The sequence below is a fragment of the Mesorhizobium mediterraneum genome, assembly GCF_002284565.1.
GTDB lineage: Bacteria > Pseudomonadota > Alphaproteobacteria > Rhizobiales > Rhizobiaceae > Mesorhizobium > Mesorhizobium mediterraneum.
Genome location: NZ_NPKI01000025.1, coordinates 1 through 57,671, shown reverse-complemented (window position 1 = coordinate 57,671; position 57,671 = coordinate 1). Strand labels below are relative to the sequence as shown.

General features: G+C 58.5%; 48 protein-coding genes and 1 pseudogene (1 of these 49 running past the window's edge). 41 read left to right on the top strand and 8 right to left on the bottom strand.

The genetic code is table 11. The features are described 5' to 3' along the window. Positions 1-884, top strand: partial view of a glycosyltransferase family protein gene (locus tag CIT25_RS19440; protein WP_095486130.1) — the 3' portion only. It extends 193 nt beyond the left edge of the window; only the last 884 of its 1,077 coding nucleotides appear in the window; the start codon falls outside the window, past its left edge; its stop codon occupies positions 882-884. Positions 885-1,056: 172 nt separating this feature from the next. Then, on the top strand, positions 1,057-2,286 hold the full coding sequence (locus tag CIT25_RS19435) for an O-antigen ligase family protein (RefSeq protein WP_095486129.1): 1,230 nt from the start codon (positions 1,057-1,059) through the stop codon (positions 2,284-2,286). A gap of 68 nt (positions 2,287-2,354) precedes the next feature. On the opposite strand, the gene CIT25_RS19430 is transcribed toward CIT25_RS19435, so the two are convergent. Continuing rightward, positions 2,355-3,062, bottom strand: coding sequence for a hypothetical protein (locus CIT25_RS19430; RefSeq protein WP_158302600.1), 708 nt, complete (start codon positions 3,060-3,062; stop codon positions 2,355-2,357). 471 nt (positions 3,063-3,533) lie between these two features. On the opposite strand from CIT25_RS19430, the gene CIT25_RS19425 reads away from it, so the two are divergent. The 23 genes from CIT25_RS19425 to CIT25_RS19330 all read left to right on the top strand — a co-directional run bounded on the left by CIT25_RS19425 (position 3,534) and on the right by CIT25_RS19330 (position 28,228). After that, the gene (locus tag CIT25_RS19425; protein WP_245329910.1) at positions 3,534-4,358 is read left to right on the top strand and encodes a class I SAM-dependent methyltransferase; all 825 of its coding nucleotides are present in this window, start codon (positions 3,534-3,536) and stop codon (positions 4,356-4,358) included. Then, a complete protein-coding gene (locus CIT25_RS19420) occupies positions 4,300-5,337 on the top strand; it encodes an NAD-dependent epimerase/dehydratase family protein (RefSeq protein ID WP_158302599.1) in 1,038 nt (345 codons plus the stop codon). Before CIT25_RS19425 ends, CIT25_RS19420 begins: the two co-directional genes overlap by 59 nt. Next, positions 5,334-6,509: a glycosyltransferase family 4 protein gene (locus CIT25_RS19415; protein WP_126103186.1), complete on the top strand. Its 1,176-nt coding sequence runs from the start codon at positions 5,334-5,336 to the stop codon at positions 6,507-6,509. The genes CIT25_RS19420 and CIT25_RS19415 overlap by 4 nt, the downstream gene beginning before the upstream one ends. Continuing rightward, entirely contained in the window at positions 6,506-8,746 is a 2,241-nt protein-coding gene (locus tag CIT25_RS19410) for a mannose-1-phosphate guanylyltransferase/mannose-6-phosphate isomerase (protein ID WP_095486124.1), read from the top strand. Before CIT25_RS19415 ends, CIT25_RS19410 begins: the two co-directional genes overlap by 4 nt. A 49-nt stretch (positions 8,747-8,795) precedes the next feature. Continuing rightward, complete coding sequence (locus CIT25_RS19405; RefSeq protein ID WP_095486123.1) at positions 8,796-9,269, top strand: hypothetical protein; 474 nt, start codon at positions 8,796-8,798, stop codon at positions 9,267-9,269. Positions 9,270-9,641: 372 nt separating this feature from the next. After that, a complete protein-coding gene (locus CIT25_RS19400; RefSeq protein WP_095486122.1) occupies positions 9,642-10,148 on the top strand; it encodes a hypothetical protein in 507 nt (168 codons plus the stop codon). A 108-nt stretch (positions 10,149-10,256) separates the two neighbouring features. Continuing rightward, positions 10,257-10,397 carry a hypothetical protein gene (locus CIT25_RS36355; RefSeq protein ID WP_158302598.1) on the top strand — a complete coding sequence of 47 codons (141 nt, stop codon included), beginning with the start codon at positions 10,257-10,259 and terminating at the stop codon, positions 10,395-10,397. 1 nt (position 10,398) lies between these two features. Further along, entirely contained in the window at positions 10,399-10,527 is a 129-nt protein-coding gene (locus CIT25_RS38120; RefSeq protein WP_280953374.1) for a hypothetical protein, read from the top strand. Continuing rightward, entirely contained in the window at positions 10,524-11,333 is an 810-nt protein-coding gene (locus tag CIT25_RS19395) for a tyrosine-protein phosphatase (protein ID WP_095486121.1), read from the top strand. The genes CIT25_RS38120 and CIT25_RS19395 overlap by 4 nt, the downstream gene beginning before the upstream one ends. After that, positions 11,333-12,112 carry a polysaccharide biosynthesis/export family protein gene (locus tag CIT25_RS19390; protein WP_095486120.1) on the top strand — a complete coding sequence of 260 codons (780 nt, stop codon included), beginning with the start codon at positions 11,333-11,335 and terminating at the stop codon, positions 12,110-12,112. Before CIT25_RS19395 ends, CIT25_RS19390 begins: the two co-directional genes overlap by 1 nt. Before the next feature lie 56 nt (positions 12,113-12,168). Next, the gene (locus CIT25_RS37575) at positions 12,169-13,314 is read left to right on the top strand and encodes a GumC family protein (RefSeq protein WP_245329909.1); all 1,146 of its coding nucleotides are present in this window, start codon (positions 12,169-12,171) and stop codon (positions 13,312-13,314) included. A gap of 48 nt (positions 13,315-13,362) precedes the next feature. Next, on the top strand, positions 13,363-14,550 hold the full coding sequence (locus tag CIT25_RS37570) for a tyrosine-protein kinase domain-containing protein (protein WP_245329908.1): 1,188 nt from the start codon (positions 13,363-13,365) through the stop codon (positions 14,548-14,550). Beyond that, entirely contained in the window at positions 14,438-15,697 is a 1,260-nt protein-coding gene (locus tag CIT25_RS19380; RefSeq protein ID WP_167391076.1) for a tetratricopeptide repeat protein, read from the top strand. The genes CIT25_RS37570 and CIT25_RS19380 overlap by 113 nt, the downstream gene beginning before the upstream one ends. Next, positions 15,694-17,082, top strand: a complete 1,389-nt coding sequence (locus tag CIT25_RS19375) for an O-antigen ligase family protein (protein ID WP_095486118.1) — start codon at positions 15,694-15,696, stop codon at positions 17,080-17,082. The genes CIT25_RS19380 and CIT25_RS19375 overlap by 4 nt, the downstream gene beginning before the upstream one ends. 45 nt (positions 17,083-17,127) lie before the next feature. Next, positions 17,128-18,009, top strand: a complete 882-nt coding sequence (rfbA, locus tag CIT25_RS19370) for a glucose-1-phosphate thymidylyltransferase RfbA (RefSeq protein ID WP_095486117.1) — start codon at positions 17,128-17,130, stop codon at positions 18,007-18,009. After that, a complete protein-coding gene (gene rfbC / locus CIT25_RS19365) occupies positions 18,010-18,564 on the top strand; it encodes a dTDP-4-dehydrorhamnose 3,5-epimerase (RefSeq protein ID WP_095486116.1) in 555 nt (184 codons plus the stop codon). Between the two features lie 25 nt (positions 18,565-18,589). Next, complete coding sequence (gene rfbB, locus CIT25_RS19360; protein ID WP_095486115.1) at positions 18,590-19,660, top strand: dTDP-glucose 4,6-dehydratase; 1,071 nt, start codon at positions 18,590-18,592, stop codon at positions 19,658-19,660. Further along, positions 19,657-20,565 (top strand): dTDP-4-dehydrorhamnose reductase, encoded by a 909-nt coding sequence (gene rfbD, locus CIT25_RS19355; protein ID WP_095486114.1) that lies wholly within the window; start codon positions 19,657-19,659, stop codon positions 20,563-20,565. Before rfbB ends, rfbD begins: the two co-directional genes overlap by 4 nt. Beyond that, positions 20,562-23,213 (top strand): glycoside hydrolase family 99-like domain-containing protein, encoded by a 2,652-nt coding sequence (locus tag CIT25_RS19350; RefSeq protein ID WP_206072964.1) that lies wholly within the window; start codon positions 20,562-20,564, stop codon positions 23,211-23,213. Before rfbD ends, CIT25_RS19350 begins: the two co-directional genes overlap by 4 nt. Continuing rightward, complete coding sequence (locus CIT25_RS19345; protein WP_158302597.1) at positions 23,206-24,897, top strand: rhamnan synthesis F family protein; 1,692 nt, start codon at positions 23,206-23,208, stop codon at positions 24,895-24,897. The genes CIT25_RS19350 and CIT25_RS19345 overlap by 8 nt, the downstream gene beginning before the upstream one ends. Before the next feature lie 144 nt (positions 24,898-25,041). After that, a complete protein-coding gene (locus CIT25_RS19340; protein ID WP_095486112.1) occupies positions 25,042-25,821 on the top strand; it encodes an ABC transporter permease in 780 nt (259 codons plus the stop codon). After that, positions 25,811-27,343, top strand: a complete 1,533-nt coding sequence (locus CIT25_RS19335) for an ABC transporter ATP-binding protein (RefSeq protein ID WP_095486111.1) — start codon at positions 25,811-25,813, stop codon at positions 27,341-27,343. The genes CIT25_RS19340 and CIT25_RS19335 overlap by 11 nt, the downstream gene beginning before the upstream one ends. Positions 27,344-27,424: 81 nt before the next feature. Next, positions 27,425-28,228 (top strand): glycosyltransferase family 2 protein, encoded by an 804-nt coding sequence (locus CIT25_RS19330; RefSeq protein ID WP_126103171.1) that lies wholly within the window; start codon positions 27,425-27,427, stop codon positions 28,226-28,228. Between the two features lie 102 nt (positions 28,229-28,330). On the opposite strand, the gene CIT25_RS19325 is transcribed toward CIT25_RS19330, so the two are convergent. After that, positions 28,331-29,833, bottom strand: coding sequence for an ArnT family glycosyltransferase (locus tag CIT25_RS19325; RefSeq protein WP_158302596.1), 1,503 nt, complete (start codon positions 29,831-29,833; stop codon positions 28,331-28,333). A 317-nt stretch (positions 29,834-30,150) separates the two neighbouring features. On the opposite strand from CIT25_RS19325, the gene CIT25_RS19320 reads away from it, so the two are divergent. The 3 genes from CIT25_RS19320 to CIT25_RS19310 all read left to right on the top strand — a co-directional run bounded on the left by CIT25_RS19320 (position 30,151) and on the right by CIT25_RS19310 (position 33,674). Beyond that, positions 30,151-32,112 carry a nucleoside-diphosphate sugar epimerase/dehydratase gene (locus tag CIT25_RS19320; protein WP_095486108.1) on the top strand — a complete coding sequence of 654 codons (1,962 nt, stop codon included), beginning with the start codon at positions 30,151-30,153 and terminating at the stop codon, positions 32,110-32,112. Positions 32,113-32,192: 80 nt separating this feature from the next. Beyond that, positions 32,193-33,125 (top strand): glycosyltransferase family 2 protein, encoded by a 933-nt coding sequence (locus CIT25_RS19315; RefSeq protein ID WP_095486107.1) that lies wholly within the window; start codon positions 32,193-32,195, stop codon positions 33,123-33,125. Positions 33,126-33,134: 9 nt separating this feature from the next. Further along, complete coding sequence (locus CIT25_RS19310; protein ID WP_095486218.1) at positions 33,135-33,674, top strand: sugar transferase; 540 nt, start codon at positions 33,135-33,137, stop codon at positions 33,672-33,674. On the opposite strand, the gene CIT25_RS19305 is transcribed toward CIT25_RS19310, so the two are convergent. After that, positions 33,662-34,609, bottom strand: a complete 948-nt coding sequence (locus CIT25_RS19305) for an NAD-dependent epimerase/dehydratase family protein (RefSeq protein ID WP_095486106.1) — start codon at positions 34,607-34,609, stop codon at positions 33,662-33,664. The two genes, CIT25_RS19310 and CIT25_RS19305, sit on opposite strands and share 13 nt — an antisense overlap. Positions 34,610-34,625: 16 nt before the next feature. After that, positions 34,626-35,813 carry an O-antigen ligase family protein gene (locus CIT25_RS19300; RefSeq protein ID WP_095486217.1) on the bottom strand — a complete coding sequence of 396 codons (1,188 nt, stop codon included), beginning with the start codon at positions 35,811-35,813 and terminating at the stop codon, positions 34,626-34,628. A 614-nt stretch (positions 35,814-36,427) separates the two neighbouring features. On the opposite strand from CIT25_RS19300, the gene cysD reads away from it, so the two are divergent. The 5 genes from cysD (at position 36,428) to CIT25_RS19275 (ending at position 41,059) form a co-directional block, all read left to right on the top strand. Next, a complete protein-coding gene (gene cysD / locus CIT25_RS19295; protein ID WP_095486105.1) occupies positions 36,428-37,333 on the top strand; it encodes a sulfate adenylyltransferase subunit CysD in 906 nt (301 codons plus the stop codon). A gap of 2 nt (positions 37,334-37,335) precedes the next feature. Then, positions 37,336-39,273 carry a sulfate adenylyltransferase subunit CysN gene (gene cysN, locus CIT25_RS19290; RefSeq protein WP_167391074.1) on the top strand — a complete coding sequence of 646 codons (1,938 nt, stop codon included), beginning with the start codon at positions 37,336-37,338 and terminating at the stop codon, positions 39,271-39,273. 10 nt (positions 39,274-39,283) lie between these two features. Then, complete coding sequence (gene cysQ / locus CIT25_RS19285; protein ID WP_167391078.1) at positions 39,284-40,072, top strand: 3'(2'),5'-bisphosphate nucleotidase CysQ; 789 nt, start codon at positions 39,284-39,286, stop codon at positions 40,070-40,072. Between the two features lie 319 nt (positions 40,073-40,391). Next, a complete protein-coding gene (locus tag CIT25_RS19280; RefSeq protein WP_095486102.1) occupies positions 40,392-40,631 on the top strand; it encodes a type II toxin-antitoxin system VapB family antitoxin in 240 nt (79 codons plus the stop codon). Next, entirely contained in the window at positions 40,631-41,059 is a 429-nt protein-coding gene (locus CIT25_RS19275; RefSeq protein WP_095486101.1) for a type II toxin-antitoxin system VapC family toxin, read from the top strand. The genes CIT25_RS19280 and CIT25_RS19275 overlap by 1 nt, the downstream gene beginning before the upstream one ends. 138 nt (positions 41,060-41,197) lie before the next feature. On the opposite strand, the gene CIT25_RS19270 is transcribed toward CIT25_RS19275, so the two are convergent. The 4 genes and pseudogenes from CIT25_RS19270 to CIT25_RS19255 all read right to left on the bottom strand — a co-directional run bounded on the left by CIT25_RS19270 (position 41,198) and on the right by CIT25_RS19255 (position 44,899). Further along, positions 41,198-42,340 carry a DegT/DnrJ/EryC1/StrS family aminotransferase gene (locus CIT25_RS19270; protein WP_095486100.1) on the bottom strand — a complete coding sequence of 381 codons (1,143 nt, stop codon included), beginning with the start codon at positions 42,338-42,340 and terminating at the stop codon, positions 41,198-41,200. A 246-nt stretch (positions 42,341-42,586) separates the two neighbouring features. Beyond that, positions 42,587-43,510, bottom strand: coding sequence for a carbohydrate kinase family protein (locus tag CIT25_RS19265; RefSeq protein WP_095486099.1), 924 nt, complete (start codon positions 43,508-43,510; stop codon positions 42,587-42,589). Continuing rightward, positions 43,507-43,656, bottom strand: a pseudogene (locus CIT25_RS38265) (RbsD/FucU domain-containing protein); the annotation flags it as partial. The pseudogene CIT25_RS38265 and the gene CIT25_RS19265, both read right to left, overlap by 4 nt. A gap of 16 nt (positions 43,657-43,672) precedes the next feature. Next, positions 43,673-44,899: an ROK family transcriptional regulator gene (locus tag CIT25_RS19255; RefSeq protein ID WP_095486098.1), complete on the bottom strand. Its 1,227-nt coding sequence runs from the start codon at positions 44,897-44,899 to the stop codon at positions 43,673-43,675. 273 nt (positions 44,900-45,172) lie between these two features. On the opposite strand from CIT25_RS19255, the gene CIT25_RS19250 reads away from it, so the two are divergent. From CIT25_RS19250 to CIT25_RS19215, 8 genes are all read left to right on the top strand, one after another. Next, positions 45,173-46,150 (top strand): sugar ABC transporter substrate-binding protein, encoded by a 978-nt coding sequence (locus CIT25_RS19250; protein WP_425351748.1) that lies wholly within the window; start codon positions 45,173-45,175, stop codon positions 46,148-46,150. A 155-nt stretch (positions 46,151-46,305) separates the two neighbouring features. Further along, positions 46,306-47,370 carry an ABC transporter permease gene (locus tag CIT25_RS19245; protein WP_095486216.1) on the top strand — a complete coding sequence of 355 codons (1,065 nt, stop codon included), beginning with the start codon at positions 46,306-46,308 and terminating at the stop codon, positions 47,368-47,370. Between the two features lie 2 nt (positions 47,371-47,372). Further along, positions 47,373-48,155 (top strand): ATP-binding cassette domain-containing protein, encoded by a 783-nt coding sequence (locus tag CIT25_RS19240; protein WP_095486096.1) that lies wholly within the window; start codon positions 47,373-47,375, stop codon positions 48,153-48,155. A gap of 275 nt (positions 48,156-48,430) precedes the next feature. Continuing rightward, complete coding sequence (locus CIT25_RS19235; protein WP_095486095.1) at positions 48,431-50,893, top strand: glycogen/starch/alpha-glucan phosphorylase; 2,463 nt, start codon at positions 48,431-48,433, stop codon at positions 50,891-50,893. A 52-nt stretch (positions 50,894-50,945) separates the two neighbouring features. After that, entirely contained in the window at positions 50,946-53,159 is a 2,214-nt protein-coding gene (gene glgB, locus CIT25_RS19230) for a 1,4-alpha-glucan branching protein GlgB (protein WP_095486094.1), read from the top strand. Positions 53,160-53,194: 35 nt separating this feature from the next. Further along, complete coding sequence (gene glgC / locus CIT25_RS19225; RefSeq protein ID WP_095486215.1) at positions 53,195-54,460, top strand: glucose-1-phosphate adenylyltransferase; 1,266 nt, start codon at positions 53,195-53,197, stop codon at positions 54,458-54,460. A 3-nt stretch (positions 54,461-54,463) separates the two neighbouring features. After that, positions 54,464-55,909 (top strand): glycogen synthase GlgA, encoded by a 1,446-nt coding sequence (gene glgA, locus CIT25_RS19220; RefSeq protein ID WP_095486093.1) that lies wholly within the window; start codon positions 54,464-54,466, stop codon positions 55,907-55,909. A gap of 3 nt (positions 55,910-55,912) precedes the next feature. Next, entirely contained in the window at positions 55,913-57,541 is a 1,629-nt protein-coding gene (locus CIT25_RS19215; RefSeq protein ID WP_095486092.1) for an alpha-D-glucose phosphate-specific phosphoglucomutase, read from the top strand. Positions 57,542-57,671: the final 130 nt, after the last annotated feature.

Here is a 57,671-nt window from a genome sequence, read left to right as displayed (position 1 = left end):
TGCAGCGGGCTTGGGCGCGCGAAAACGGGCTGGGCCAAGATACGCCGCTGGCCGACATTCTGCTTGCTCAGATCGAGCACCACAAGACAGATGTCTTCTACAATCTCGATCCATTTCGCTACGACGCCACCTTTGTGCGCCGCTTGCCAGGACATGTGAAACGAAAGATTGCCTGGCGCGCCGCACCAGGCAAGATTGACTTTTCAGGTTATGATCTCGTGCTTTGCAATTTTCCGTCCATGCGACAACTTTGGGAGGAGCAGGGCGCCAGGACGGCTCACTTTTTCCCCGCTCATGATCCGGAGCTCGATACCGTCGCCGCAAATCGGGACAGGGACATCGATGTCCTGTTCTTCGGTGGTTACAGTCGCCATCACCAGCGCCGGCGGCAGATATTGGAAGCTGTTGCAGGTCTTTCCAGCCGCCGCCGGGTTGTTTTCCATTTGGATCTATCACGCTATACACCGCTGGCCGAAACGCCGCTTGGCTGGTTCGGTCCCCTGAGAGCGGTGCGGCGCCCGCCTGCGATCCGCGAGGTCAGTGCGCCTCCCGTATTCGGTCGCTCTATGTACGCGCAGCTTGGAAGAGCCAAGGTCGTGGTCAACGCCTCAATCGACATGGCAGGCCCTGACCGTGGCAATATGCGCTGTTTCGAAACCTTGGGTGCCGGGGCTCTGCTGGTTTCCGATTCCGGTAACTATCCAGCGCCGATGTACGATGGGCAAACCATGGCAGTTTATGAGCACCCGCAGGACGCATCAGAAAAAATCGCACGGCAATTGGACAGCGGGAACTGGGACGGGATCGGTTGGGCCGGTCACCGCGCAATCCGTGAAGAATACAGCAAGCAGCGACAATTTGAGCGGTTTCTCGAACTGACATAGCGGAGGATTCCGTCGTTTAGCGATCAATAGCGATGGGACGCTCTGTGTGCAGCGGCTATGACCCGAGAGCGGGCTTTTGGGCGACGCGCATTGGGTGGCCAGCGCCAACCCATTGTCTTGACTGGAAGAGACATGGTATCGATCTTGCTGTTTCAAAGGTGCCATTATCGTTATGCATGTCAGCAAACCCGTCCCGATTTACAAGGATTTGTGGGCGTGGAGCTTTGCTCTGGCGCTTGCCGGTTATCCGTTGGTCGGGCTCCTTTCATCTGTGACCGGACGAGAAGATGAGAGGCTTTCGATCGCCTTTCGGCTTCTGGTAGTTTGCCTCTGTGGGCTGTCTTTTTTGTTTTCAGACCGGCAGAAAGCCTGGCGGTTCGGGGACGTATGGTTATTGTCTTTCGTCGGACTTTACCTGCTGAAGCTTGGCATTGACGCTTCCGAGATCGCTAAGGCGAGGGACGATCTTGTATTTGCCATCATCACTTCGATCGTGCCCGCGGCTTTTCTGGGCCTGTCGACGAACAGATGGTCGGAGATCAACGTGGCGTGGGCTCTTTTTGCTGTTGGGGCATTGAGCGTGGCGGGCATCGTTTGGCTTCAATATAGTGGCTCCAATGCCGTGCTGATCGATAGTACGGACCGAGTCCATTTCGCGCGGTTGAACCCTATTTCCATTGGTCACGCCGGTGTGACTACACTTATCGCCTCGTACACGCTGATAAGAATTCCCCAAAGAAAAATTCTGAAGATCGCAATTATTGCTGTAATCGTCACCTCGGCAGCCGCCATTTATCTGGCTGCTGCTCGCGGTCCGATTGTCGCCTTGGCATGTTGCGCCATTTTGCTTCCCATGCTCCGTCCCAAATTCATGACCATGATGATGTGTCTGTTGTTTCTTACGGGCGCAGTGTTGGTGTTGGCGGTCACGGACATAACGCCGTTGCTGGATAAGTTCCATTTGACGGCGATTGGAAAAGACACTTCAACAACGAGCCGTCTTGGATCGATTGCATTGTCGTGGGAGCTCTTTCAGCAAAACCCATTGTTTGGATACGGGACGCAACTGCCTTTGTACGGATATCCGCACAATATGTTCATGGAGATCCTTCAAGCCATGGGGCTTCTCGGCATGGCGATATTCGTTCCGGTTTTCGTGAAGGTAGCAAAGGCGGTAAAGTTTTTGGCCGACAGGCGCTTGGCGCTCCTGCCGCTTTTGACCACGCAAGCCATCGTCGGAGCCCAATTTTCCGGATCGCTCTGGGGTGCAGCGTTCCTTTGGATTGTCGTTACGGTCATGATCTTCCGCGTCAACGCCATGAGGTCGTTTGATTTGTGGGCACACCGACGCATGATGTCGCGCTCATATGCCCGGTTTGGAGCACCCATCAGGGCCGGATAACCGGACGCCATAGCCCGCTCGAAAACCGGTATGCACCGGACATGAGCCGGCGATACGTTGACCCGCCACTATGGAGCCTTGTCAAGCTCGTTCAGGAATCTCAAGGTAGCTTGCCACCACTCCGCTTTTTCATCCCATTTCGCTGGCCGATAAGGGGAATTGCTGCCGATGGTACCCCATAGAACGATACCGTCAGCCAGCTTCCTGCAAGTGTCCAGTTGGGTATACCAGAGATCGCCTGGCAGAAAGGCCAAGGTCTTATGAAACTGCGGCCACAGAAAGCAGTAGACCGGCTTCCCTTGTGAAATCCTTCGTGCTTCCCCGATATTGGCCCGTGCATAGGCCACCCAGGCGTCCTTGTCGCCGTAAAATGTATACAGGGAGGGAAATAGCGCATCGACATAAGGGACGAGGGCGGACCCGATCTTGGTGTTTTGCTGCTTCCAATCGTCCAGTGCAACGGCGCCCTGGTGGCCGATCGCTCTCCAATGATCCCTGAGCGGCAAGACAGCATAAAGGCCGAGCTTGACGCTCGGGTCTGACTCTCTGAAGGCGCTGAGCGTCTTCTGATATTTCGCGATGGACGACGCTTGATCCGGGCCCTCCAAGGGCCAGCTTTCAATGTCGATATTCAGATATTCGTTACTCCTCGGCATTGCCAGCGCTTGCTGCACTTGGCCAGCGTCGGGAACGTCCGGTCCCAGAACATGAGGGTCCACGATCCTCAGGTACTCGAAGCCGAACGAACGAAAATCGGGCCCGCCGGCGAAGTTCATAGCCTCGAAAAGCCTGAACGGAGCCTGCGTCTGCGCTATCGCCGGCCAAGACGTTAGAAGGCATATTATGCAGAATATTGTCTTGAAAAACATGATGCTCGCTATCCGTAGTCCGCAACGGGTGAGTTTGCGCTTCCGATATTGGCGCGGGTCGAATTCTCGTGATCTGAACTTGACGAGTCTCGAAACGGTAGCTTAGCTGGACGTCTCGAACAACCTCCTAACTAAAGCGTGATCGACGCTGGAAATTATCCGCCTGGGATGGTGGACGGGCGAAGCATGCGGGCCTATGACCGAAGCGCTATCCCACTCGTTAAGCTAAGCCTTGGCGGTGGTCGTCTCGGGCAATCTGAGAAATCTGGCGAGAGAGCGAGATTGTTGTGACCAAGAACATGCCGCCTTACGCAGTTGTCGCCGGAAATCCGGCGCGGATGATCCAGCATTTGGGTTCTCTCGATGCCTGAAGCGGCCATGAATTGGGAAGACGCCGTCCGCTGGTGCATGAGCGAGCCTTCGATGAAAGAGCTCGCCCGCGCCGCCTATTTTGACGATCCGGTTGTGGCCGCACAGCGCTATCACCAAAGCGCGGAGTTCGACGCGGTTCGCAGCATGATCCCGCGCAAGGCGGGCCGTGCTCTCGATCTTGGCGCCGGCAACGGCATTCTCTCCTATGCCTTGGCGCGCGAGGGGTGGTCCGTAACCGCTGTCGAGCCCGATCCGAGCGCACTCGTAGGCGCCGCTGCGATCCGGACTCTTGCCGAAAGGACAGGCACGCCGATCGACGTGATCGAAGCGTTCGGTGAGGCGATCCCGTTATCCGCGGCAGGCTATGATTTGGTCGTCGCACGGCAGGTGCTTCATCACGCCCATGACCTTCCGGCTTTCTGCCGCGAAATGGCGCGTCTCTCTCGCGAAGGCGCGACGATCCTGTCGTTGCGCGACCATGTTGTCTCCGGGCCGCAGCAACTCGAGCCTTTTCTGCGCGCTCACCCGCTTCATCACCTCTATGGTGGAGAGAACGCCTTTACGCTGGCGGCCTACCGCGCTGCAATCCAGGAGGCCGGGCTGACGATCGACCGCGAATTGAACTCATTCCAGTCCGTCGTGAATTATGACCCAATGACACCATCTGAGATTCGCGAGAGGCTCGCCAAAATCTTTGGCCCGTTCTCCCCGGTTGTTCGCCTGGCTCTTTCGCCTGTTCCCTTTGGTGTCGTCGCCAGGGTCGCCGCGTCGGTTGACCGCCGGCCCGGGCGCCTGGTCTCTTTCCTTTGCCATAAGCACGGGAAGGACTGATTTCTTGACACAATCACAAGAGGCTAAGCCTGTCTGGGTGACTGGAGCCGGCGGTTTTATCGGCCTGCACCTCGCTCGTTTCCTTGCTCAAAAGGGCTGCCACGTCATTGGCTTCGGTCGAAAAGAAGCACCCGAGTTTGCTATGGCAACCCACGGCGCCTTTCTTTCGGGCGGGGTGACCGTGGAAACGCTGGATGCGGCTCTGGCGGCGCATGGCCGCCCAGCAGCCGTGTATCATTTGGCGGGTGGCGCAACGGTCGGCCAGTCAATTGCCGATCCCCTGAAGGACTTTGAACAAAGTGTTGTCTCTGCGGCTCGTGTGCTTGATTTCTTGCGCCGCCACGCACCCGATGCACCTGTCGTTCTTGCATCCTCGGCTGCGGTCTATGGCGGCGGGCATGCCGGTTCGATCAGGGTCGACGCGGCGCTCGATCCCTATTCTCCGTATGGCTATCACAAACGCATGGTCGAGGAGCTTGGCCGGTCATATTGTGCCGCATACGGCCAGCCGGTCTCGGTGGCTCGCCTCTTTTCGGTCTATGGCGAAGGATTGCGCAAGCAGCTGCTCTGGGATCTCTGCGGCAGGCTCGCGGCAGGCGAAACCGACATTGTGCTTGGCGGCACGGGTACGGAAATGAGGGATTGGCACCATGTCTCGGATGTCGTGCGTTTGATCCATCGCATTTTGCCTGCCGGCGAACCGCGCTTCGCCATCTATAATGGCGGTGCGGGCGCAGCTGCGTCCGTCAGCACGATTTCCAGCATGATTTTGAAGGCCTGGGGAGGGAACCATCGCCTCTCGTTTTCTGGTGAGTCCCGGCGGGGCGACCCTGTCAATCTGATCTCGGATCCGTCCGGCGTCCCGGAGGGGCTTCAGTTGCAGGTGCCGCTCAGCAAGGGTATTGCAGGCTACGTCGATTGGTATCGCGCCGACGTTCTCGCCGAGCCTGTCGGTCGTCAGCGGCGCGCCGCGCCTTGATTACCGTCGGTTTCACTCTCATCGGCCGCGGAACTTGGTCAGGCGGCGAATCCTATCTACGCAACATGTTGAGCGTTATCGCCTCCGAGCTGCGTGGTAAGGTGCAGGCGAAACTGTTTCTTACACCCGAGCAGCATTCAAGCATTGGCGCGTCCTTCGATCATATGTTGGCTGCACCCGCTATTATTGATGACCGGGTCATGGGCGCCGGGCTCGGCAGGCGAGGGCTGATCGCACTTGCTGGCGGAAGGGATCGTGCCTTCGCGGACCTTGTCGCTGCGCAAGGCATCGATGTTGTCTTTGAAGTCGCCCAGTGGTTCGGGAACCGGTTTCCAGTACCGGTTGTTTCCTGGATCCCGGATTTCCAGCACCGGCGCCTGCCGCAACTCTTTCCGCGTAGCGCCTGGTGGCGCAGGGATCTCGGCTATCGCCTGCAGACGTCCGGAAATCGTACGATAATGCTATCGAGTGGGGATGCGCTGGCGGACTGCGAAACATTCTATCCAGCCTCGCGCAACAAGACCGCTGTCGTGCGTTTCGCTATCGACCTCGATCCCGGTGCCATCCTGGCGCGCGCCGATGAGGCGCGACAGGCACATGGTCTGCCTGCGCGTTTCTTCTTCCTCCCCAACCAGTTTTGGATCCACAAGAACCATAGGCTGGTCATAGAGGCGTTGAGGCATATAGGCCAAATGGGGGCGCTGGACTCCTTGCCGCCGATAATCCTCACGGGGCGCACCACCGATCCGCGCGACCCGACATTGTTCAAGCGCATGATGGAGCTTGCGGAAACGCACCGGCTCGGAAGCCATTTTCGACACCTCGGATTGATTCCCTATGACGATGTCGTCGCCCTGATCGGAGCCGCGGACTATCTCCTGAACCCTTCGCACTTCGAGGGGTGGTCAACCACGGTCGAGGAAGCGAAGTCGCTGGGAACGCCGATGCTGCTGTCCGACATTCCGCTGCATCGCGAGCAGGCGCCGGAATCGCTCTTCTTCGCACCCGATAGTGCAGAAGCGCTGGCGCAGCGACTCCTGGAGGCCGGGCAGCGCCCACGCTTAGCCCGCGATAGTGTCGCCGTGCTGCAGGGTCGGCAACAAATGCGCCGCCGAGACTACGCGGCAGCGCTCCTTGCTTTGTTTGAAAATGTCAGAGGTGTCACCCAATGACCGAACGGATCGTCAGTTTTGTCATGAGCGGCGGCGTTGGCTCACGGCTGTGGCCGCTGTCGCGCGAGGACAATCCCAAGCAGTTCCATGACTTTTCGGGCGATGGCTCGATGCTGGCCAAGACGTTGCGCCGGTTGACGGCGCGGCCGGATGGTGAAACGCCGATTTTCCTGATTGCCTCGGAGCGGCACGCCGACCGCGTCCATGCCGACCTCGCCGGCCTCGACCTTTCCGGCGGCGGCCCCTTGTTCGAGCCGACCGGCCGCAACACTGCCGCCGCCGTTGCCTTGGCGACGCTGCGCACCTTGTCCGAATATGGCGACAGCCTGGTGCTGGTGGTGCCGTCCGATCATGAGATCACTACCGCACGGCAATTCTGGCAGAGCGTGGAAAACGGCGCCGGTGCGGCGCGCGCGGGCCGGCTGGTGGTGTTCGGCATCAAGCCTAGCCAGCCGGAGACCGGCTACGGCTATATCGAGGTCGCCGGCGAGAAGGATGGCATCTGCGATGTCTCGCGTTTTGTCGAGAAACCGGACCTCGCGACCGCGCAAAGCTATCTGGCGGCCGGTAACTTCTACTGGAACACTGGCATCTTCCTGTTTCGTGCCAGCGCCATGCGCGACGCTTTCACGGCTTTCGAGCCCGAGATATGGAATGCCACCGAAATTGCCTACCAGGCAGCGACATCAGATCTTTCCGGTCTCTATATGCCTCTGGAGCTCTACGCCGCCATTCCCTCGACGTCGATCGACTACGCGATCATGGAGCGCGCCAGTCACATCGCCATGGTACCGGCCGGCTTCCGCTGGAACGATCTCGGTTCCTGGCAATCACTGCTCGATGTCGGTCCCTCCGACGAAGAGGGCAACGTCATCGTCGGCGACGTCGTCGCCATCGACTGCGAGAACTCCTACATCCGCAGCGACAGTCGCTTGCTGTCGGCCATCGGCCTGAAGGACGTTGCCATCGTCTCGACCGCCGACGCCACCTTCGTCGCCCCGGTCAGCCGCAGCCAGAACGTCAAGAAGATTGTAGAGCAGCTCGAAAAGAGCGGTCGGCTTGAAACCAGGTTCACGCCCGCCGACGACCGCGTGATCGAAAGCGGCGCTTGGCGGCGCCGCGTTCACCACTGGCTGTTTGAAGAGACGGTGCCGCTATGGTCCACGGTCGGTGTCGACGAGCGCCATGGCGGTTTCCACGAGGCACTCGGCTTTGACGCCACACCGCTGATGAAGCCTAAGCGCATGCGCACCATGGCCAGGCAAGTCTACGCCTTCGCTGTCGCCAAGGCGCGCGGCTGGGATGGGCCCGCCGACAGGTTGATCAGCCACGGCATCGAATTCATGAACAGGAACGGCCGCACCGACAATGGCGGCTGGGTGCGCACGCTTAATGTCGATGGCACGGTCGCCGATGCCACAGAGGATGCCTACGATCATTCCTGCGTGCTCCTTGCGCTGGCGCATGCCCATATGGTCGGCAATGCCGATGCATTGCGGCTTGGCGAAGAAACGTTTTCGTTTCTCGACGCGCATCTCGAGGATCACCGCATGACCGGCTTTCTCGAAACGTCGAGCGGCGCGGGCGAACGCCGCTCCAACCCACACATGCATCTGCTCGAGGCTTTCCTGGCCTGGCATCAAGCGACCGGCGATCTCGCCTATCTTCGCCGCGCCGCGCGCATCGTCGATCTGTTTCGCAGCCATTTCTTCGATCCGGAAAGCTGGACGTTGGGCGAATATTTCGACGCCGAGTGGAGCCCGGCGGAGGGCGAGAAAGGCGGATGGACGGAACCCGGCCACCATTTCGAATGGGCTTCGCTGCTGGTCGACTTCGCAGGGCGCACCGGCCAGAGCGAACTAACCAGCTTTGCCAGAAAGCTCTATGCCTCGGCCATCGCCAACGGCCTCAATCGCGCCACCGGCCTCGCCTATGGCGCCGTCTCGCGGCAAGGCCTGCCGCTCGACCTTGTCTCGCGCAGTTGGCCGCAGGCCGAAGCAATCAAAGCAGCGATTGCACTGGACGGTTCGGGCGGTCCCGACCTCAAGCCGGAGATCGAAGCACGTGTCGGTCGCCTGTTCCGTTGGCACATCAATCCGGCGCCGCTCGGCCTGTGGATAGACCGCATCGACGAGCGGGGGCGCTCGCTGGCGAGCGATGTACCGGCAAGCATCTTCTACCATCTGGTCTGTGCGCTGACCCAGTATCTCGACAGCACGGTCGGCGAATCTCGGTAGAGCGATTGACGGAGAGACGCGTGCTTGGCCACGGCGGGAGTGAGAATTTTTGTCGTTCAAGAAAATAGGCTTGCTGGCACTCGTTGCCTTGGCGTTTGCGATTGGCTTCTTTGCCATCATCGTGAAAAAAGGGACGCCTGTTCGTTCGCAACCCCCTAGGCCGCAAGCGGCGCTTGAGCCGTTTGATGGCAAGCTTTCCATCCAGGCGGTCGATGATCTTCGCGTCGGTGGCCGCAAGATTGTGTTGTGCGGCGTGGCGTTTACCAAGCCGCGATCTATGCGTGCGATGGTAACGGAGGCGGCGCGCCGGGATTACCAAGGGCTCGCCCTGACCTGCAAACCGGTCGGCACGGGGACGCCTTGCGACGGCAATGTCGCCTCAAAGTTTGGTGATGCCATCGTTGTGCAATGCCTCACGTCCGATGGCACGGATTTGGCGGCGAAGCTTGCCGAGAACGGCATCTTGTGCGGTCAGCCTGCGCAGGCAGGTCCGATCTACAAATCTTGCTTGTCGGGTTCGTAGCTCACGGGTTCCCTAACTGCCCCTCGCATTCCCATGGATCGCGACTGTCATAAAACGAAAGGCAGGATGTGCGATGACGCCCCCAAGTCAAACAGAGTCGACTCATAATCCCTGTACGAAGCACGGCGCGATTGGCGGTCATCAGGGCCCAAGAAATAGACCTGACTTTCCGACAATTTCCAGATGGGCCGGCGCTAAAATGCTAAATTCAAATCTGCCACGTGAGTGTGTCCGATGAAACACAGCGGAACCAAAAAGTCATCTCGCACCTGCGAAGCAGGTTGGAATCAAAGCAAAAAGCTGTTACGCGCTTGTTCAATACCTTGGTACTTGGGCGGGACGAGGTACGGCGGGAAAAAAGGATCGAAACGAATGAACCTTACTGTAAAAATTGCGTTGGCCGGATTTGTCGCCTCAATCGGCTTCGGCTCGGTTTCGTCTTTCGCTCAGGACACGCCATGCACCTGTACGACCCCTTACCAGGGAGCGGCGAATTCGATTGGTTCCATCGGGCACGCCAATGGTGACGTAATGGTTTCGCAAGCCGCCGGCTATGGCCCGGCCAAAGCGGGAAATGCGCTGGATTTCGGCAGCCGCGTAGTGGTCGGAGCCAAGGGATCGGCTTCCGTCAAGGTCGGTGGCTGCAACCTAGATGTGCCGGCTAATTCAAGCCTCGACATTTCTCGTGTCGAGAACAATATCTGCCTGAAAGTTGTGGGCTCTGAGCAGACGGCAGCCGCCGTTAGCTCTGAGTATACGGGTCAGATTCCCCCGGGCGGCAACCGGTCCAACACTCCGCTATTCATTTTCGGTGGTATGGCTGCCGCCGCCGGTATTCTGGCTGCAACGCAGGATGACGACGACGGCGTGAGCCGTTAGGCGCAACAGGACAATCGCAGCAAAGGCATGTGACTGCCTCTGCTGCGATTGTGTCGCCGGTGCCCTCTGTGCCTTGGGCTTAGCGCGCCGGCTGGAGCCGGGGTATTGATGAAACTCGTCAACCATACCGCTCTATTGCTTGAGTTGGAGCTGGGTGCGGTTCGTCTTGGGCGAACTCGCACCGTGACAGGTGGCGCGGCAACGCTGATCATTCGCTTGCACGATGACGGCAGCGCCGTCGGCGAATAGCTTGAATCTGGCAGCTAAAGCATTGCATGAATTTGATAAATGCGTCATTCGCTATCGTGCGGGTGGCGCATTTGCCTATTATCCGGGAGAAAATGTCACGTTGCTTCAGTGCGGCCACAAACGTCAATGATCGACCTGCATTCCCATATCTTGCCCGGTCTTGATGACGGCTCGCGCAGTCTTGCTGAATCGCTGGAAATGGCGCGGCTGGCCGTGGCAGACGGAACGACCCATATGGCGTGCACGCCTCATATCGTGCCAGGCATGTATGAAAACGGATCAGCAAATATTGCCCGAGCTGTTCAAGGGCTGGAGCAGGCGCTGCGCCGGGCCGAAATACCGCTCGCTCTTTATGTCGGCGCCGACGTTCATGTAGCGCCCGATCTTCCGGAGCAATTGGCTCTCGGCGATGTGCCGACGTTAAACAGGTCTCGCTATTTTCTATTCGAACCGCCGCATCACGTTTTACCGCCAAGGCTGGAAGATCTTGCTCTACGTCTCGTAAATGCCGGGTTCGTCCCGATTCTTACCCATCCTGAGCGGCTGACCTGGATCAAGGCAAATTACGACGTTGTCGAGAGGTTGAATGCAATGGGCTGCCTTGTTCAGCTTACGGCAGACTCGATTGTTGGTGCTTTTGGGCGCACGGCACTTTACTATTCGGAAAAGCTGATTGACGAAGGCAGGGTAGATATTATCGCATCCGACACTCATGGCGCCACTCGCCGGCGTCCTGGGCTCTCGCAGGCAGTCGCTGCTGCCGCGAAGCGATGTGGGGAAGATGAGGCCCGCAATATGGTGTTCAAACGTCCAGGCGAAATATTGGCGAATCGGCACCTCGAGCCGGTCGGAAAGGCACACGCAAAAAAACCAAGCCCCGGCAACGTCGGTCGCTTTGCGGGATTGGGTCGCTTGTTGAAGGGTGGGACGGCGTGATGGGCGTTTTTCATTTCGCAAAAGGCTGTATGGGCACGATGTGTGTCTTGCTCGCTTCGCTCACGATGTCTGCCTGCACAAGCACCTCGTCAACGACACCGGCTTCGGTCGATGCGCTGCAATTGACTTCAACCTCTGCGCCGCTTTCGGGCGGCGGTGCCCTGCAGGTCGTAAAGGACCTGCCTGCGCCGCAAAACACCCAGAACGGCAGCGAGCAGCCTTTGTCTCCGAACGACGTGCTCGAGGTGAATGTGTTCCAGGTCGACAATCTGAACAGAACCGTTCAAGTCGACGCCGGCGGGCAAATTTCGCTTCCACTTATCGGCACCGTCGCCGCGGCGGGAAAGACCGTCCGTCAGTTGGAGCAGGAAATCGAAACGGCATACGGCGCCAACTATCTGCAGTCGCCCGATGTGTCGGTTTTCGTCAAGGAATCGATCGGACAGCGCATTACCGTCGACGGCGAAGTTGCCAGGGCCGGTATCTTTCCGGTATCGAGCAATTCTTCTCTCATCGATGCGATCGCCCTTGCCGGAGGGTTTAATAATGTTGGAGATGCAAAAAAGGTCTTTGTCTACCGCACTATTGGCCCAAACACGTTGGTCGCAAATTACAATGTGGAGGAGATTCGTGCTGGCAAGAGCCGCAATCCACGCATCTACGGTGGTGACAAGGTTGTCGTCTTCGCCTCGAAATCGAAAATTGCGATGAACAATCTCAAAGACGCTCTCGGAGTTGCATCAAGCGCAGCGAGACTTGCGGTGGTCCCGGGACTATAAATTGCAGCTGGTCGGAATTTTCGGAACACAGACAAACCCCAGGATCATGTCGCACCATGCTCGATCGTAACAGACAGCATCAAATTGCAGGCCCAGGACACGGCCAAGCCCTGTCCGCCGACCTGTATTATGACGGCGCGCAAAACTATAGCCCCTACGGCCGCGATTACTCGGAGCAGGACGAGGGCTTCAATCCGCTCAAGCTGCTTTTTTACGTTGTCCAGTATCGGTGGCTGATCGTCATGATGGTAGCCGGCGGGCTTGTCGCCGGCGTCATCGTTACCATGATGCAGACGCCAAAATATCGGGCAACAGCACAATTGGAAGTGCTGGTTCCTTCGGCCAAGGTCTTCAAGGACATTGAAGTGGTTTCTGAAGCCAGCGACGCCTATCTGGTCTTTGAAACCGCCCGGGAAAAGCTGAAAAGCCGGGCTTTGGCGCAGCGCGTGGTTTTCCAACTAGGGCTTAGCGAAAAGCCGGATTTCCTGTTTCCGACCCCGAACTTCTCGCTTAGCAATATTTTCTATCGTGCGTTCGGAATTTCCAAATCGCCTTCCATTGAAGAGACAACCCCGGAGGAACGTGAGCAGATTGCAATCGGTCGCGTTCGAGGTGACCTCACAGTCAATTTGGTCCCCAACACCAGCCTGCTGTCGATTACGTTTGCCGACCAGAAACCGAAATATGCAAGTGATATAGCCAATCAGGTTGCGCAGAGTTTTATCGACCAGCGCCTCGATCAGACCAGCGAAACCTCAGACCTGGCACGGCAATTCATTCAGGAACAGGTTTTGCAGGTCAAGCAAAAGCTGCAGAAGTCGGAGGAGGAACTCGTCGCTTACGCAAAGGATGTAGGCATCACCATAACCGGCGACGAAAAGTCGCTGATTGGATCGAACATCGAGGCTTTGAACACGGCGCTCGCGACAGCAATCCAGGAACGTCTCGATGCCGGCCGGGTGGTGGAACAAATCGACAAAGGTCGCGGCGCAAGCCTTGGCCCGGTCTTGGAAAGCGAAGGTCTGCAGAAGCTCAGCGATAAACTGGCCGATTTGACCAGCCAGTATCAACAAAAATTGGGCATATTGAAACCCGGTTTTCCGGAAATGCAGCAGCTTCAGTCGCAGATCAAGGAGCTGCAACGGCTTTATAACAATGGCGTTTTGACTATAACCGATTCGCTGCGACAGAAATACCAGTAAGCTCAGAACAAGGAAGCCGACCTTAAGTCAAAGCTCGCCGAGATGGAGATGCAGCAGGTTATCTTCAACGACAAAAATATCAAATACACGATCCTGAAGCGCGAGGTTGATTCCAATAGGTCTCAGTATGACAGCCTTATTACCAAGCTGAACGAGGTTGGCGTCAGCTCAGAACTCAAGTCACAAAGTGCCGCAATCGTGGATTTCGCAACACAGCCTGGCAGCCCTTATTCTCCACGATTGACAATTAGTCTTGCAATCGCTCTGTTTCTTTTCATGGCTCTGAGCGCGTCAATTATCTATATCATCGAGTTGTTGAACAACACCTTCACCAATCCTGAGCAGGTCGAAAAGGAATTGGGATTGGCGATGCTCGGCATCTTGCCGCTTGTCGATGACCGGGAACTCATAGCCAGCATCGCCGATCAGAAATCCGGACTATCCGAAGCCTACCGTTCGCTTCGAACGTCGTTGCAGTTCTCCGGCGCCGAAGGTGCGCCGCGATCGCTGCTGGTCACGAGTTCGGAACCCTCGGAAGGCAAGTCGACCACCTCGTTCAAGCTCGGGCAGGATTTTGCGGCGCTCGGTGCAAGGGTTCTCATTGTCGACGGCGATCTTCGAAAGCCCAATCTTCATCGGCTGTTTGGTCTCGACAACACAATCGGACTGAGCAACCTCCTGACGAACACCGTCCGCAAGGAAGATCTGGCAAGCATTTTCAGGGCGACGAAATATCCTAATGTGACCGTTCTGACCTCTGGAACGATCCCGCCGAACCCCGCTGACCTGCTTTCTTCACCGAAGATGGCACTGATCATCACGAATCTCGGCAAGCGCTTCGATCTTGTCATAATCGATGCCCCACCGGTCGTCGGCCTTTCAGATGCGCCCATCCTCAGCCGGCTTGCCGAGGGCACATTGATGGTCATCTCTACCAATCAGGTGACGCGCAAGTCGGCGAAGACGGCGTTGAAACGCCTGCGAGCTGCCGGCGCGAACGTGGTCGGAGCGGCGATGTCGAAATTTGCAGTGAACAAGTTCGATTACAACTACGGCTACAAGTATATGAACTATCAGTATTACGACTACGGCGCGGGTACCCCGAAACTTGAGGGCAAAGTCGATGACGGAGCAGACCAGCCCGCTTATGCAAAATCTCCGGCGTTCAGGCGTTTGGTTCGTCGCATCCGTTCTGGTGTTGGCGGCTTCGTCGATCGGGCTAAGTCGATTTCTTGAAACCGAAACGCCAACCGTTTCCCTTGCGCTGGATCCGCTGAACGTCAATGCCCTGATAGGCGAAATTACCAACGACCTGAACGATACAAGCACCGCTCCCGATCTCGACGCATTGCTTGCCAAGGCCGAAAGCGCGCTTCGCTTTGACCTTGCGGACGCACGTCTCTACAGCCTGATCGGCGAGATCAAGTACCGACAAGGTGACAAAGTCCAAGCCTATGAATTTTTCGATCAGGCTCGAAATTTATCCAAGACTGAAATCCACGCGCTCCAGAGGTCGATCGGCCGCTCGATCGAAACAGGCGATCTGTCAAAGGCTGTTGGCGAGATCGATATTTTGCTGCGGCGATGGCCAGATCAATTTCCGGCGATCGCCGAGGGGCTGCCGACAATCCTCTCGAACCCCGATGGATACCAGGCTGTACTGGCGGCCATCAGGGCCGCGCCGCCCTGGAGAGCCAAGCTGTTGGTCGAGCTGGGCAAAACGCCCGACGGGCTCGATTTCGCAAATCGGCTGCTGCTCGATTTGATTGGGTCAAGCGTGCCACCAAACTCAAGCGAATTGTCCTATGTGATCTCCGGCCATATTCGACAGAAAGAATATGAACAAGCGTATCGGTTGTTTCTTTTCAGCCTGTCCGATCAAGAACGAAAGCTGGGCGGGTACATTTTCAACAGCACATTTGAGCCTGTGTCCAGCGGTAAGCCTTTTGACTGGCAGGTCGGCGATCAGTCGGGCCTGGAAGTTACGTTTCTATCATCTCAAGATGCGGTCGAAGGTGAGGGTGGAGCGACGGTCCGCTTCCTAAACACGCCCGTCAAGAACACAGCTCTTCAGCAATATATAGAACTGCCTCCAGGCTCCTATAAAATTTCTCTCGCTGCGTCTGCGAGAAACTTGAAGCTGCCAAAGGAGTTGTTCTGGTCGATCAGATGTGTGGGGCCGACCGGCGAAATAGCGCGTCTCAATATTCCGGAGGGTACATACAACCGCCAAGCGCTCAGTCAGGATTTTTCGGTTGGACCGGCTGGGTGCCCCATGCAATTGTTGAAGCTGGAAACTGCCGCCATCGCCGAGAGCTGGCGCTTTCGATATGTCGGTACGTTGATAATGCACAAATTGAGCATCGAGAGACTTTCATCTTGAGCGACCGGCCATCGGAATGGGATAAATATCTCCTCGGATCGGTTCTGTTTATATCGCTTTTGTTCGGCGGTGGCACTGCAAACGGCCTCTATACGGACACGCTGATTGAGATCGCGGCAATTGTCTCGGCGGCGGCTGTCTTTTCACAGACCTCTGGCCAGAGGGTCCCCCATTCTGTTCTGTGGCTGCTTATCTTCGCTGTGGCGTTGGTGATTTTGCAAATTGTCCCGCTGCCTGCGGCGATTTTCAGTGGATTGCGACCAGAGCTGTTGCTCGCAGATTCCGGGCTGGTTGGAGAAACTCGTTTTCGCTTCGTCAGCGTCGGAGTTGGACGGACGATTGAATGTCTGTTGTATCTGGTGGCGGCGGCGACATTTTTTTTGAGCGTATTGCGTTTGCGCGTCGAGCAGGTGCACGGGCTTCTGCCGTTCTTTTTTATGGGTGTTATCTGTAACGGCTTGGCAGGCGCGATTCAATATTCGCTCTCCGACGACATCGCCATAGAGGGATTGTTGCCTTTCACGATCAACGCCGGGCTTTTTGCCAACGAGAATCATTTTGCGGCATTACTTTTTGTTTCTATCCCCTTCGTCGTTTATTATGGTCTGTTCCGCGGACATCTTTTGTCCGGATCGCTCGGGCTGGTCACGCTTTTGCTGCTTCTTTTGGCCGCCGGTTCGCGCGCCGGTGTTCTGATTGGACTGGCGATCACCGTACTGTCCATCGTCTTTCTTTCAGCGCGTTCCAAGGCGAGTGGATTCGGCATCCTGCTGATTTTCATTGCGCTTTCGGTCTACACCATGGGCGGGTGGACAAAGATCGATGCCGAGGCGGTTGATCCGGATTTCGGGCGAGGAGAGTTTGCTCGGACCACCATTGAGGGAATCAAAGAGAATTGGGCAACCGGCGTCGGATTTGGTAATTTTCAAAAGGCCTATCAGATATATGAAAAGGAAGGGATGATTTTCAAACAGTTCGTAAATCATGCCCACAACGAGTATCTTGAAATAGCTTTCGAAGGCGGAGTTCTTGCTATTCTGCTGATGGTGCTTTATTTAGTAATTCTTCTGATAGCGTTTACTAGAATTCGCCGCGATCCTCTTCAAAAGGCGGCGTTTCTCTCCGTGTCCTTTCTTCTCATCCATTCACTGGTTGATTATCCGTTGCGGACCGAAGCGCTTGCAATGACGTTTGCCTTTATGAATGCCATCATCTTCCACAAAGGATTTGCGGACCGTTTGGCCCAGAAGAACGAATTGATCGAGATCGACCACAACGGAGACAAATTGTTCGTCCCGATCGAAACTTCGTCCCAACGCAAGCCAAGATTGACAAGCCGCCGCGCGAAACATAAGCACGAACGCGCGAGATACAAACACGAATAAGTTGCGTCGGCTGGGGAGCGCGAAGGCGGTTTTTAGGAGAGCTTGTTGAAAGGCATTATCTTGGCTGGGGGCAGCGGAACCCGGCTCTATCCGCTGACACTGGCGGTCTCTAAGCAAATCTTGCCGATATACGACAAGCCGATGATCTACTATCCGCTGAGCGTCCTGATGCTGGCGGGAATCCGCGAGGTTCTGGTCATCTCGACCCCGCGCGACCTGCCGGTTTTTCGGGATCTGCTCGGCGACGGCTCAGAGTTCGGGCTTGATCTGTCCTATGCTGAGCAGCCGCATCCCAACGGCCTCGCTGAAGCCTTCATCATTGGCCGTGACTTCATCGGCAATGACAGCGTCTCGATGATCCTCGGCGATAACATCTATTTCGGCGAAGGGCTGTCGCAGCTCTGCCGCACGGCAGCTTCGCGCAAAAGCGGCGCCTCGGTGTTCGCCTACCATGTCGAGGACCCGCAACGCTATGGCGTGGTTTCGTTCGACAAGGTCAGCGGCTCCGCTTTGACGATCGAGGAAAAACCGCAAGTGCCGAAGTCGAATTGGGCCATCACCGGCCTCTATTTTTACGACAATGATGTCGTGAATATAGCCCCGACGATCCGGCCTTCGGCGCGTGGCGAGCTCGAGATCACGGCGGTCAACAACGTCTACCTTGAGCGTGGGCAATTGCAGGTTCATCAGCTTGGCCGCGGCTACGCCTGGCTCGATACCGGCACGCATGACAGCTTGCATGAAGCCTCTTCCTTCGTGCGCACGATCGAGCATCGTCAAGGTATCAAGGTTGCCTGCCCAGAAGAAATCGCCTTCGAGCAGGGCTGGCTGACGGCGGACAAGGTTCTGCAGCGCGCCACGCGCCTGGGAAAGAATGAATATGCCGCCTATTTGCGCAAGCGCGTCATCGAGTTGACGGAGAACTAGGTGTTGGAGATCAGGCCCCTCGGCCTCGACGGCGTGCTGGAGATCATCCCGAAGCGGTTCGGCGACACGCGGGGGTTCTTTGTCGAGACCTACAACGTCGAGCGGTTTTCAGACGCCGGTATCGATCTGCGTTTCGTGCAGGACAACCACTCCTATTCCGCTGCCGCGGGTGTGTTGAGGGGGCTTCACTATCAGCTTCCCCCGCGTGCCCAGGACAAGCTGCTGCGCGTTATCCGCGGCAGGATTCTTGACGTTGCGGTCGATATTCGCCGCAGTTCGAAGACATTCGGAAAATGGGTGGCCCTCGATATCTCCGCCGAAAAAGGCAATCAAATTTTGGTGCCGCAAGGCTTTGCGCACGGTTTCGTCACGCTCGTGCCGGACACCGAGGTGCTGTATAAGGTCACCGACACCTATTCGCCGGAACATGACCGATCGATCCGTTTCGACGATCCCGCCATCGGCGTCGAATGGCCATCGCTATCAGGCGGATTTCAACTTTCGGACAAGGACCTCAAGGCGCCGCCGCTCGCCGCCGCCGAGGTGTTTGTGTGAAAGACGTTTACGTGAGGAGAGCGGCATGAATTTTCTGGTGACTGGAGGTGCCGGCTTCATCGGCTCGGCGGTGTGCCGGCATTTGTGCGGCAATCCGGCCTACCGGGTGACCAACATCGACAAGCTCACCTATGCGGGAAACCTCGCCTCGTTGCGGCCGATCGAAAACGCGCACAACTACAGATTCGTGCACGCCGATATCTGTGACGACAGGACGATTCTGGAAATGCTGCACCGCGAAGACATCGACGTCATCATGCATCTTGCCGCCGAAAGCCATGTCGACCGGTCGATCGACGGGCCGGGCGCGTTCATCGAGACCAACATCGTGGGAACCTACCGAATGCTCAATTCGGCCCTGGAATATTGGCGCAGACTTCCCGACGAGAAGAAAAACCGTTTTCGTTTCCATCATGTTTCGACCGACGAGGTGTTCGGCGATCTGCCCTTCGACAGCGGCGTCTTCACCGAACAGACGCCCTATGCACCGTCTTCGCCCTATTCGGCGTCGAAGGCCGCATCCGACCATTTGGTGCGTGCATGGCATGACACCTACGGCCTACCGGTCGTCCTGTCGAACTGTTCGAACAATTACGGTCCGTTCCATTTCCCCGAAAAGCTGATCCCGCTCGTCATATTGAACGCGCTCGACGAAAAACCGTTGCCGGTCTATGGCGCCGGCGCGAACGTGCGCGACTGGCTTTTCGTCGAGGACCATGCGCGCGCCTTGGCGATGGTCGCGACCCAGGGGGCGGTTGGCGAGAGCTACAATATCGGCGGCGGCTCGGAACGTACCAATCTGGCGGTGGTCGAGGCGATCTGCGACATCCTCGACAGCAGGCGGCCGCGTTCTGCCGGCCGACGCTATCGCGATCTCATCACCTTCGTCGCCGACCGCCCGGGCCATGACCGGCGCTACGCAATCGACGCTTCGAAGATCGAGCGTGATCTCGGCTGGACGCCGCGCGAGACCTTCGACAGCGGCCTCGCCAGGACGGTGGACTGGTATCTTCAGAACGAGTGGTGGTGGGGTCCGATCCGACGCGAGCAGTACGCCGGCGAGCGGTTGGGCGAAGCGCGGAAGGGCGCCGCGTGAGGCTTGTCGTCACCGGACGCGAGGGCCAGGTTGTCAGCAGCCTTGTCGAGCGTGCGCGCACGCACCCGGATGTCGAGGTCGTCACCCTCGGCAGGCCTGAACTCGATCTGGCGAAGCCGGAGACGATCGAACGGGCGCTTGTGGCTACCCGACCCGACCTGGTCGTGTCCGCCGCCGCTTACACCGCCGTCGACCAGGCTGAGGACGAACCGGACCTTGCCTTCGCCGTTAACGGCATCGGCGCCGGCCATGTCGCCGCGGCTGCAGCACGGATCGGTGCACCGGTGATCCATCTGTCGACCGATTATGTCTTCGATGGGAGCGGCGAGGGGGCTTATGTAGAAGAAGACGAGCCCGCTCCGCGCAGCGTGTACGGCGCCTCGAAGCTCGCCGGCGAGCAGGCGGTCGCCAAGGCCAATCCGCGCCATCTCATCCTGCGCACGGCATGGGTCTACAGCCCGTTTGGCAGGAATTTTGTCAAGACGATGCTGCGCCTCGCTGCCGATCGCGACGAGTTAGCGGTGGTGGCCGACCAGTGGGGAAATCCCACTTCGGCGCTTGATATCGCTGACGCGATCTTGCATGTCGCGGCGATGCTGCATGGAAACAAGGACTTTGCCTCATACGGTGTCTATCATCTGGCTGGAACCGGCGAGACCAACTGGAGCGGCTTTGCCCGTCATATCCTGGACACAAGCCAGGCGTTTGGTGGCCCCTATGCGCGGGTGAGGGATATCGCCACTGTGGATTATCCGACCAAGGCGCAGCGCCCGGCGAATTCTCGCCTAGCGAGGACGAAATTCACGTCCGAGTTCGGATGGACGGCGCCGGAATGGCGAGAATCGACGAAAGAGGTGGTCCGTCGTCTTCTGATCGGAGAGACGAGACAGACATTGACAGCATGAACAAGCAACCATCTCCGGAAAATTTGCGTAGTGCGACGCCCGCGCCACGTGCCGCCGACAAAGCAGCGGCGAAGGCGCGAGCCAAAGCCAAACCGACCGCCGCCAAGCGCACCTGTATTATGGTGCTCGGCATGCACCGTTCCGGCACCAGTGCACTGACCAGGGCGATCAGCCTGCTCGGCGCCGGGTTACCGAAGAATATGCTCGGCGCCAATCCAACCAACGAAACAGGCCACTGGGAGCCGCTGCGGCTTATGGAACTCCATGACCGGATGCTGGCCGAGGCTGGCAGCCGATGGGATGACTGGCGGGCTTTCGATCTGAGCGACCTGTCGAAGGCGCGTGCCCGACTCTATCGGGCCGAGATCGCACGGTTGATCGACGAGGAATATGGCAACGCACCGCTCCTGGTGCTTAAGGAGCCGCGCATCTCGCGTTTCGTGCCGCTGTATGCGGACGTCTTGAAGTCGATGAAAATCGATCAGCGATACGTGCTTGCAAGTCGCAATCCGCTTGCGGTCATCGCCTCGCTGGGCAAACGGGGCGGGTCAACGCTGGGGTTCGGTGCGCTGCTTTGGCTTCGCCATGAATTGGAAGCCGAGTGTTCGACGCGCGGGGCGCCGCGCGTGTTCGTATCCTACGAGGGGATGGTACAAAATTGGCGACTGGCCCTAGAAAAGATCGGTACTGCGCTCGATCTTGTCTGGCCACGGCCAATCGAGGAAGCCGCCGCTGAAGTCGACGCCCATATTTCAACCGATCACCAGCACCACGTAGCGAGTGACGGCATGCTCTTGGCGGACGAGCGCATCGGGAACTGGGTGAAAGATGCTTACTCTGCACTCAAGGCTCTGGAGATACATGCCAATGATGCCACGGCCATGGCAATTCTGGACCGCATCAAAGCTGAGTTTGATGCGGTCGCTCCCGTCTTCGGCGATGCATTCTTCCCTGAACTTGATGCGCGTCTTCAGGTGCTCAATCGAGAAAACACCGCCCAGCGGCAATTAATCGAACAGCGCGAAGACGAGATAGCGAGACTGACATCTGAGCAAAGGCAAAAAGATTCAGAAGTTCAGGTGTTGGCCGCGCAACTAACAGAGGAGCGCGCGGATTTTCTACGTTTGACGGAGGAATCAAACTATCTAACGCGCGAACTTCAAAAAAATCAAAACCTTGTGTTTGATCTAAATTATCAAATACAGAATTTTAAGACCGAAAAACTAGCGCTCGAAATTCGATCAAACGGCGAATTGTCGAGTTCCGCACACGAAGCCGGCAATCACTCAGCTTCGTTCGAGGCCTTTTCCAAAATTCCGGAAGAGCAAGAAACAGTAAATATCGAAGAAGATGATTCCAAATTAATAGCTTTTTACCTGCCTCAATTTCATCGAATAGACGAAAATTCTGAATGGTGGGGGCCAGGGTTCACAGAGTGGACAAATGTTGCCAGAGCCACTCCAAACTTCGTTGGCCACAATCAGCCAAAAATTCCCCGTGATTTGGGATACTACGATCTTACCCACCCGAATACCATGCGGGAACAGGTGGAAATTGCAAAGCTATACGGATTGCATGGGTTTTGCTTTTATCACTATTGGTTCAGCGGCAGAAGGGTACTGGAAACGCCTGCCAATCTATTTTTAGAAAGTGATTTAGATTTCAAATTTTGCATGTGCTGGGCCAATGAAAATTGGACGCGTGCTTGGGATGGCGACACGAAAAATGTCTTGCTCGAGCAAAAGTATGCCGAAGGAGATGCCGAAGCATTTATCGACGGGATGCTGGCTTACTTCGGTGACCAAAGATATATCAAAATTGACGGTGCGCCTCTGTTGGTAGTTTATCGGGCCAAAGAGATACCGAACCCCCAACGCTGGTTTTCTATATGGCGTGATCGTGTCACCGCTCATGGATTTCCAGGCCTCCATATTTGCGTGGTCGACTTCTACGACATATCCGCACCCGAAGAAGTTGGGGCCGACTCGCTGGTCGAGTTTCCGCCACACAAATTTAACGGACCTCAGAATCACCCGTCTGAATTTCCCGCTATTACAAATCCCAACTTCTCTGGCGGTATCGTTGACTATCGAAAAATGATCGCCCAAAGCGCCAATCGCCTGAGGCCATCCTTCAAAATGTTTAGGGCTATCATTCCAGGTTGGGACAATACTGCGCGCCGACAGAACAACCCGACGATAATTGTTAACTCAACGCCTAAACTATTTGGTGAGTGGCTTCGCTTCTTACGCTTTCAAGCCAGGCAGGATCATGCTGAACCTGACAATCGCCTTATCTTTGTCAACGCGTGGAATGAATGGGGTGAAGGGTGCTATCTGGAACCCGACCAGCAATGGGGCCTCTCATATCTGGAAGAAACGCTTCGGGGGAAGTTCTTTCACCCAGCCAGCGAACCTGTCGGGATTGATGCAGCTCGATCGCGTTTATTCGATCGGCTTGTGGCAATGACCAACCACGGGGAGATTTCGAGTACCCCCATACCTAAGGAGATTTTTCTAAATATTCGACCTCCCGGCCGAATAGCCGAAAGAGCATCAGCGGTACTTCGACAGTCTCCAACACTGCATGCCATGGCCAGATATCTATATCGTCGTTTGCGGCAGAAGGGACGTGGTTACAGTGGATAGCGTAGCCGTTGTTGCTCACTTCGATGTAAATGATCGCGTCGAACCCAATTTTTTTGACCTATTGAGTTCTCTCTGTGGGTTCTTTGACAGAGTCGTTCTTGTGACGACTAGCAAAATTGCTCTCGATCTGATAGAAAACTTACCTAATCTCACAATAATAAGGCGCCCTAATTTTGGATATGATTTCTATAGCTACCGCGTTGGATTGACTTACGCGTTAGAAAATTGGGAAGTCGGCAACATATTGCTGATAAATTCCAGCTTTGTAATCCTATCACGCGATGTTTTTAGGCGTGCGTTAAGTAGGATGTCCGAGTTGGGTTCTGCCCATGATGTGGTTGGGGCGACCGAGTCTTTGCAGTTTTCTTGGCATGTTCAGTCGTATTTGTTATTTTTAGGATCGAGTATTCTTAGGCGACCTTGGTTTATAGCATTCATGAACAGTATAGAGCCAACTAACTCAAAAATCGACACAATTCTGAAGTTTGAGCTCGGTTTATCCTCGGAGCTAAGACGTAATGATGCTGTGGTTACAACTCTCTTACAGCCGTCCCTTGAGCAAATTGAAGACGCTAGCCATGGCTGGAGCGAAGGCGACAAGAAGCAGTATGCCGACAAGCTAGATGTCGTTTCTAGTGCAACGCCGCCAATTCAGAACTTTAATCCCGTGCACCATCTGGCGGGGCTTGTTGCACGCGAATTGGGCTATGTGAAGCTTGAGGTTTTAAGGGAGAACCCCCATCAAATCGACTTGGGTTTCGTCGATGAATTTTGCGAGAGAGAGCGCCTTGGTTCGGTACAAGAAATGGTTGGACGTAGCCGAGCTAGCTATGCGCGTGGGAGTGACAACCTTTCTGCCCTTAAGATTGATAGAAGACCTATTCCGTCAGCAAAATTGGCGCAGTGGCGGAAGACGAGGGCTGGGCAGGTTGATGTCGCGGTAGTCCTACATCTTTACTATATTGAAATGATCGATGATATTCATCGATTGTTACAAAACATTGTTGCTCCATTCGATCTCTATGTGACGACTTCGGCTGAAGCCGACTGCCCAAAGATACTCTCAACATTCTGCTGTTTGGCTCAGAGCATTTCAATTTACTGCTCGGAGAATAGAGGTCGGGATGTTGGTCCGTTCATTTCGGTTTATCGAAGCGGTGTGCTTGACCGATATAAAGCGGTCTTAAAAATCCATTCCAAGATGAGTACGTATAGCGCCAATGGAGTCGTTTGGAGAGATAGGTTGTACCGGTCTGTTGCAGGCGATTCATTGACGGTACTAAGATCCATAAAATTGCTCAGAACCGGCGAAGTCGGCATCGTCGGCCCACATCGATATTATCTAACCAATGATCGGTTCTGGGGTGCAAATCGTCAGACGATGCGCCGGTTGCTCCAAGAGATGACTATTTTCGATTCCGACGAGAATTTTGAGCTGGGATTTTTTGCCGGTTCGATGTTTTGGTTTGTGCCGCAGGCACTTGCGCCTTTGAGAGTGATTCCCGAAGCGAGCCTCACTTTCGAAATGGAAAACGGTCAGCAAGACGGCACCCTCGCCCATGCGATCGAGAGGACGTTCTGCCCGATCGCGCGGAGCCAAGGTTTTGTTGCATCGAGCGTCATCCTTCAAGGACAGGAAATCCATAGGTATTCCTCAGTCGAGAACGACGTGCCTGTATTGTGACGCGGTTGTTAAAGCGTCGTGGGCGGCTTGGGTTATCAGGAAAGCTGGGGACATGGGCTTACTGTTCCCGACCTGAACGAGCACAACAGTTCGCTGGCTTTAGGGACCTTCTGGTCGCCAGGAGGGAGATGAAAAAAGGACGTTATGACATTGATTCTCTCTCTCATCCGTCGCGAGATCGCCGGGCGGTACCGTGGTTCGGTGCTCGGCCTTTTATGGTCGCTCCTCAATCCGCTGTTCATGCTGGCCGTCTACACATTCGTTTTCGGCGTGGTGTTGAAATCGCACTGGACGACCCCTGACCAGCAGAATGCCACGCATTCGACCGGCGAGTTTGCGGTCATCTTGTTTTGCGGACTGATCGTATTCCAGTTTTTTGCAGAGGTGGTGTCGCTGGCGTCCGGGCTAATTGTCGCCAACGTCAACTACGTCAAGAAGATTATCTTCCCGATCCAGATCTTGCCCGTGGTTTCGGCCGGCGCGGCCTTGTTCCATGCGGCCGTCAGCCTTCTGGTGCTGCTCGTTTTTGCCTACATCGTGTTCGGCAAAATCCCGCTGACGGTGGTATTGGCGCCGGTAGTGTTCGCACCGCTGATTGTTCTCGTGCTCGGCATCGCCTGGATGTTAGCATCGGTTGGCGTCTATTTTCGCGACATGAGCCAGATCGTGGCGCCGCTGGTGACGGCGACGATGTTCTTATCGCCGGTGTTCTTTCAGAGGACGTCGCTGCCGACATGGCTGCAACCTTGGCTTTCGCTCAACCCGCTCGCGATTCCCGTCGAGAGTTTTCGTGATGTGGTCATCTTCGGTATACAGCCGAACTGGACAGCGCTTGGCTATTACTCACTGGTGTCGGCCGCGGTAGCGTTTCTAGGTTATGAATTTTTCCAGAAGACCCGCAGGGGCTTTGCCGATGTTCTCTGATAAATCGGGCGTAGAAGGTGGCGACCACGGTTCGGATGTCGCCATCCGCGTGCGCGATGTGTCGAAACACTATGTCATGTTCGAGCGGCCGGAGGATCGCTTCAAGCAGATGGTGGTGCCGCGGCTTGAGCGGCTGGTCGGTCGTCCGCCGCGCCGCTATTTTCGCGATTTCGCTGCCTTGTCAGGTGTCTCGTTCGAGATCGGTCATGGCGAGACAGTCGGCATCATCGGTCGCAACGGCTCCGGCAAGTCGACCCTGTTGCAGATTGTCTGCGGCACGCTGCAGCCGACCAGCGGTTCGGTCGAGGTCAACGGTCGCGTCGCCGCACTGCTCGAACTTGGCGCCGGCTTCAATCCCGAGTTCACTGGTCGCGAGAACGTCTTCCTCAATGCTTCCATCCTTGGCGTGCCGCACAAGGAGATGGAGTGGCGCTTCGACGACATTGCACGCTTCGCCGACATCGGCCCCTTCATTGATCAGCCGGTGAGGACCTATTCTTCAGGCATGTATGTGCGGCTAGCATTTGCCACCGCAATCAATGTCGACCCGGATATTCTGGTGGTGGACGAAGCGCTTGCCGTGGGCGACGAGGCGTTCCAACGCAAATGCTTCACCCGCATCGAGCAGATCAAGGACAGGGGAGGCACCATCCTGTTCGTCAGCCACGGCGCATCGACGATCGTTCAATTGTGCACGCGAGCCATGCTGATTGATGCTGGCGAGAAGATATTCGAAGGGCCCGCGAAGGCGGTGGTCAACCAATACCAGCGACTGGTGAATGCGAGTACCCAGGCGGCCGGCGAGGTCCGCGCGGCCATTGTAGGAATGCCAGATCTGAATCCCGCTCAAACGGGGATATTGGTTCAACAAACAACCCCGGCTGCCGATGGGGACGAGATAACCACGGATTCGTTGCCAAACTCTGGCCAAGAGGCTGGACCTTCGCTGCCTCAAATTCAAGATCAAGTTCAAATGGTCAAATATGCAGAGCACTTTGATCCGACACTTGTGTCGCAATCAGTTATACATCTGGAAGAACGGGGTGCCCGTATCCGTGATATTCGGATTCTCACATTCGCTGGAGAGCGTGTGAACACTCTACAGCTTGGAAAACGCTATGTATTTGAATACTTTGTAGATTTCTCGGCAGAAGCCAACAATGTTGGGTTTGGAATGTTCATCAAGTTGCTCAATGGTGTTGGCCTTGGAGGCGCCAATAGCAATCGTACACCCGGATCGCAGTTGAGGTCGGTATCGAAGACGACAACGCGCCACGTACGGTTCGAATTTGACTGTAGATTTCTCCCGGGAACCTATGTCGCAAATTGCGAGGTAACCGGCACAGTTGCAGGTGAAACCTACACGATGCATAGGGTTGTGGACGCCGAGCTTTTTCGCGTTTCGCCTGAGCCAGATCTGCTTGCAATAGGCTATCTCAACCTGGAGCCCATGCTCACCGTTTCGTATGAAGATGATGTTGCCGAAAGAACCCAGAAAAATGCCGGGACGTCTTTTGATTGATTTGGCGCTTTCCCGCGATCGAAGTCATTTTGATAGAATCAAATCGAGAAAAATAGAATAGTGAAAACGCTAGGTTTGATAATGATCGTGCGGGACGAGGCCGACGTCATTGAAAAAAATTTGAGATTTCATGAAAGTCAGGGATTTGATTACTTTGGGATAATTGACAATCTATCCACCGATGGAACTCGGGATATAATTGAGGACCTTTCAAAAGATATTCCAATGACGATTCTCTCCGAGGAGAACACCGACTATAGGCAGGATGTATGGGCGGGACGTTTGGCGGAATGCCTATCTCAAAGAGGGATAGATCTTGCGATAAGTCTGGATGCCGACGAGTTCATTTCAGGATTAGGATCAACCTTCAAGGAAATTGCAGATGAACTGCAATGCCCTTTGATGTGCCCAAGGCACAATATGGTGCCACTGAAGGCTGAATTTTCTGAATTTGCTAAGAACCCGCTCCTTGCTGCACGCTACAGGGTGGCTAGGCCGCTTTCAACGCAGTTGCCAATCATGCTTCGAAGCATGCCCGGGAAAATGCTCTTCCCGTTGCAGGGACTGCGTTCCATTGCCCGTGGGAATCACAGCATCGAACATGAAATTGGCGAACGTTCGGTCTCGGACCGCGCTCTCATTCGCCATTTCCCTGTTCGCACATACGATCATTTCCTAAAGAAGCTGGAACAGGCTAGGGCAAGATTCCGGCAGGAGCAAGATGCGCATCAAAATACATCCTGGCACATCCGCCGCTGGCTGTCGCTCAAGGACGACGGATTTATTGAAAATGAGTACGCGTCTTTTTTCGTAGGCGAAAATGATATGAAGATGTACTTGTCGGATGGAACAATTGTTGAAGATTTATTTTCAAATATGTTGTGATATAGGCTAGATTTTTGCCATATCAATTTGGGGCTTAGCACTATCGTGTTTGGCGCTTGGCACTCTTCGAGCCCCACAGCAAACCAGTGCAAACCGGGCTGATCAAGGTCCAAGTTCGGCAGGATCCGGGATACAAAATCGCGCTTGCCGCAGATCATAAATCTTCACGGTGGGTGCCACGTATGCGTAGTCGCCGTACAATCTTGAGAACTGCGCCGCGACATGGCCGTCGAGACACCGAAACATGCCGGCCAGCACGTAGGTAAGCTGGGGTTGCTCGCTCAGACCTCCGCCGCGCAGATATCGCGCAAATCTCTGCGATACGAGATAGTCGACCGACGACAAATCTCGATAGTCCCGTGTCTCGGGTGCCGGCTCTCCCATTAAATAATCCGCAAAGAAACGGGTAATGCCCCGGGTTTCGAGAAAACGCATCGCTGCGAAGCGGGTATCATTTTCCCTGCTCATAGATCCGGTGTACTCGATGCTGGCATGAGAACTGGCGGCCATGGCCAGAAGCCCCAGGCCGGCGCTCATCCAATGCGACCTGGGCGCTATCGCTTTGGAGCAGGCAATGCCGGCCGCCAGAAGCAGATAGATTACCACGGGCAAAACATAACGCATGGAGCCTATGATCTTGAGCGGCGAGAGCTCGAGCATGAAAAGCCACGCAATGGCCGCGCCCGCGAAAGCGGCGACAGCCCTGTTGCGATCGCCAAGAATAGCGATGGCGATTGCTCCCAGTGAGATCACCATCGTCGGCACCGTGAGGCTGGGAATCAGGTGATAACGGAAGTGAGTCAGCCCGTAGCCCTCGAAAAACCACTCTTTCAGATCGTGCCCTTCTTCAACATGGTTTAGTTCAATAACGAAGCCTCGGAGTATGGTCGAAAGCCCGCTGCCGGTTTCGGTCAAAAGCGACGCGGTATAGACAGCCAGAACGGTCAGTGCGCCGACTGCGGCAACGATCGCGGCTTGTCTCCACTCCAGTTTGCAATATGTGATCGCCACAACGAACAGCACCAAACTGTTGGCGACTCCGACATACTTGGCCGTGATTGCGAGCCCCAATGCGAACCCGAAATAAAGAAGGTCGACGCTGTCGGTGCGCTCTCTCAGTCGCACAAGCGCGTGCAATCCTATGCAGATCGCGAAAATAAGAACTGCGTCTTCTTTGAAGTAGTGCGCGTGGATTGTGATGGCCGGTGACGCCGCAAAAACGCAACCCCACAGGAAAGCGTTGAGCTTGTCCGCATATCGTCGCAAGACGAGATAAAAGAGGACGCTCGCCGCGACGGAAGCAAATGCACAGACGGTCCGGCCAGCCAAGCGAAAATCCCGGTCATGCACGGCACCATCGAGCCATGCTGCAAACCGCGCCAATACGATCAGCAGTGGTGGATGGCGGTAATTGTCGGGTTGTCCAAAGGCAAATCCCACTTTGATGGCTTCGTCGGGATGGACACCGAACGGAAAGTCGATGTTGTGAAAAGCCAGCAATGCGGAGATTGCCGCAACTGCTAAGGTTGCGGACAAAAGCTCAAAGGAGACATAACATCCCGATGAGCCCGTCGCCTTGAGTCGCCATGCCGCGACGAATGCCATGCCCAACCTCTGATGCATCGTGCGGGTTTTGTGAATAAACCGGCCACCAAGCCAATCCCGATGCTGTTTGTAGACCACGGAGTTGACTTATCAATACCGCCCCGCTCGGCCACATAGACTAGGCTTCAAAAAAATCGCTGGCGATGACTGCGGCTCCGCAGTATGCGATACAATCGGTGGCTGGTGATTGGCACGACAAGCCAACGTGATCGGCGGCGAATTCGCCCGTATCACACTGGCAGCCAGTCCTCGATCCTGGAGTGTAGTGCCGCGCAATGAATTCATACTTAGAAGCCGTATTCGGACTTCGGCCGGACATGCGGCGCGCCTTTATCATGATCCAGGACGCCGTCATGGTCCTGGTCGCGGTCGCGCTCAGTCTGGTTTTGTCGCGGTCCAACCTCTCTTTCGAAGCTTTTTCCTACGAGGGTCTGACCACCTGGGCGTGCATCGTCGTTTCCAGCCATTTGCTGTTCAGATATTGCGGCCTCTACAACACGGTCTGGCGCTTCGCTTCGACGCCGGACTTTTTCAACATCCTGAAGAGCTGCGCGATTTTGACCGTCGCGCTCTATTGCGCCTCACTGTCGTTTCGTTTCTTCAAGCCGGTGACGGGCATCAACGAGCGCCAGTTCATCGTCTTCTTCCTCGTGTCCTTCACGATCATATCGGCGCCTCGGCTCTTCTACCGCTTTCTTCGTGACGGAGCGAGCTGGCGTATCCTGAACAGGGCCGCCGACAAGGGATTGACGAAGCAAGCCCTGTTCGTCGGCCGGCTCGGCGAGGCCGATCTGATCATTCGCTTTACGCGCACGGCGCAGCCTGGGGACTATTCCATCGCAGGGGTCATGGCGATCGAGAACGACGCGCCGTTGGGCACCCGGATTCAAGGGGTTCCGGTGGTGGCAGTCCGCCCCCGTTTGACGGAATTCCTAGAGGACTACACAAGGGGCACGAAAAGCCTGGACCTGCTGATTTTCGGAAATGGTGCCGGGCGGGAGATCGAGGAGTATTCGGAGCTAGTTCGTGTCGCCCGGCATAGTGGCATAGCCGTTGTGCAATTCTCGGGATTTTCCGAACTGGGGCAAGGAGGAAAGCTGGTTCTCGACGCCGTCGAGATGGAAACGATCCTGCGCCGTCCAGCGGTGCCTTCCGATATCGAGCGTATCGGCACTTTTGTCCGCGGCAAGCGCGTCCTGGTGACAGGCGGCGCCGGCTCCATCGGGCGAACTTTGGTCAGGCGGTCGCTGGAACTGGGCGCCGAGGCGGTGCTGGTCGCCGATCTCTCCGAGTTCGGCATTTTCCAGTTGAGCCAATATATTGACGAGAAAGACCACGATCGTCTCAAGGCCCGCATAGTCGATGTGGCGGACCGGCGGCAAATGACGCGTGTCATAAGCGAATTCAAACCCTGCATCATCTTTCATGCCGCCGCGCTCAAGCACGTCCCCCTGCTCGAGGAAAACTGGGATGCGGCGATCCAGACCAATGTTTTCGGAACGCTTGTCTGTGCAGAGGTAGCCGCCAAATGCGGGGTTCCGCAATTCGTGCTTGTCTCGAGTGACAAGGCGGTGGATCCGACATCTGTGCTTGGCATGACAAAACGAGCAGCCGAGCAGATCGTGAGCGCCTTGCATGAAAGCCATGCGGTCCAACCAAACGGGTATCAACCGGGGGGGCATCATTCCGGCACCAAGTTCATTGCCGTCCGGTTCGGCAACGTTTTTGGCAGCAATGGATCAGTGGCGACCATATTCCAGGCGCAGATCGAGGCTGGAGGGCCTGTCACCATTACGGATCGGCGCATGACGCGCTATTTCATGACGGTGGCCGAAGCCGTCGACCTCGTCATCATGTCGGCAGCCGATGCGGCGTCGCGACAGGGCAGGGACGACTATGCCGTCTATATGCTCGATATGGGCAAGCCGGTGTCCATAGTTGAAGTCGCCGAGACGATGATCCGCATGGCTGGAAAGAGCCCCTACACGGATATCCCAATCCGGTTCACCGGGATAAGGCCAGGCGAGAAACTTCATGAAACGCTTCACGGCGAAGATGAAGAAGTCGTTGAGCTCAGCACCTCCAAGGTTTTTGGCCTCAGGACGGATGTTGTCGACTGGCCGCGGGTCGAGACCGCGCTTACGGCGCTGCAGACAGCGATGAAGAGCCAGGACAAGGGCTCGGCGCTTGCCGTGCTGGAAGGGCTCCATCAAGCAGAAAGATCCCCGGGTGACGCACGTCGGCCAACAGGTCCGAAAAGAATTGGACATGCAGGATAGGACCCTTCGGGCGGTTGTGATTGGATGATGGGAAAAAATCCGATAGCCGTTCTCAGGCATTTGCAGATGACACCACAATCGTGAGCAAACAAGATCAGCGCGTTGCCATACTGATGGGCACGAAGGACGGCGCGGCTTTCATCGAAGAACAGCTCGGCTCTCTCCTCGCGCAGTCGCATTCCCCCGTCGATCTGTGGATTTCCGATGATGGTTCGACCGACGGCACGACCGCCCTCATCGGCGCCTGGAAACCCCGCTGGCACAAGGGTCGGCTGACCTTGGTGGACGGCCCCCGCCAGGGTTTCGCTGCCAATTTTCGATCAATGATCGTCGATCCGCGGATCGAGGCGGACTACTATGCCTTTTGCGATCAGGACGACATTTGGGAGCCGGACAGGTTGGAAAGCGCTGTCCGCTGGATGCGGACGCTGGACGCAAAAATACCGGCTATGTTCTGCTCCAGAACCGCAACCATGACCGAAACCGGAAGCGTGATCGGCTGCTCGCCTCTGTTCCAACGGCCGCCGTCCTTCCGCAACGCTCTCGTGCAAAGCATTGCCGGCGGCAACACCATCATGATCAACGGCGCGGCACGCGACCTGCTGGCCAAGGCGTCGTCAAAGACCCGATTTGTCAGTCACGATTGGTGGGCCTACCTCATCGTAACGGCTGCAGGCGGCATCGTTCGGTATGATCCGCGGCCTCTGGTGCGCTACCGCCAGCATGGGGCAAATTTGGTCGGGGCCAACGTTTCGTGGAGGGCGAGATTTTCCCGGCTCGCACATCTGCTGAAAGGCGGATTTGCCAATTGGACGGATGAGAATCTCAGTGGTCTGGCCGCCAATCGTGATCTTCTCACGACAGACGCGGCTGCGTGCCTAGGCTTGTTCATCCTGGCGCGAAAGGGCAATATCTTCCGTCGCCTGAGCTATCTGCGCCAAAGCGGCGTCTATCGGCAGACGCCTTTTGGAACCTTCGGGCTCTATTTGGCAATCATCTCCGGCCGGATTTAATGCATGTTCATGGGGGCAGCGAAGCGGACCTTCGACCTCGTGCTGGCGGCCCTGCTGCTGCTGATCACGTCGCCTATCCTGTTGCTTGCCATCCTGGCTATTCGGCTATCGTCACCCGGGCCTGCAATCTTTTCCCAGACGAGGGTAGGCCGCAACGGCGGGCTTTTTCGCTGCCACAAGCTGAGAACGATGTATCTGGGGACGCCGTCCTTGCCCTCGCACGAGGCGCCGGCAAGTTCGGTTACAGTGGTCGGAAAAGTCTTGCGGCGGTTCAAGCTTGATGAATTGCCGCAGCTCTGGAACGTCCTTAAGGGGGAAATGAGCCTGGTCGGGCCACGTCCATGCTTGCCCACACAAACGGAGCTGATCGAGCGTCGCAAGCAGTTGGGCGTGTCATCCATGCTTCCGGGCATAACCGGCTTGGCTCAGATTCGAGGCATCGACATGTCGGTCCCGATGCTCTGTGCCGAAACCGATGCCGCTTATCTCGAGGCGGCGTCGTTCGGCCTCGATGTCAGGATTCTGCTTGGAACGATCTATCGGACCTGAGCAAGTCTGCTTAGCCGCGCTATTGCGGTCAGTCGCTCGATCGTATCGGTTTCCGGCAGCCAGCCCTCCGAAATGAGCAGGGACGGATCGCATATCTGCGTTGCGGTCAGGCTGTCCCAAAATTTGCGTTTGCCCAGCAACGATGCGACCGGCCGTATCAGGCCGGCAGGGGCCGCAACCAGGCGTTTCGGCCGCCCAAAGCCTTGTCGAAAGGCTTCGATGATGGCGGCGACCGGGATTGGCCGTATATCGCTGGCGATATAGACGGGGCGAAGCGGGATCGAATGGGTCAACAGGTGAAAAACCGCCCGGGCCGCTGCCTCGGAGGATATCAGCGAGCGGACGCCCGCCAGGGCCGCTGCGGGCAGCGGCAAGGCGGTGTCGGCCAAGCGCATCAGTGTCGCCAGATTTCCCTTCATGCCAGATCCGTAGACCGGCGGCAGGCGCAGCATTGCGGCATCGGAGCGGCCGGACGATGCATAAGCGTCCAGGACCCTGATCTCGCCTTCGCGTTTCGAACGCCCATAGGCGCATTGCGGGGCAGGGATAGTCTCTTCGTCGAGCCTCCCGCTGAAGCCGGCGCCGACCACAGCCCGGGTCGAAGACAGGTAAATAAAGCGTCCGTTGGCCTGTGCAGCCGCGGCGCGCGCGAGCTGCCCGGTCAATTCGGCATTGGCTTTCAGGTAATCGGCTTCGGTTGGATTGCCACGATCGTTGTTCAACCCAGCGCAGTGGACGACATGCGTGACGTCTTTCAGGATCGTCGCAAAGGCCTCGGCAGGCGCGTCGAAATTCGGCAGCCGGAGGATGTCGTTTCCCGAACCGAGCTTTTCCGGGCGCCGGGAGGCGATCCGGATCTCGAACTGCGCGTCTCGGAGGTGTCGCACGACAATGCGCCCGATGAACCCTGTGGCGCCTGTCACCAACACCTTCATTGCTGTCGCCGAATCTCTATGGGCCCGCCGGTGTCACCGGCAGCGTTCGTTCTTCCGTTATCGGAAGGGTGCGCCCCGATGCAAGATATGTCCCCGACACCAGGAATGCCATCAGCACCGAATCCAGAATATCATGACCGATAAGAATGCCCACCATTCCGCCTGAGAGATAGGTGATCACCACAATGACGATCATGGTGGCGCCGAACCGCTCGACCGGATCGGCACTGATGCGCAGCACTGTGGCAGCATTTTTAGCGGCAACGATAAGGATGGCCGCCAGCGCGACAGCTCCCACGATTCCGGCTTCCACCAGTGCGGTCAGAAAGCCGTTGTGGAAGTGGCCGAAGCCTTTATCCATGCCGAATTGGTCAAGAAATCCCTGTTTTATCAGCAGTGGCGTCGCGCCCACCCCATGTCCGAAAAGCGGCATTTCGCGAAATGCGTCGAGGCCAATTTGCCACATAGCAACGCGAAATCCCAAGGCGGTGCCGTAGTTGCCATGCGCCGTGAGCGCCTCCCAGTCGGAACGGAGGAACTCGGCCCGCTCCAATATTGTTTGGAATCCAAAGGCAGCGATCGCGAGGCCGGCCAAGCCCAGTATCAACAACAGACGAAGGACGTACTTGCCCCTTAGCTTCTGCCGATTGATCAGCAGCACGGCTATGCCTGCAATCAGCATCGCCAGCCAGATGATACGCGAACCGGAGTAGAGGATGGCGATTGTTCCGGCCAGCGCCGCGCAGGCGAGAAGGCTCCTGGCCTTTTCGATTCCCGACAAAGCGCCAGCCATGCATACCAAAACACTAAGGCAGGTGACCGTCGCGAACACGATCGGATTTCCAGCACCACCTTCAACCCTCGGCATGCCGAGCCAATAGTACTGGATGGCCGTCAGCAGCAATGCGCCGAAGCAAGCGGCCATGCTGCTCAGTATGATGACGCGGGCAAGGGTGGTTTTCTGCGAAATGCTCCAGACCGAATATGAGAAGGGGAAAAACAGGAAGGTGATCAACGGTACAAGATGCGTCGCATCCCTCGCAATCGAGTTGTTGACGATGGAGGCGAGGACAACGGCGCCGCAAAAGGCATAGATCGCGACGGTGAGGGCGGCCATGGGCCGATCGACATTGAAGCGCCGTCTCTTCAGTGCAATGAGTAGGGTCGACCACAGGCCGCCGCCATTGAATGCAAAACTAACCACCGATCCCAAAACGGAGGGAGAAAAGAAGCAAAGAATGGAAAAGTAGATATTGACCCGTGCCGGTGTGAATTGTTGTTTTATCGATGAAAGCCGGTCCAAGGGTATAATTCGCATTCTTCGGGATCTTTTGAGATGAGGATTTAACTTGACCGTGGCTGGTGCAATGATCTTCAAGATTTCATGCCCATGCGCTACGCGCGGTGGCTCATTCAGGAGCCGGTATAGCGGCTGATCATGGTTTTCGATAGTACGGCAGGGCCGGGCCTGCCATCAAAATCGAGAGTGCGGCTTAATCCACCACTCGTGACCGCAGGAGAGGATAGCCCGAGTTGACGTTGATCTCGCCCCCGCGAATATTTTTCTTGGGCCACTAGGTCCCTTAGCCCATTGAGCAGGAATTTCCGAGATCTGGCCCCAGCGTGGAAAATTCATTCCCGAACCACTCTAGGGCAGGCTTGTCTTGCATTGTTATAGACATTGGCGATCTGCTAGAACGCCTGCACGAAAAAACGAAAAAAACATTGTCCAGAAATGAAGCTTGAACCGGGTAGCTGCGAACTGCGCCCGATGCATCGATGCAAGGTCTGGATGGCACGAGAGAACGCTCACAGTCCATGAACATCGCGCTTACGCACCTTCAGCGGCTCGAGGCTGAATCCATCCATATCTTTCGCGAGGTTGCGGCGGCGTTCGCCAAGCCGGTCATGCTCTACTCGGTCGGCAAGGATTCCTCCGTGCTGATGCACCTTGCGATGAAGGCGTTTTATCCCGCCAAACCGCCGTTTCCCTTTCTCCACGTCGACACGACCTGGAAATTCCGCGAAATGATCGCTTTTCGCGATCAGATGGCGCAAAAGCTCGGCTTCGATCTCCTGGTCCACGTCAACGAAGATGGTGTGCGCGACAAGATCAATCCCTTCGATCATGGCTCGAACACCCACACCCATGTGATGAAAACCGTGGCGCTGCGGCAGGCGCTCGACAAGTACGGCTTCGATGCAGCCTTTGGCGGTGCCCGCCGCGACGAGGAGAAGTCGCGCGCCAAAGAGCGGATATTCTCCTTCCGCAACGCCCAGCACGTCTGGGATCCGAAGAATCAGCGGCCGGAGATGTGGAAGATATTCAACACCCGCATCGCGACCGGCGAATCGATCCGGGTCTTTCCATTGTCGAACTGGACCGAACTCGATATCTGGCAGTACATTCTCCAGGAAGACATCCCGATCGTGCCGCTCTATTTCGCCAAGGAGCGGCCGGTCGTCGAACGTGACGGCATGCTCATTCTGAGGGATGACGACCGCATGGTATTGCGCCCCGGCGAGACAGTGGACAACCGGCTGGTGCGCTTCCGCACGCTTGGCTGCTATCCGCTGACCGGCGCGATCGAATCGGACGCCGATACGCTGGAGGCCATCGTCGGCGAAATGCTCACCGCGCGCACGTCAGAGCGCCAGGGCCGCTTGATCGACCGGGATGAAGCGGGCTCGATGGAAAAGAAGAAGCGCGAGGGGTACTTCTGAGCATGCGCCACATCATGGCCAAGAGCCTCGCCTCCACCGACGGCATTCGTGACTATCTTGCGGTGCAGGAACGAAAGTCGCTGCTGCGCTTCCTGACCTGCGGTTCCGTGGACGACGGCAAGTCGACGCTGATCGGGCGTCTGCTTTCGGACACCAAGCAGATTTTCGAGGACCAGCTTGCCGCGCTTGAGCGTGATTCGCGCAAGCACGGGACGACGGGCGACGACGTCGATTTCGCGCTGCTGGTCGATGGCCTAGAGGCGGAGCGCGAGCAGGGCATCACAATCGATGTCGCCTATCGCTTTTTCGCCACGCCGAAGCGCAAATTCATCGTCGCCGACACGCCCGGCCACGAACAATACACGCGCAACATGGCGACAGGCGCGTCGACCGCCGATCTGGCCATCGTGCTGATCGACGCTCGCCAAGGTGTGCTGCGCCAGACAAGGCGCCACTCGATCATCGCCTCGCTGCTGGGCATCCGGCACATCGTGCTCGCCGTCAACAAGATCGATCTCGTCGGCTTCGACAAGGCCGTCTTCGAACGAATCATCGAGGATTTCAGGCAATTTTCGCACAAGCTCGGCTTCCAGACGATCGTGCCCATCCCGATGTCTGCCCGTTACGGCGACAACGTCACCAGCCGCTCGGACAAGACGAAGTGGTATTCCGGGCCGACGCTGATCGAACATCTGGAAACCGTGTCGGTCGATGAAGCCGTTGTCGAACTGCCGTTCCGTTTTCCGGTGCAGTACGTGAACCGCCCCAATCTCGATTTTCGCGGTTTTGCCGGCACGATTGCTTCCGGTTCCGTCTCAACAGGCGACGAGGTTGTTGTCGCCAAATCCGGCAAGTCCGCTCACGTCAGGCGCATCGTCTCGCATGGCGGCGATCTGAGCCAAGCGGTTGCCGGCCAAGCCATCACCCTAGTTCTCGACGACGAGGTCGAGGTCTCGCGCGGCAATATGCTGGTGTCGCCGGCGGCGCGGCCTCAGGTCGCCGACCAGTTCGCCGCCAACATCGTCTGGTTCGATGAGCATGCGCTGTTGCCGGGCCGCTCCTACATCCTGCGGACCGAGACCGATCAGACCAGTGCCACCGTCACCGACCTGAAATACCGCGTCAACGTCAACGACTTTGCCCATGAGGCGGCCAAGTCGCTCGAAATGAACGAGGTCGGCATCTGCAACATCTCGACGCGGGCGCCGATCGCCTTCGACACTTTCGCTGAGAACCGCACGACCGGCGCCTTCATCCTGATCGACCGCATCACCAACGCCACGGTCGGCGCCGGGATGATCCTGCATTCGCTGCGCCGCGCCGAAAACATTCACTGGCAATCGCTCGATGTCGGCAAGCACGGCCGCGCCGATCTGAAGAACCAGCGGCCTGCCGTGTTCTGGTTCACCGGGCTCTCGGGCTCGGGCAAGTCGACCATCGCCAACCTCTTCGAGAAGAAGCTGTTCGCCACCGGCCGCCACACCTACATCCTGGATGGCGATAATGTTCGCCACGGCCTCAATCGCGATCTTGGCTTCACCGACGCCGACCGCGTCGAAAACATTCGCCGCGTTGCGGAAGTGGCGCGCCTGATGGCCGATGCCGGGCTGATCGTCATTGTTTCCTTCATTTCGCCCTTCAGCGCGGAGCGGCGCATGGCCAGGGAGATGATGGCCAACGGTGAATTCGTCGAGGTGTTTGTCGATACACCCTTTGAGGAATGCGCCAGACGCGATCCGAAGGGTCTCTATGCGCGGGCGTTGAATGGCGAAATCAAGAATTTCACCGGCGTCGATTCCCCGTATGAGGCTCCTGAAAACCCCGAAATCCATCTCAAGACACTCGGCAAGTCTGCCGAGGAGATGGTAGAGGCCCTGGAACTCTGGCTGAACGAGCGCGACATTGCCGAAAACCAATACGATAGCGGCGGCGGCATCTGACGACGAAGCGATGCTCGGCGTGTTCGAGCGCCTTGCCTTGGCGGCGGGGCGAGAGGTGATGCGGGTTTTCGATGCTGGTTGCGCGGTCGATCAGAAATCAGACAGCTCGCCGGTGACCGAGGCCGATCGCGAGAGCGAAAAGATCATCCTCGCCGGCTTGCGCGCCGCGTTCCCCGACATCCATTGCGTGGCTGAGGAAGAGGCATCGGCCGGCATCGTGCCGCCCGACCTCGACGACGCCTTTTTTCTGGTGGATCCGCTCGACGGCACCAAGGAATTCGTCAACCGCAGGACCGACTTCACCGTCAACATCGCGCTCGTCCGCCACGGCGTGCCGGAGATCGGCGTGGTCTTTGCGCCATGCACCGGACGCTTTTTTTCCGGCCGGCCGGGCAGGGCGGAAGCAATCGAAGTCGATGGCGACTACCAGATCATCGGCCGTCGGCCGATTTCGGCCAGGGCCGGTGTGGCGCCACTGACCATCGTCGCCAGCCGGTCCCACAACACGCCCGAGACCGAAGCCTATATCCGCACGGTAGGCGCTGCCGAGATCGTCTCGGTCGGCTCGTCGCTGAAATTCTGTCTTGTCGCCGGCGCCGAGGCCGACGTCTATCCGCGCTTCGGCCGCACCATGGAATGGGATACCGCGGCCGGCGATGCGGTGCTGCGCGCCGCCGGCGGCATGACGCGCACGCTTGATGGCAAACCGCTGGCCTACGGCAAGCGCAATCAGAGCGATGACGAGGACTTCGCCAATCCGCATTTCATAGCCAGCGGCAAGGCAGTCGGGCCAACCTGACGATTATAACGTCGCTAGCCCTGCAGGGCGTGGATCGCCGTGCGAAGCATAAATCCGGCTGAGACCGCGCGTCACGATCCCCGCTTCGGTCGTGGCATCTGGCGCACAGAACTCTTCGACGAAACGATTTCGCCCAAAACATCGCCGCTCGAGTTAAAATACATGACCGGCCGCGGGCAATCAGACGTGGCCCCAAGAACAGGTTCTTCTTGGCTACGTTCGCATTCCGCCGCACACAAAACCTTATGCTCTCCTGATGGGCGGTTGCCATCACGTGTTGGCGTTTCTATATGTACGTCTACACATAGGAGAATTCGCTATGCCGCTCAACATTCGCAGTGAAGAGGTAAATATGCTTGCCGAAAAATTGGCGGCGCGCACGCGGTTGAACAAGACGGCTGCCGTGAAGCTGGCCCTGGAAAACGAACTGCGCCGTGCCGAGGAGGCGATCCCTCTGTGGGAGCGGCTGAAGCCTTTGCGCGCGAAAATTGCGGCCTATCCGGACACCGGCCTTGCGGCAGACCGGGCGTTTTTCGATGACCTCAGCGGCGACTACTGATGTTCGTCGATGCGTCGGCAATCATCGCAATTGTGACGGAAGAGCCTGGGGCCGAGAACCTTGCGGCGGCGCTAGATGCCGCGCGCTCGCCGCGGCCGATCACATCGGTCGTGGCTGCATGGGAAGCGACTGTTGGGCTGTTTCGCAAAAAGCGCATTCCCATGGCAGAAGCTGAAGCGCGAGTGCAGGAGTTCCTTGAAGCGGCTGGGGTCGAGGTTCTGGCGATTTCGAGCCGTGAGTTGACCGCCGCGCTGCAAGCCTTCGATCGCTATGGACGGCACCGCTATCCGGACGCTGAACGCAATAGTGCGCTCAATCTTGCCGATTGCTTCCATTATGCCACCGCGAAATCCTACCAAGCGCCGATCCTGACCATAGATGCGGGATTTGCGCTTACCGATGTCGCGACTGTGGGTGCCAAGACTTGAGATATCGGAAGGGGAGGGCGGCCTCCGCCATGCGCTGGCGCCGGGGAAGCGCGTCGTCGCAACTGACGCCTGTTGATGCCGCGATCGGCGTGCTGCTGGAAGGCATACCGGCTAGACTGTGATCGCGCGCGTGAAGCTCTACGCTGCGGCGACGTCCGCCGAATTCGAGCCGATATAGTTGCGGATCGTCTCGATGATCCGGTCCTGATCGGCTTCGCTCAGGTAAGGGTGCATGGGCAGGCAGAGAATCCGCTTTGGCAGCTCCTCCGAAACGGCAAGACCGGACGGCGTGCGCGGATAGTCGCGGTAGGCGATCTGGCTGTGCAGCGGCTTCACGTAATAGATGACCGAAGGAATACCCTTTTCGCCGAGATGCGCCTTGAGCCCGTCGCGCTTCGGCGTCTCGACGGCGTATTGCGCCCAGGCCGAACGGCCGCCGTCCAGGTTGCGCGCCGCCTTGAGGATGTCGCCGAGCCCTTCGGCGTAACGATTTGCAACCGCTTGCCGGGCAACCATCTCGTCTTCGAGAATGGCCAGCTTCTCGATCAGGATCGCCGCCTGCAACGTGTCGAGCCGCGAATTGATGCCGACGCGGACATTGTCATACTGGGTTTCGCCCTTGCCGTGGAAGGCGAACGAGCGGAGCTGTTCGGCCAGCGCATCGTCATTGGTGAACATCGCGCCCCCGTCACCATAGCAGCCGAGCGGCTTTGCCGGGTAGAAGCTGGTCGAGCCGACCGCGCCGAACGAACCGCACATCTTGCCGTCGATCGAGCCGCCCATCGACTGGGCAGCATCCTCGATAACCATCAGCCCTTCGCGGTTGGCGATCGCCATGATCGCCTCGTAGTCGGCGGCAAGCCCGAACAGGTCGACGGGAATGATCGCCCTTGGCTTCAGCCGGCCTTCCGCCTTGATCATGGCGATGGCAGCCTCGAGGCTGGCGATGTCGATGTTGTAGGTATTGGGATCGACATCGACGAAAACCGGCTCGGCCTTGGCCAGCGCCACCACTTCCGCCGTGGCGGCGAAGGTGAAGCTCGGCACGAACACCGCGTCGCCTGGGCCGATGCCGGCCGCAAACAGCGGCAACAGCAGCGCGTCGGTGCCGTTGGCGCAGGCGACGACATGCTTGGTGCCGATATAGGCGGCGAGCTTATTTTCGAATTCGGTGACCTCAGGTCCCAGAATATAGCGTCCCTCATCGACGACGCGGTCGATCGCCACTTTCAGCCTGTCGCGGATTCGTTCGCGCTGCGCGCCAAGATCGATGAACTGCATGTCGGCCTCAAAACGGTACTAGCCAGATAACCGGCCGCTGGTATCAGAGTTGCGCCAGCCGAGAAAGCTGCACGAACCAAACCGCGAATTGCTCAAGTGTCGCAGCCTGTTACCTCTGATTTCCGAGGTGCCCTTTGAAGATGCCGGAAATCCGGGCTTCGTCAGGCATCATTTGGTTTTCATATCGCGTCGCGTCCGGCCGGCGAAACATAAAGTGATCGCCAAGCTGGGTGTATCGCCGTGCAATCAGGCGATTTCGTGCCGCCATGGCGGATTGGCGCCGGCTCGCGACACGGTAACCGCCGCAGCCTTGGCGCCGAGCGTCAGCGCCTTGTGGATGGCGTCTTCCGGCAGATTGGCGATCGCCTCCTTCGACAGCAGGCCTTGCTCGTGCAGCGAGGCCAGGATGCCGGCGTTGAACGTGTCGCCGGCGCCGACCGTATCGACCACCTCGACCTTGTCCGGCACGACCGTGACCTTGTGATCCCTGGTGTAGCCGGCAGCGCCTTCGCTGCCATGGGTGACGACGATCAGGGTCGGGCCGCGATCCAGCCAGTTGCGGACGACGTCTTCGTGCGAGCCGGCTTCGCCGAACCAGTTGAGGTCCTCATCCGACAGTTTCACGATGTCGGCCATCGCCATCATAGAGCGGATGCGCCGGAGATGCTTGGCCTTGTCAGGGATGAAATTGGGCCGAATGTTGGGGTCGAGCATCATGACGCGGCGCTTATGCTCGCGCCGCATGAATTCCTCGTAGGCCGATCCGGCCGGCTCCGAGATCAGGCTGATGGCGCCGAACAGCATGGCTTCGATCTCGCTGCCGAGTTTCGGCAGATCGTCGACGGTCAGCATGCGTCCGGCTGTGTTTTCATCGTAGAACGTGTAGGTCGCCTGGCCGTTGTCCAGCCGCACGAAGGCAAGCGTGGTCGGCCGGGGAGATGTGTGCGCATAGGTGGAACTGACCTTGCTCTCTCCCAGTGCGTCCCTGAACTGGCCGCCGAACAGGTCCGACGACAGGCCGGAAAAGAAACCGGCGGGTGCTCCCAGCCTGCCGAGCGCAATAGCGGTGTTGAACACCGCGCCGCCGACATAGGGGGCAAAGGCCGGCTCGCCCTCCGTCGTGGTACGCGGCAGCATGTCGATCAGGGCTTCGCCGCAACAGAGGATCATGATTTGCAGTTCTCCGGCGGATAGATCACACCCTTGCGGATGATGATGTTGGCGTAGAGCTACGGCTCGTTTGTCGCGACGATCGCGTGCGCGGATCTGACCCGTAGATAGAAGCCGGCGCCGGCAAGCGCAACCGCCTTGCAACCATTCCGACCAGCAAACTCAAGCACTCCTGGAAATCGTCGTCGAACCGATGAGGAAGCGCTCGGAAAGCGGCAGGCTGGCGCCGCCCAGGGCACGTGCATGAATACCGACAGTGCCCTCGCGAACGGCTGGGAGGTTCAGGCCTTCGCCGTCGATGTTGCCGATGGCTTCGACAACGGCATCGACGAGCCGGCGCCGCACGGCCTTCGGCATCCATCCGTCGATCACCGCTGCCTCGAAATCGATAACCGAGGATGCTGCCACGATGGCATAGGCGAGCGCTTGTGAGGCGCAGGCGATCCAGTCGTCAAGCTCGACGCCGATCTCGCCCCAATCCTCCGGTGACGTCCACAGATGCGAGGCCTCGACACCGCGCGCGTTGAGCGCCTTTTCCAGCATGGCGATCGACGCCACGTCGATCAGTTGGGTCGGCTTGCCGTCCGGTCCGGGCACCGGCATCGAACCCAGCGCGCCGGCATTGCCGGTCGGCCCGCCAAAAAGGTGACCGTTGAGCACGATGCCGCCGCCGGCGAAGGCACCGATATAGAAATAGACGAAGTCGCGCGCCGCACCCGCCTTGCCGAACACCAGCTCGGCGCCGCAAGCCGAGGTGGCATCATTCTGCAGATAGACGGGGAATTCGCACTGCGCCTGGATATCGGCGCGGATGTCGCGGTGGCGCCATTCGTCCATGACGTCGCGCGGCGCACCTGCCGTATCGGCCCAGTTCCACAATTCGAACGGCATGGCGATACCGAGCCCGGCAATGCGCTTGTCCTGCGCCGGGGTGAGCTCGCCGCGCATCGTCTTCATGCCGGAGGTGACGAATTCGACCGTCTCGCGCGGTGCCGGATAGCGGTAGGAATGCTGCAGCATCGAGCGTACATTGCCGAGAAAGTCGATCAGCACGAGTTCGGCGCTGCGACGGCCGATCTTCAGGCCGATGAAATAGGCGCCATCGGGATTGAGCGCCATCGGAATGGAGGGTTGGCCGATCTTGCCGCGCAACGGCGCCTGGCGGACAAGGAGCTTGTCCACCTCGAGCTCGCGCATGATGACGGAAACTGTCTGAGCCGAAAGTCCGGTCATGCGCGCAATGTCGGACTTGGCCAGGCTGCCGTGCCGACGCACCAGAGACAGCACCAGCCGCTCATTGTGGTCTCGCATGCCGCTCTGGTTGGTGCCGCGATGAATGCGGCTTTCGGCTGCCTCGGGCGAACCGTGCCCCGTAATGCCGGTCTCCACCCTTGTTCCTCCCGTCGTTTCCCCTCAAAGCTATTGGGGCCAGAATGAGTGAACGATGCAGTCCTGTCAATAATAAATAAGAGTGATTTAATTATTGACAGAAACCTCGGCCTGGTGTTGTGTTGGGCCAGGCGTCCACGCCGGGAGAAGTCGTCTGGATGCTTGTGCGGATGCCGGTTGGCCGGCATCCGAAATGGTTCCACTGGGAGGAAAATCGTGACCAAGACAGCACTATTGAAGTCCACCGTTTTTGCCGCGGCCGGACTGGGTCTGATGGCGTTCACCTCGGCCGCGTCCGCTGCCGACGTCGGCGCCTGCCTGATCACCAAGACCGACACCAACCCGTTCTTCGTCAAGATGAAGGAAGGCGCGGCCGCCAAGGCCAAAGAGCTCGGCGTTGAGCTTAAAGCCTACGCAGGCAAGATCGACGGCGACAGCGAGAGCCAGGTGGCGGCGATCGAAAGCTGCATCGCCGACGGCGCCAAGGGCATCCTGATCACCGCGTCGGACACCAAGGGTATCGTCCCGGCGGTGAAGAAGGCACGTGACGCCGGTCTGCTCGTGATCGCGCTGGACACGCCGCTTGATCCGCTCGACGCCGCCGACGCGACCTTCGCGACCGACAATCTGGAGGCCGGCAAGCTGATCGGCGCGTGGGCCGCCGCGACGCTCGGCGACAAGGCGAAGGATGCCAAGATCGGCTTCCTCGACCTGACCCCCTCGCAACCGACGGTCGACGTCTTGCGCGACCAGGGCTTCATGATGGGCTACGGCATCGACGTGAAGGATCCCAACAAGATCGGCGATGAGGACGATGCACGCATCGTCGGCCACGATGTCACGAACGGCAACGAGGAAGGCGGCCGCAAGGCGATGGAGAACCTTCTCCAGAAGGATCCCGGCATCAATGTCATCCATACCATCAACGAGCCGGCAGCCGTCGGCGCCTACCAGGCGCTCAAGGCCGTGGGCCTCGAAGGCAACGTGCTGATCGTCTCGGTTGACGGCGGCTGTCCCGGCGTGAAGTCGGTCGCCGAGGGCGTGATCGGCGCGACCTCGCAGCAATATCCGCTCCAGATGGCGGCACTCGGCATCGAAGCGATCGCCGCTTTCGCCAAGGATGGGACGAAGCCCAAGCCGACCGAAGGCAAGGATTTCTTCGACACGGGCGTGAACCTCGTGACCGACAAGCCGGCGGAAGGCGTGAAGTCCATCGACACCAAGGAAGGCCTCGCCAAGTGCTGGGGCTGATGCCGGTCTGACAGGCAACAGAACCGATCGGCCGGGGGCTTGATCCCCGGTCGTTTCGGGCGGACGATGCGCTATCGCAAGCGCGAACAATTCCGGCGGCAGATCGGGAATGGTTGGACGGGCGTCGGCGTGGCTGAGGCCCCATGGGAGGAAACATGGCTCAGGTTCAGGAATTCGAAAAGGCTCTCTCGAACAGCGAGACAAGCGTTGCTGCTTTTGACGAGCACGGCACGTCGATCGTCAAGCGCATCCAGCATTTTTTGCATTCCACTCCGGCTGCAGTGCCGCTGATCGTGCTGGTTCTGTCGATCGCTGTCTTCGGCGTCACCATCGGAGGGCGGTTCTTTTCGTCCTACACGCTGACGCTGATCCTGCAGCAGATTGCCATCGTCGGTATTCTCGGAGCCGCGCAGACGCTGGTCATCCTTACAGCCGGCATCGACCTGTCAATCGGCGTGATCATGGTGATTTCGGCCGTGATCATGGGCAATTGCGCGGTCACCTATGGTCTGCCGACCTTGCTTGCGGTGGTGATCGGGCTTGCCGCCGGCGGGGCCTGCGGGCTGCTCAATGGGCTGCTGGTCGCCTACATGAAGCTGCCGCCCTTCATCGTCACGCTCGGCACCTGGAACATCGTCATGGCCACGAACTTCATCTATTCGGCCAATGAGACGATCCGCGACGCCGACGTCGACGTCCAGGCGCCGCTGCTCCATCTGTTTGGCCTGAACTTCAAGATCGGCACAGCGGTGCTGACAATCGGCGTCATTGCCATGGTCGTGCTGGTGCTGATCCTGTGGTACGTGCTTAATCACACGGCATGGGGCCGCCATGTCTACGCCGTCGGCGATGATCCGGAGGCGGCAAAACTGTCGGGCATCCAGACCAAGAAGGTGCTGATCTCGGTTTACACCCTTGCCGGGCTGATCGCCGCTTTCGCTGCCTGGGTCTCCATCGGCCGCAACGGCTCGATCTCGCCGTCCGCCGCTGTAACCGACTACAATTTGCAGGCGATCACCGCGACGGTGATCGGCGGCATTTCCCTCTTCGGCGGACGCGGGTCGATTCTGGGCACGCTGTTCGGCGCTATGATCGTCGGCGTCGTTTCGATGGGCCTCAACATGCTGGGCGCCGATCCGCAATGGAAAGTGCTGCTTACCGGTGTGCTGATTATCGGCGCCGTGGCAATCGACCAGTGGATCAGAAAGGTTTCGGTGTAACCATGACCCAGGAGCCCATCCTCACCGCGCGCGGCCTCGTCAAGCGCTATGGCCGCGTCACCGCACTGAATAGCTGCGACTTCGATCTCTATCCGGGAGAAATCCTGGCCGTGATCGGCGACAACGGCGCAGGCAAGTCGACGCTGATCAAGGCGATCTCTGGCGCCGTGATTCCGGACGAGGGGACCATCGAGTTGGACGGCAAGCAGGTGCTCTTCAAGTCGCCCATCGAGGCCCGCGAGGCCGGCATCGAAACCGTCTACCAGAACCTGGCGCTATCGCCGGCGTTGTCGATCGCCGACAACATGTTCCTCGGTCGCGAGATCCGCAAACCGGGTTTTCTGGGCGACTGGCTGCGCATGCTCGACCGGCCGGCCATGGAAAAGCGCGCCCGCGACAAGCTCACCGAACTTGGCCTGATGACCATCCAGAACATCAGCCAGGCCGTGGAAACGCTCTCGGGTGGCCAACGCCAGGGCGTGGCGGTAGCGCGGGCCGCCGCCTTCGGCTCGAAGATGGTCATCATGGATGAGCCGACAGCGGCGTTAGGCGTCAAGGAGAGCCGCCGCGTGCTCGAACTGATCCTCGACGTGAAGAAGCGCGGCCTGCCGATCGTGCTGATCTCGCACAACATGCCGCATGTCTTCGAGGTGGCCGACCGCATTCACATCCATCGGCTTGGCCGTCGCCTCTGTGTCATCGATCCCAAGCAATATACGATGTCCGACGCCGTCGCCTTCATGACCGGAGCGAAGCTTCCGCCGGAGGCGGCGCTGGCGGCCTGATGCATGTCGCCCAAAAGTGCGTAGCGGTTTTGGGATAACGACATGCATAAACGAGAAAGCATGTCGCCCAAAAGTGCGTAGCGGTTTTGGGATAACGACATGCACGCATCGCGGAAGCCGCCCAAACGCGACGCGCTTTAAGTTGCTAAACTGCCGCAGGGTAAGCTGCCCCGCGGCAATCTAACTCGATTGAATGTATAACAAAATATGCGCTAGCATGGGCTGGGAGGAATGGTGAAAGCCAGTATGATCATGGCAACCGCACGAGAGGCGACATGACGCACGCGATGGCATCCAAAGCTCCCATTCTCGAAACCCCAGATCCCAAGACGCTCGCTGACGAAGTCCTGAAGGCCCTCAAATACAGGGTCGGCAAGGGCACCGCAGTCGCCACGCAATACGACTGGCTCACCGCCTCGATCAAAGTCGTGCGTGACCGCATCGTCGATCACTGGATGCAGGCGACGCAAGAGGCCTACGCCCAGCAGGAAAAGCGCGTCTACTATTTGTCGCTGGAATTCCTCATTGGCCGCCTGATGCGCGACGCCTTCTCCAACCTCGGCCTGATGGACAATATGCGCGAAGCGCTGCGGTCTCTCGGCGTCGACCTCGATCTCATCGCGGCCCTCGAGCCGGATGCAGCGCTTGGCAATGGCGGTCTCGGTCGGCTCGCCGCCTGCTTCATGGAAAGCATGGCAACCGTCGACATCCCCGCGCATGGCTATGGCATTCGCTATGCCAACGGCATGTTTCGTCAGGAAATCCACGATGGCTGGCAGGTCGAACTGCCCGAGACCTGGCTCGATCACGGCAACCCCTGGGAGTTCGAGCGGCGCGAACGCTCCTTCGAGGTCGGTTTCGGCGGCGCGGTGGAATCGATCACCTCGAAGGACGGCAGGCTTGAGCGCCACGTCTGGAAGCCGATCGAACATGTTCTGGCGGTTGCCTACGATACGCCGGTGGTCGGTTGGCGGGCCAACCGCGTCAACACGCTGCGGCTCTGGTCCGGCATGCCGATCGATCCGATCCTGCTCGACAAGTTCAACGCCGGCGACCACATCGGTGCGCTCGCCGAAAGCAACAAGGCCGATGCTTTGTCGCGCGTCCTTTACCCCGCCGATTCCCACAAGGCTGGTCAGGAGCTGCGGCTAAGACAGGAGTATTTCTTTTCGACCGCATCGTTGCAGGACATCATCCAGCGTCATCTCAGCCAGTATGGCGACCTGCAGTCGCTGCCCGACAAGGCGGCGATCCATCTGAACGACACTCATCCGGCCATCGCGGTGCCCGAGCTGATGCGCCTGCTGATGGATGTCCACGGCATGGATTTCGACCAGGCCTGGAGCATCACCAAGCGCACCTTCGGCTATACCAACCACACGCTGCTTCCCGAAGCGCTCGAAAGCTGGCCGGTGCCGCTGTTCGAGCGGCTTTTGCCGCGCCATATGCAGATCGTCTACGCCATCAACGCTGAAGTGCTGTTGGAGGCGCGCGCCTCCGACCAGTTCTCGGATGAACAGATCGGTCGCATCTCGCTGATCCAGGAAAATGGCGACCGCCGGGTACGCATGGGCAATCTGGCCTTTGTCGGCTCGCACTCGATCAACGGCGTATCAGCCCTTCACACCGAGCTGATGAAGGAAACGGTGTTTGCCGACCTTCACAAGCTCTACCCCGACCGCATCAACAACAAGACCAACGGCATCACACCGCGTCGTTGGCTGATCCAATGCAATCCCGGTCTTACCGCGCTCACCCGCGAGGCAATCGGCGATCGCTTCCTCGACGACATCGACGCGATCAAGGAGCTCGATGCCTTTGCCGACGACGCCGCCTTCCGCGACAAGTTCGCGGCCGTCAAGCGGGCGAACAAAGTCAGGCTTGCCAATCTCGTCGCCGACCGCCTCGGCATCAAGGTCGATCCCTCGGCGCTGTTCGACATCCAGATCAAGCGCATCCACGAATACAAGCGCCAGCTGCTGAACATCCTCGAAGCGATCGCGCTCTACGACCAGATCCGCTCGCATCCGGAGCGCGACTGGATGCCCCGCGTCAAGTTCTTCGGCGGCAAGGCGGCGCCCAGCTATCACAACGCCAAGCTGATCATCAAGCTCGCCAACGACGTCGCCAAGGTCATCAATCGCGACCCGGCTGTTCGCGGCTTGCTGAAAGTGGTGTTCGTGCCGAATTACAATGTCAGCCTGGCCGAGATCATGATGCCGGCCGCCGACCTTTCGGAGCAGATATCGACCGCCGGCATGGAAGCCTCCGGCACCGGCAACATGAAATTCGCGCTGAACGGTGCGCTGACCATCGGCACGCTCGACGGCGCCAATGTCGAGATCAAGGAATGCGTCGGCGACGACAACATCTTCATTTTCGGCCTGACCACTGAGCAGGTCGCCGAGCGGCGCAGCAACGGCTACGATCCGCGATCCGTGATCGAAGCCTCTCCCGAACTGGCGCAGGCGGTGGCTGCCGTTTCGTCGGGCGTCTTTTCGCCTGACGATCCGGAACGCTATCGCGACCTGATGAACGGCCTCTATCAGAGCGACTGGTTCATGGTCGCAGCGGATTTCGATGCCTACGCCGCCACCCAGCGCGACGTCGACGCCGTCTGGCGCAACAGCCCGGATTGGCACGCCAAGGCAATCCGCAATGTCGCCCGCGTCGGCTGGTTCTCATCCGACCGCACGATCCGCCAATATGCGAAAGAAATCTGGAACGTGCCCGTCTGATATGATTGCATGAGGCCACGAACAACGTGGTCCCGGGGAGGGTCACTGCCTGATGAGGAAGCCGCGCGCGACCGCTGCGACAAGCGGGCCGGATGGACTGGCGTCAGCCGGTGATGTCGCGGCGATTGTCGCCGGCACGCATGGTGATCCTTTCGCTGTCCTCGGTGTGCACGAGGTTGACAAGGGCTTTGTCGCCCGCTGCTTCGTCCCTCATGCCGAGCTCGTCACTGCCTATACGCTGACCGGCAAGAAAGCGGGCGAACTCTCCAGGCGCGACGAAGGCGGCTTCTTCGAGGGCAGGCTGTCGCTCAAAAAGCGACAGCCCCTGCGCTATCATGCTCGCAATGCCGGTGGCGACTGGTGGCTGACCGATCCCTATTCGTTCGGTCCGGTGCTTGGTCCGCTGGACGACTATTATATCGCCGAGGGTTCGCATCTCAGGCTGTTCGACAAGCTCGGCGCGCATCTCATCGACCACGAGGGTGCGTCCGGCGTGCATTTCGCCGTCTGGGCGCCCAATGCCAGGCGTGTGTCGGTGGTCGGCGACTTCAACGAATGGGACGGCCGCAGGCATACGATGCGCGTCCGCCGCGACACCGGCATCTGGGAGTTGTTCATTCCCGACATCGGCGCCGGCCGGCCCTACAAATACGAGATCATCGGACCCGATGGCGTGAGGCTGCCGCTGAAGGCCGATCCGTTCGCCTTCAAATCCGAACTGCGCCCGGCCACCGCTTCGGTGACGGCGCTTCCGCCGGCGCATCAATGGGGTGACGAGGCGCACCGCAATTTCTGGCGCAACACCGACCCCAGGCGCGAGGCGGTGTCGATCTATGAGGTCCATGCCGGCTCCTGGCAGCTTCACGACGACGGCAGCTTCCTGTCGTGGGACGAACTCGCCGAAAGGCTGATCCCCTACGTCGTCGACACGGGTTTCACCCATATCGAATTCATGCCGATCTCCGAACATCCCTATGACCCGTCCTGGGGCTACCAGACGACAGGCCTCTACGCGCCGTCGGCCCGCTTCGGCGATCCGGACGGTTTTGCCCGCTTCGTCGACGGCGCCCACCGCGCCGGCGTCGGCGTCATCCTCGACTGGGTGCCGGCACATTTCCCGGTGGACGCGCATGGCCTGGCCAATTTCGACGGCACCGCGCTCTATGAGCATGCCGACCCGCGCAAGGGCTTCCATCCCGACTGGAACACCGCGATCTACAATTTCGGCCGTCGCGAGGTGGTCTCGTTCCTCGTCAACAATGCGCTGTTCTGGGCTGAGAAATACCACGTCGACGGTTTGCGGGTCGATGCCGTCGCCTCGATGCTCTACCTCGATTATTCACGCAAGGCCGGCGAATGGATTCCCAACGAAAAGGGCGGGCGCGAGAACCTCGAGGCGGTCAGCTTCCTCCAGAGGATGAACAAGGAGGTCTATGGCCATCATCCGGGAGTGATGACGATTGCCGAGGAATCGACCTCATGGCCAAAGGTCTCGCAGCCGGTGCATGAGGGCGGACTGGGTTTCGGCTTCAAGTGGAACATGGGCTTCATGCACGACACGCTGGAGTATTTTTCCAAGGAGCCGATTTTTCGCAAGCATCACCACAACGATATCACCTTCGGCCTGGTCTACGCCTTCTCAGAGAATTTCGTGCTGCCGCTCTCCCATGACGAGGTCGTGCACGGCAAGGGCACGCTGCTCGGCAAGATGGCCGGCGACGACTGGCAGAAATTCGCAACGCTGCGCGCCTACTACGCCTTCATGTGGGGCTACCCCGGCAAGAAGCTGTTGTTCATGGGACAGGAATTCGCCCAGCGCCGCGAGTGGAGCGAGGCGCGCGCGCTCGACTGGAATTTGCTCGATTTCCGGCTCCACCGCGGCGTCCGGCAAACGGTGCGCGATCTCAACTATCTTTACCGTTCGCGCCCGGCGCTGCATGCGCGCGACTGCGAGCCGGAGGGCTTTTCCTGGCTGATCGTCGACGACAGCGCGAACTCCGTCTTTGCCTGGCTGCGTAGCGCGCCGGGCGGAAATCCGGTCGCCGTCATCTCCAATTTCACGCCCGTGCCACGCGACAATTATCGCGTGCCGTTGCCGACGGCCGGAAAATGGCGCGAGATCATCAATACGGACGCCGCCGACTATGGCGGTTCCGGCAAGGGCAATGGCGGCGCCGTCGAGGCTCGGGCGGAAGGAGGAAGCATCTCGGCGACGATGCTGTTACCGCCGCTGTCAACGATCATGCTCGAATTTGCTTCGGAATGAGCGATGTCTCGCAGCGCGTAACTTGGGAGGATAAAATGGCAGAGATAAAACGAACCCAGCCGCTGGCGCGCGATGCCATGGCTTATGTGCTGGCCGGCGGCCGCGGCAGCCGCCTCAGGGAGTTGACCGACCGACGCGCCAAGCCGGCGGTCTATTTCGGCGGCAAGACGCGCATCATCGATTTTGCGCTCTCCAACGCGCTCAATTCCGGCATTCGCCGCCTCGGCGTCGCCACGCAATACAAGGCGCATTCGCTGATCCGCCACCTGCAGCGCGGCTGGAACTTCCTGCGGCCCGAGCGTAACGAGAGCTTCGACATCCTGCCGGCCAGCCAACGCGTGTCGGAAACGCAATGGTATGAGGGCACGGCCGATGCCGTGTACCAGAACATCGACATCATCGAGGCCTACGGGCCCGAATACATGGTCATCCTAGCCGGCGACCACATCTACAAAATGGACTACGAGCTGATGCTTCGCCAGCATGTCGAAGCCGGTGCTGATGTCACCGTCGGCTGCCTCGAAGTGCCGCGCATGGAGGCGACCGGCTTCGGTGTCATGCATGTCGATGCCAAGGACACCATCATCTCCTTCATCGAGAAGCCCGCCGATCCGCCCGGCATTCCCGACAAGCCGGATTTCGCCCTGGCCTCGATGGGCATCTATGTGTTCAAGACCAAGTTCCTGATGGAGCAACTGCGCCGCGACGCGGCCGAACCGGGCTCAAGCCGAGACTTCGGCAAGGACATCATCCCCTATGTCGTCGAGCATGGGAAAGCGATCGCCCATCGCTTCGCCAAATCCTGCGTGCGCTCGACCGCCGAGAACGAAGCCTACTGGCGCGATGTCGGCACGGTCGACGCCTATTGGGAAGCCAATATCGACCTGACCGACATCACGCCGGAGCTCGACCTCTACGACCGCGACTGGCCGATCTGGACCTATGCCGAGCTGAAGCCGCCGGCAAAGTTCGTGCATGACGAGGATGGCCGCCGCGGCTCTGCCGTGTCGTCGCTCGTCTCGGGCGATTGCATCGTCTCAGGCGCGTCACTGAAGCGAAGCCTGATCTTCACGGGCGCGCGCATCAATTCCTATTCGACGCTCGAGGACGTCGTCATGCTGCCCGACTGCCATGTCGGCCGGAACGCAAGGTTGAAGCGCGTGGTCATCGATCATGGCGTAAGGATACCGGAGGGGCTCGTGGTCGGCGAGGATCCCATTCTCGACGCCAAGCGCTTCCGCGTTTCCGAAAAGGGCATCTGCCTCGTCACGCAGGTCATGATCGACAAACTGGGGTTGTAGTGGATGCAGGTTCTGTCGGTCACGCCCGAAATATTCCCTCTGATCAAGACTGGCGGGCTTGCCGACGTGACCGGCGCGTTGCCCATCGCGCTCGCCGGCAACGGCGTGACGATGCGCACGCTCGTTCCCGGCTATCCCCAGATCATGGATGCCTTCAAGAAGAAAAAGGCCGTTCACCAATACTCGCAGCTGCAGGGCGGCAAAGCTTCGGTCCATGCCGTGGAGATTTCAGGGCTCGATCTTTTCGTGCTCGACGCGCCGCATCTGTTCGATCGTCCCGGCGGTCCCTATGGCAATGCCACCGGCGCCGACTGGCCGGATAATTGGCGGCGTTTCGCGGCCCTGAGCCAGGTTGGCGGCGACATCGCCGGCGGCGCCATCTCGGGCTACCAGCCGGACATCGTCCACGCCCATGACTGGCAATCGGCGATGACGCTGGCCTATATGCGCTACGGCAAGGCGGTCGGAACGCCGTCGATGATCACCGTCCACAACCTCGCTTTCCAGGGCCGGTTCGGCGCCGGCATCTTTGGCGAGCTTGGCTTGCCGGCGTCGGCCATGGCGCTCGACGGCGTCGAATATTATGGCGGCGTCGGCTTCCTCAAGGCCGGCCTGCAGGCCGCCTGGGCCATCACCACGGTCAGCCCGACCTATGCCCAGGAAATCCGCTCGCCCGAATTCGGCATGGGCCTTGATGGCCTGGTCAACATGCGGTCTGTCGATCTCTATGGCATCGTCAACGGCATCGATACCGAGATATGGGACCCGGCCACCGACAAGCATCTGGTCTCCAATTACACGGCCAAGACTTTGAAGGCGCGGCACCCCAACCGGACCGCCGTCGAGGATCGTTTCGACCTCGATCGCGACGACAGTCCGATCGTCTGTGTCATCAGCCGGCTCACTTGGCAGAAGGGCATGGATATATTGGCGGCGGTCGTTGACGGGATCGTTGCGAGGGGTGCGCGCCTGGCGATTCTGGGATCCGGCGACGCCGGCCTCGAAGGTGCGCTGCTGGCCGCCGCCGCCCGCCACCGCGGTCGCATCGGCGTCGTCATCGGTTATGACGAGGGCCTTTCCCACACCATGCAGGGCGGCTGTGACGCCATCGTCATCCCGTCGCGCTTCGAGCCTTGCGGACTGACGCAGCTTTATGGCCTGCGCTATGGCTGCGTGCCGGTCGTCGCCCGCACCGGCGGCCTCGCTGACACGATCATCGATGCCAATGAAGCGTCCGTTTCGGCAGGCGTCGCGACCGGCTTCCAGTTCGCGCCCGCCGATGCCGGCGCCTTGCTGCACGCCATCCGCCGGCTGGTCGAAGCGCACGCCAACCCCACGGTCTGGACGTCGATGCAGCGGCAAGGCATGAAGGCCGACGTGTCGTGGGACAAAAGCGCGGAAAAATATGTTGAGCTCTATCGCTTGCTGCTTTCGAAAAGGGTTGCCTGAAGCATGACACAAACCGTCCCCACCAAACCCTATCTCGACCAGAAGCCCGGCACCTCCGGGCTGCGCAAGAAGGTGCCGGTGTTCCAGCAGGGGCACTATGCAGAGAACTTCATCCAGTCGATCTTCGATGCGCTGGATGGATTCAAGGGCAAGACCCTGGTGATCGGCGGCGACGGCCGCTTCTACAACCGCGAGGTCATCCAGAAGGCCATCGCCATGGCGGCAGCAAACGGCTTCGGCAAGGTGATGGTCGGGCAGGGCGGTATCCTGTCGACGCCGGCAGCTTCCAACGTCATCCGCAAATACAAGACTTTCGGCGGCATCATCTTGTCGGCCAGCCACAATCCAGGCGGCCCGCATGAGGATTTCGGCATCAAATACAATGCTGGCAATGGCGGCCCGGCGCCGGAAAAGCTGACCGACGCGATCTTCGCCAAGACCAAGGTGATCTCCAGTTTCAAGATCGCCGACATCGACACCGTCGACATCGACACAATCGGTACCGTCGAGGCGGGCGGCATGACGGTCGAGGTGATCGACCCGGTCGCCGACTATGCCGAGCTGATGGAAAGCCTGTTCGATTTCGATGCCTTGCGCGCGTTGTTCAAATCGGGTTTCCGCATGCGCTTCGACGCCATGCATGCCGTGACGGGTCCCTACGCCAAGGAGATCCTGGAAAACCGTCTCGGCGCGCCGAACGGCACTGCCCGTAACTTCATTCCCCTGCCGGATTTTGGCGGCCACCATCCCGATCCCAATCTGGTTCACGCCAAACACCTCTATGACGAGATGATGGGACCGGATGCGCCGGATTTCGGCGCCGCTTCCGACGGCGACGGCGACCGCAACCTGATCATCGGCAAGGGTATTTTCGTCACCCCGTCGGATTCCGTGGCCATGCTCGCCGCCAACGCCCATCTGGCGCCGGGGTATAAGGCCGGCCTGAAAGGCATCGCCCGCTCGATGCCGACCAGCGGTGCGGCCGACCGCGTCGCTGAAAAGCTCGGCATCGGCATCTACGAAACGCCGACCGGTTGGAAATTCTTCGGCAACCTTCTCGACGCCGGCATGGCGACGATCTGCGGCGAGGAAAGTGCCGGAACCGGCTCCAACCATGTCCGCGAAAAGGACGGGCTGTGGGCCGTGCTTTTGTGGCTCAATATCCTTGCTGCCCGCGGCGAAAGCGCCAAGCAGATCGTCACCGAGCACTGGGCGACCTATGGCCGCAACTACTATTCGCGCCATGACTATGAAGAGGTCGAGACCGACCGCGCCGACGCGCTGGTCGACGAATTGCGCGCCAAGCTCGCTTCGTTGCCCGGCACCAGCGTGCGCGGCATGAAGATCGCCAGCGCCGACGATTTCGCCTACCACGATCCGGTCGATGGCTCGATAGCCAAGAACCAGGGGATCAGGGTGCTGTTCGAAGGCGGATCGCGCGTCGTCTTCCGTCTCTCCGGCACCGGCACCTCGGGGGCGACGCTGCGCCTCTACATCGAGCGCTACGAGCCGGACAAGTCTCGGCACGATCTTGACACCCAGGAGGCGCTTGCCGATCTGATTGCGGCAGCCGATGATATCGCCGGGATTCGCGGCCATACCGGCCGCGCCAAGCCGAGCGTGATTACTTGAGTTTGGTTCACAGCCGGCCGTCTGAGTTCGGCCTGCGTCGCGAGGCTCCCCCTTCTCCCCTTGTGAGACCTTTGCACAGAAGCCGAACGGTGATTCTGTGGTGAAGGTTGGAGCAGGGAGATTCGGGATG

Excerpts from the sequence above, each read along its gene's own strand:
- cysQ (WP_167391078.1), top strand. The coding sequence starts at position 39,284 with ATGCTCGGCGTGTTCGAGCGCCTTGCCTTGGCGGCGGGGCGAGAGGTG.
- CIT25_RS19215 (WP_095486092.1), top strand. The coding sequence starts at position 55,913 with ATGACACAAACCGTCCCCACCAAACCCTATCTCGACCAGAAGCCCGGC.
- CIT25_RS19410 (WP_095486124.1), top strand. The coding sequence starts at position 6,506 with ATGACCGAACGGATCGTCAGTTTTGTCATGAGCGGCGGCGTTGGCTCA.
- CIT25_RS19250 (WP_425351748.1), top strand. The coding sequence starts at position 45,173 with ATGGCGTTCACCTCGGCCGCGTCCGCTGCCGACGTCGGCGCCTGCCTG.
- CIT25_RS19340 (WP_095486112.1), top strand. The coding sequence starts at position 25,042 with ATGACATTGATTCTCTCTCTCATCCGTCGCGAGATCGCCGGGCGGTAC.
- CIT25_RS19275 (WP_095486101.1), top strand. The coding sequence starts at position 40,631 with ATGTTCGTCGATGCGTCGGCAATCATCGCAATTGTGACGGAAGAGCCT.
- CIT25_RS19235 (WP_095486095.1), top strand. The coding sequence starts at position 48,431 with ATGACGCACGCGATGGCATCCAAAGCTCCCATTCTCGAAACCCCAGAT.
- CIT25_RS19305 (WP_095486106.1), bottom strand. The coding sequence starts at position 34,609 with ATGAAGGTGTTGGTGACAGGCGCCACAGGGTTCATCGGGCGCATTGTC.
- CIT25_RS19330 (WP_126103171.1), top strand. The coding sequence starts at position 27,425 with ATGATCGTGCGGGACGAGGCCGACGTCATTGAAAAAAATTTGAGATTT.
- CIT25_RS19425 (WP_245329910.1), top strand. The coding sequence starts at position 3,534 with ATGAATTGGGAAGACGCCGTCCGCTGGTGCATGAGCGAGCCTTCGATG.
- CIT25_RS19335 (WP_095486111.1), top strand. The coding sequence starts at position 25,811 with ATGTTCTCTGATAAATCGGGCGTAGAAGGTGGCGACCACGGTTCGGAT.
- CIT25_RS19400 (WP_095486122.1), top strand. The coding sequence starts at position 9,642 with ATGAACCTTACTGTAAAAATTGCGTTGGCCGGATTTGTCGCCTCAATC.
- glgC (WP_095486215.1), top strand. The coding sequence starts at position 53,195 with ATGGCAGAGATAAAACGAACCCAGCCGCTGGCGCGCGATGCCATGGCT.
- cysD (WP_095486105.1), top strand. The coding sequence starts at position 36,428 with ATGAACATCGCGCTTACGCACCTTCAGCGGCTCGAGGCTGAATCCATC.
- CIT25_RS19270 (WP_095486100.1), bottom strand. The coding sequence starts at position 42,340 with ATGCAGTTCATCGATCTTGGCGCGCAGCGCGAACGAATCCGCGACAGG.
- CIT25_RS37570 (WP_245329908.1), top strand. The coding sequence starts at position 13,363 with ATGCAGCAGGTTATCTTCAACGACAAAAATATCAAATACACGATCCTG.
- CIT25_RS19435 (WP_095486129.1), top strand. The coding sequence starts at position 1,057 with ATGCATGTCAGCAAACCCGTCCCGATTTACAAGGATTTGTGGGCGTGG.
- CIT25_RS19240 (WP_095486096.1), top strand. The coding sequence starts at position 47,373 with ATGACCCAGGAGCCCATCCTCACCGCGCGCGGCCTCGTCAAGCGCTAT.
- CIT25_RS19245 (WP_095486216.1), top strand. The coding sequence starts at position 46,306 with ATGGCTCAGGTTCAGGAATTCGAAAAGGCTCTCTCGAACAGCGAGACA.
- glgA (WP_095486093.1), top strand. The coding sequence starts at position 54,464 with ATGCAGGTTCTGTCGGTCACGCCCGAAATATTCCCTCTGATCAAGACT.
- CIT25_RS19350 (WP_206072964.1), top strand. The coding sequence starts at position 20,562 with ATGAACAAGCAACCATCTCCGGAAAATTTGCGTAGTGCGACGCCCGCG.
- glgB (WP_095486094.1), top strand. The coding sequence starts at position 50,946 with ATGAGGAAGCCGCGCGCGACCGCTGCGACAAGCGGGCCGGATGGACTG.
- CIT25_RS19320 (WP_095486108.1), top strand. The coding sequence starts at position 30,151 with ATGCGGCGCGCCTTTATCATGATCCAGGACGCCGTCATGGTCCTGGTC.
- CIT25_RS36355 (WP_158302598.1), top strand. The coding sequence starts at position 10,257 with ATGAAACTCGTCAACCATACCGCTCTATTGCTTGAGTTGGAGCTGGGT.
- CIT25_RS19380 (WP_167391076.1), top strand. The coding sequence starts at position 14,438 with ATGACGGAGCAGACCAGCCCGCTTATGCAAAATCTCCGGCGTTCAGGC.
- CIT25_RS19390 (WP_095486120.1), top strand. The coding sequence starts at position 11,333 with ATGGGCGTTTTTCATTTCGCAAAAGGCTGTATGGGCACGATGTGTGTC.
- CIT25_RS19430 (WP_158302600.1), bottom strand. The coding sequence starts at position 3,062 with ATGAACTTCGCCGGCGGGCCCGATTTTCGTTCGTTCGGCTTCGAGTAC.
- CIT25_RS19280 (WP_095486102.1), top strand. The coding sequence starts at position 40,392 with ATGCCGCTCAACATTCGCAGTGAAGAGGTAAATATGCTTGCCGAAAAA.
- CIT25_RS19395 (WP_095486121.1), top strand. The coding sequence starts at position 10,524 with ATGATCGACCTGCATTCCCATATCTTGCCCGGTCTTGATGACGGCTCG.
- CIT25_RS19325 (WP_158302596.1), bottom strand. The coding sequence starts at position 29,833 with ATGGCATTCGTCGCGGCATGGCGACTCAAGGCGACGGGCTCATCGGGA.
- CIT25_RS37575 (WP_245329909.1), top strand. The coding sequence starts at position 12,169 with ATGCTCGATCGTAACAGACAGCATCAAATTGCAGGCCCAGGACACGGC.
- CIT25_RS19265 (WP_095486099.1), bottom strand. The coding sequence starts at position 43,510 with ATGATCCTCTGTTGCGGCGAAGCCCTGATCGACATGCTGCCGCGTACC.
- cysN (WP_167391074.1), top strand. The coding sequence starts at position 37,336 with ATGCGCCACATCATGGCCAAGAGCCTCGCCTCCACCGACGGCATTCGT.
- CIT25_RS19310 (WP_095486218.1), top strand. The coding sequence starts at position 33,135 with ATGGGGGCAGCGAAGCGGACCTTCGACCTCGTGCTGGCGGCCCTGCTG.
- rfbB (WP_095486115.1), top strand. The coding sequence starts at position 18,590 with ATGAATTTTCTGGTGACTGGAGGTGCCGGCTTCATCGGCTCGGCGGTG.